General features: G+C 30.6%; 59 protein-coding genes and 2 pseudogenes (2 of these 61 running past the window's edge). 46 read left to right on the forward strand and 15 right to left on the reverse strand.

Going from position 1 to position 57,671, the window contains the following annotated elements:
• From OWM07_RS05140 to OWM07_RS05190, 11 genes are all read left to right on the forward strand, one after another.
• On the forward strand, positions 1 to 892 hold the 3' portion of the coding sequence (locus OWM07_RS05140) for an HD domain-containing phosphohydrolase (RefSeq protein WP_423302602.1). Its footprint begins 533 nt before the window's first position; 892 of the gene's 1,425 nt are visible here — the last part of the coding sequence; its start codon lies beyond the left edge, outside the window; it ends in the stop codon at positions 890 to 892.
• Positions 893 to 923: 31 nt separating this feature from the next.
• Complete coding sequence (locus tag OWM07_RS05145; RefSeq protein ID WP_423302603.1) at positions 924 to 1,277, forward strand: response regulator; 354 nt, start codon at positions 924 to 926, stop codon at positions 1,275 to 1,277.
• Complete coding sequence (locus OWM07_RS05150; RefSeq protein ID WP_423302604.1) at positions 1,270 to 2,037, forward strand: biotin--[acetyl-CoA-carboxylase] ligase; 768 nt, start codon at positions 1,270 to 1,272, stop codon at positions 2,035 to 2,037. Before OWM07_RS05145 ends, OWM07_RS05150 begins: the two co-directional genes overlap by 8 nt.
• Positions 2,021 to 2,794, forward strand: a complete 774-nt coding sequence (locus OWM07_RS05155; protein ID WP_423302605.1) for a type III pantothenate kinase — start codon at positions 2,021 to 2,023, stop codon at positions 2,792 to 2,794. The genes OWM07_RS05150 and OWM07_RS05155 overlap by 17 nt, the downstream gene beginning before the upstream one ends.
• Complete coding sequence (locus OWM07_RS05160; RefSeq protein WP_423302606.1) at positions 2,778 to 3,527, forward strand: tetratricopeptide repeat protein; 750 nt, start codon at positions 2,778 to 2,780, stop codon at positions 3,525 to 3,527. The genes OWM07_RS05155 and OWM07_RS05160 overlap by 17 nt, the downstream gene beginning before the upstream one ends.
• Entirely contained in the window at positions 3,524 to 4,360 is an 837-nt protein-coding gene (locus OWM07_RS05165) for a helix-turn-helix domain-containing protein (protein ID WP_423302607.1), read from the forward strand. Before OWM07_RS05160 ends, OWM07_RS05165 begins: the two co-directional genes overlap by 4 nt.
• Before the next feature lie 113 nt (positions 4,361 to 4,473).
• Positions 4,474 to 5,244 (forward strand): hypothetical protein, encoded by a 771-nt coding sequence (locus OWM07_RS05170; protein WP_423302608.1) that lies wholly within the window; start codon positions 4,474 to 4,476, stop codon positions 5,242 to 5,244.
• Positions 5,245 to 5,258: 14 nt separating this feature from the next.
• The gene (locus tag OWM07_RS05175; RefSeq protein ID WP_423302609.1) at positions 5,259 to 6,443 is read left to right on the forward strand and encodes a cysteine desulfurase family protein; all 1,185 of its coding nucleotides are present in this window, start codon (positions 5,259 to 5,261) and stop codon (positions 6,441 to 6,443) included.
• A 15-nt stretch (positions 6,444 to 6,458) separates the two neighbouring features.
• On the forward strand, positions 6,459 to 6,896 hold the full coding sequence (gene nifU / locus OWM07_RS05180; protein WP_423302610.1) for a Fe-S cluster assembly scaffold protein NifU: 438 nt from the start codon (positions 6,459 to 6,461) through the stop codon (positions 6,894 to 6,896).
• Positions 6,897 to 6,909: 13 nt separating this feature from the next.
• Positions 6,910 to 7,137, forward strand: a complete 228-nt coding sequence (locus OWM07_RS05185) for a NifU family protein (RefSeq protein WP_423302611.1) — start codon at positions 6,910 to 6,912, stop codon at positions 7,135 to 7,137.
• An 18-nt stretch (positions 7,138 to 7,155) separates the two neighbouring features.
• Complete coding sequence (locus tag OWM07_RS05190; RefSeq protein WP_423302612.1) at positions 7,156 to 7,263, forward strand: rubredoxin-like domain-containing protein; 108 nt, start codon at positions 7,156 to 7,158, stop codon at positions 7,261 to 7,263.
• Positions 7,264 to 7,304: 41 nt separating this feature from the next.
• Here the strand turns inward: OWM07_RS05190 and OWM07_RS05195 are convergent, their stop codons facing one another.
• Positions 7,305 to 7,727 carry a PPC domain-containing DNA-binding protein gene (locus OWM07_RS05195; protein ID WP_423302613.1) on the reverse strand — a complete coding sequence of 141 codons (423 nt, stop codon included), beginning with the start codon at positions 7,725 to 7,727 and terminating at the stop codon, positions 7,305 to 7,307.
• A gap of 97 nt (positions 7,728 to 7,824) precedes the next feature.
• On the opposite strand from OWM07_RS05195, the gene hisS reads away from it, so the two are divergent.
• From hisS to priA, 3 genes are all read left to right on the forward strand, one after another.
• Positions 7,825 to 9,072: a histidine--tRNA ligase gene (gene hisS / locus OWM07_RS05200; RefSeq protein WP_423302614.1), complete on the forward strand. Its 1,248-nt coding sequence runs from the start codon at positions 7,825 to 7,827 to the stop codon at positions 9,070 to 9,072.
• A gap of 9 nt (positions 9,073 to 9,081) precedes the next feature.
• Complete coding sequence (gene aspS / locus OWM07_RS05205) at positions 9,082 to 10,881, forward strand: aspartate--tRNA ligase (RefSeq protein ID WP_423302615.1); 1,800 nt, start codon at positions 9,082 to 9,084, stop codon at positions 10,879 to 10,881.
• Between the two features lie 182 nt (positions 10,882 to 11,063).
• Positions 11,064 to 13,013: a replication restart helicase PriA gene (gene priA, locus OWM07_RS05210; protein WP_423302616.1), complete on the forward strand. Its 1,950-nt coding sequence runs from the start codon at positions 11,064 to 11,066 to the stop codon at positions 13,011 to 13,013.
• A gap of 38 nt (positions 13,014 to 13,051) precedes the next feature.
• On the opposite strand, the gene OWM07_RS05215 is transcribed toward priA, so the two are convergent.
• Both OWM07_RS05215 and OWM07_RS05220 read right to left on the reverse strand, forming a co-directional pair.
• A complete protein-coding gene (locus tag OWM07_RS05215) occupies positions 13,052 to 14,713 on the reverse strand; it encodes an acyl CoA:acetate/3-ketoacid CoA transferase (RefSeq protein WP_423302617.1) in 1,662 nt (553 codons plus the stop codon).
• Between the two features lie 16 nt (positions 14,714 to 14,729).
• Complete coding sequence (locus OWM07_RS05220) at positions 14,730 to 15,563, reverse strand: nitrilase-related carbon-nitrogen hydrolase (RefSeq protein ID WP_423302618.1); 834 nt, start codon at positions 15,561 to 15,563, stop codon at positions 14,730 to 14,732.
• Positions 15,564 to 15,723: 160 nt separating this feature from the next.
• Here OWM07_RS05220 and OWM07_RS05225 point away from each other — a divergent pair, with 160 nt between their 5' ends.
• A complete protein-coding gene (locus tag OWM07_RS05225) occupies positions 15,724 to 16,260 on the forward strand; it encodes a macro domain-containing protein (RefSeq protein WP_423302619.1) in 537 nt (178 codons plus the stop codon).
• Between the two features lie 7 nt (positions 16,261 to 16,267).
• Positions 16,268 to 17,539: a sodium:solute symporter family protein gene (locus OWM07_RS05230; RefSeq protein ID WP_423302620.1), complete on the forward strand. Its 1,272-nt coding sequence runs from the start codon at positions 16,268 to 16,270 to the stop codon at positions 17,537 to 17,539.
• Here the strand turns inward: OWM07_RS05230 and OWM07_RS05235 are convergent.
• The gene (locus OWM07_RS05235) at positions 17,534 to 18,184 is read right to left on the reverse strand and encodes a Crp/Fnr family transcriptional regulator (RefSeq protein WP_423302621.1); all 651 of its coding nucleotides are present in this window, start codon (positions 18,182 to 18,184) and stop codon (positions 17,534 to 17,536) included. The two genes, OWM07_RS05230 and OWM07_RS05235, sit on opposite strands and share 6 nt — an antisense overlap.
• 126 nt (positions 18,185 to 18,310) lie before the next feature.
• Between OWM07_RS05235 and OWM07_RS05240 the strand changes: the two genes are divergently transcribed.
• The 4 genes and pseudogenes from OWM07_RS05240 (at position 18,311) to OWM07_RS05255 (ending at position 22,368) form a co-directional block, all read left to right on the forward strand.
• Positions 18,311 to 19,897 (forward strand): bacteriohemerythrin, encoded by a 1,587-nt coding sequence (locus OWM07_RS05240; RefSeq protein ID WP_423302696.1) that lies wholly within the window; start codon positions 18,311 to 18,313, stop codon positions 19,895 to 19,897.
• 110 nt (positions 19,898 to 20,007) lie between these two features.
• Positions 20,008 to 20,727 (forward strand): annotated as a pseudogene (locus tag OWM07_RS05245) (cache domain-containing protein); the annotation flags it as partial.
• A gap of 591 nt (positions 20,728 to 21,318) precedes the next feature.
• Positions 21,319 to 21,855: pseudogene (locus tag OWM07_RS05250) on the forward strand (methyl-accepting chemotaxis protein); the annotation flags it as partial.
• A gap of 114 nt (positions 21,856 to 21,969) precedes the next feature.
• Positions 21,970 to 22,368, forward strand: a complete 399-nt coding sequence (locus OWM07_RS05255; RefSeq protein ID WP_423302697.1) for a CZB domain-containing protein — start codon at positions 21,970 to 21,972, stop codon at positions 22,366 to 22,368.
• A 21-nt stretch (positions 22,369 to 22,389) separates the two neighbouring features.
• On the opposite strand, the gene OWM07_RS05260 is transcribed toward OWM07_RS05255, so the two are convergent.
• The 9 genes from OWM07_RS05260 to hflK all read right to left on the reverse strand — a co-directional run bounded on the left by OWM07_RS05260 (position 22,390) and on the right by hflK (position 33,522).
• A complete protein-coding gene (locus OWM07_RS05260) occupies positions 22,390 to 23,253 on the reverse strand; it encodes a DUF4340 domain-containing protein (protein WP_423302622.1) in 864 nt (287 codons plus the stop codon).
• Positions 23,250 to 24,773 (reverse strand): GldG family protein, encoded by a 1,524-nt coding sequence (locus OWM07_RS05265; RefSeq protein WP_423302623.1) that lies wholly within the window; start codon positions 24,771 to 24,773, stop codon positions 23,250 to 23,252. Before OWM07_RS05265 ends, OWM07_RS05260 begins: the two co-directional genes overlap by 4 nt.
• Positions 24,774 to 24,781: 8 nt before the next feature.
• Positions 24,782 to 25,489 (reverse strand): ABC transporter permease subunit, encoded by a 708-nt coding sequence (locus OWM07_RS05270; RefSeq protein ID WP_423302624.1) that lies wholly within the window; start codon positions 25,487 to 25,489, stop codon positions 24,782 to 24,784.
• A gap of 1 nt (position 25,490) precedes the next feature.
• Positions 25,491 to 26,378, reverse strand: coding sequence for an ABC transporter ATP-binding protein (locus tag OWM07_RS05275; protein WP_423302625.1), 888 nt, complete (start codon positions 26,376 to 26,378; stop codon positions 25,491 to 25,493).
• 209 nt (positions 26,379 to 26,587) lie between these two features.
• Positions 26,588 to 28,861, reverse strand: coding sequence for a carbamoyltransferase HypF (gene hypF, locus OWM07_RS05280; protein ID WP_423302626.1), 2,274 nt, complete (start codon positions 28,859 to 28,861; stop codon positions 26,588 to 26,590).
• Positions 28,858 to 30,309 (reverse strand): TrkH family potassium uptake protein, encoded by a 1,452-nt coding sequence (locus OWM07_RS05285; RefSeq protein WP_423302627.1) that lies wholly within the window; start codon positions 30,307 to 30,309, stop codon positions 28,858 to 28,860. The genes hypF and OWM07_RS05285 overlap by 4 nt, the downstream gene beginning before the upstream one ends.
• Before the next feature lie 2 nt (positions 30,310 to 30,311).
• On the reverse strand, positions 30,312 to 31,655 hold the full coding sequence (trkA, locus tag OWM07_RS05290) for a Trk system potassium transporter TrkA (protein ID WP_423302628.1): 1,344 nt from the start codon (positions 31,653 to 31,655) through the stop codon (positions 30,312 to 30,314).
• Between the two features lie 39 nt (positions 31,656 to 31,694).
• The gene (gene hflC, locus OWM07_RS05295) at positions 31,695 to 32,549 is read right to left on the reverse strand and encodes a protease modulator HflC (RefSeq protein ID WP_423302629.1); all 855 of its coding nucleotides are present in this window, start codon (positions 32,547 to 32,549) and stop codon (positions 31,695 to 31,697) included.
• Entirely contained in the window at positions 32,536 to 33,522 is a 987-nt protein-coding gene (gene hflK, locus OWM07_RS05300) for an FtsH protease activity modulator HflK (protein ID WP_423302630.1), read from the reverse strand. The genes hflC and hflK overlap by 14 nt, the downstream gene beginning before the upstream one ends.
• A gap of 134 nt (positions 33,523 to 33,656) precedes the next feature.
• Between hflK and fusA the strand changes: the two genes are divergently transcribed.
• Positions 33,657 to 35,741, forward strand: a complete 2,085-nt coding sequence (gene fusA, locus OWM07_RS05305; RefSeq protein WP_423302631.1) for an elongation factor G — start codon at positions 33,657 to 33,659, stop codon at positions 35,739 to 35,741.
• A 24-nt stretch (positions 35,742 to 35,765) separates the two neighbouring features.
• Positions 35,766 to 36,545, forward strand: a complete 780-nt coding sequence (locus tag OWM07_RS05310) for an ETC complex I subunit (RefSeq protein ID WP_423302632.1) — start codon at positions 35,766 to 35,768, stop codon at positions 36,543 to 36,545.
• Between the two features lie 42 nt (positions 36,546 to 36,587).
• On the opposite strand, the gene rpsT is transcribed toward OWM07_RS05310, so the two are convergent.
• Together rpsT and OWM07_RS05320 are read right to left on the reverse strand one after the other, a co-directional pair.
• On the reverse strand, positions 36,588 to 36,863 hold the full coding sequence (rpsT, locus tag OWM07_RS05315; RefSeq protein WP_423302633.1) for a 30S ribosomal protein S20: 276 nt from the start codon (positions 36,861 to 36,863) through the stop codon (positions 36,588 to 36,590).
• 91 nt (positions 36,864 to 36,954) lie between these two features.
• Positions 36,955 to 37,491: a helix-turn-helix domain-containing protein gene (locus OWM07_RS05320; protein ID WP_423302634.1), complete on the reverse strand. Its 537-nt coding sequence runs from the start codon at positions 37,489 to 37,491 to the stop codon at positions 36,955 to 36,957.
• An 81-nt stretch (positions 37,492 to 37,572) separates the two neighbouring features.
• On the opposite strand from OWM07_RS05320, the gene OWM07_RS05325 reads away from it, so the two are divergent.
• The 24 genes from OWM07_RS05325 to OWM07_RS05440 all read left to right on the forward strand — a co-directional run.
• Positions 37,573 to 38,517: a sensor histidine kinase gene (locus OWM07_RS05325; protein ID WP_423302635.1), complete on the forward strand. Its 945-nt coding sequence runs from the start codon at positions 37,573 to 37,575 to the stop codon at positions 38,515 to 38,517.
• A gap of 1 nt (position 38,518) precedes the next feature.
• Positions 38,519 to 39,055 (forward strand): gamma carbonic anhydrase family protein, encoded by a 537-nt coding sequence (locus OWM07_RS05330; RefSeq protein WP_423302636.1) that lies wholly within the window; start codon positions 38,519 to 38,521, stop codon positions 39,053 to 39,055.
• Between the two features lie 121 nt (positions 39,056 to 39,176).
• Positions 39,177 to 39,653, forward strand: coding sequence for a ribosome maturation factor RimP (locus OWM07_RS05335; protein ID WP_423302637.1), 477 nt, complete (start codon positions 39,177 to 39,179; stop codon positions 39,651 to 39,653).
• Between the two features lie 8 nt (positions 39,654 to 39,661).
• Positions 39,662 to 40,990 (forward strand): transcription termination factor NusA, encoded by a 1,329-nt coding sequence (gene nusA, locus OWM07_RS05340; RefSeq protein ID WP_423302638.1) that lies wholly within the window; start codon positions 39,662 to 39,664, stop codon positions 40,988 to 40,990.
• A complete protein-coding gene (locus tag OWM07_RS05345) occupies positions 40,990 to 41,574 on the forward strand; it encodes a DUF448 domain-containing protein (protein WP_423302639.1) in 585 nt (194 codons plus the stop codon). The genes nusA and OWM07_RS05345 overlap by 1 nt, the downstream gene beginning before the upstream one ends.
• 15 nt (positions 41,575 to 41,589) lie before the next feature.
• Positions 41,590 to 44,358 carry a translation initiation factor IF-2 gene (infB, locus tag OWM07_RS05350; protein WP_423302640.1) on the forward strand — a complete coding sequence of 923 codons (2,769 nt, stop codon included), beginning with the start codon at positions 41,590 to 41,592 and terminating at the stop codon, positions 44,356 to 44,358.
• Positions 44,351 to 44,647 carry a DUF503 domain-containing protein gene (locus OWM07_RS05355; RefSeq protein WP_423302641.1) on the forward strand — a complete coding sequence of 99 codons (297 nt, stop codon included), beginning with the start codon at positions 44,351 to 44,353 and terminating at the stop codon, positions 44,645 to 44,647. The genes infB and OWM07_RS05355 overlap by 8 nt, the downstream gene beginning before the upstream one ends.
• The gene (rbfA, locus tag OWM07_RS05360) at positions 44,648 to 44,995 is read left to right on the forward strand and encodes a 30S ribosome-binding factor RbfA (protein ID WP_423302642.1); all 348 of its coding nucleotides are present in this window, start codon (positions 44,648 to 44,650) and stop codon (positions 44,993 to 44,995) included.
• A complete protein-coding gene (truB, locus tag OWM07_RS05365) occupies positions 44,985 to 45,881 on the forward strand; it encodes a tRNA pseudouridine(55) synthase TruB (RefSeq protein ID WP_423302643.1) in 897 nt (298 codons plus the stop codon). Before rbfA ends, truB begins: the two co-directional genes overlap by 11 nt.
• A gap of 63 nt (positions 45,882 to 45,944) precedes the next feature.
• On the forward strand, positions 45,945 to 46,214 hold the full coding sequence (rpsO, locus tag OWM07_RS05370) for a 30S ribosomal protein S15 (RefSeq protein ID WP_423302644.1): 270 nt from the start codon (positions 45,945 to 45,947) through the stop codon (positions 46,212 to 46,214).
• 3 nt (positions 46,215 to 46,217) lie between these two features.
• On the forward strand, positions 46,218 to 48,317 hold the full coding sequence (gene pnp, locus OWM07_RS05375) for a polyribonucleotide nucleotidyltransferase (RefSeq protein ID WP_423302645.1): 2,100 nt from the start codon (positions 46,218 to 46,220) through the stop codon (positions 48,315 to 48,317).
• Positions 48,318 to 48,341: 24 nt separating this feature from the next.
• Positions 48,342 to 48,779, forward strand: a complete 438-nt coding sequence (gene dut, locus OWM07_RS05380) for a dUTP diphosphatase (protein WP_423302646.1) — start codon at positions 48,342 to 48,344, stop codon at positions 48,777 to 48,779.
• Between the two features lie 27 nt (positions 48,780 to 48,806).
• The gene (gene tsaB, locus OWM07_RS05385) at positions 48,807 to 49,394 is read left to right on the forward strand and encodes a tRNA (adenosine(37)-N6)-threonylcarbamoyltransferase complex dimerization subunit type 1 TsaB (RefSeq protein ID WP_423302647.1); all 588 of its coding nucleotides are present in this window, start codon (positions 48,807 to 48,809) and stop codon (positions 49,392 to 49,394) included.
• Complete coding sequence (gene rimI, locus OWM07_RS05390; protein WP_423302648.1) at positions 49,372 to 49,803, forward strand: ribosomal protein S18-alanine N-acetyltransferase; 432 nt, start codon at positions 49,372 to 49,374, stop codon at positions 49,801 to 49,803. The genes tsaB and rimI overlap by 23 nt, the downstream gene beginning before the upstream one ends.
• Entirely contained in the window at positions 49,797 to 50,036 is a 240-nt protein-coding gene (locus tag OWM07_RS05395) for an HP1242/YdcH family protein (RefSeq protein WP_423302649.1), read from the forward strand. Before rimI ends, OWM07_RS05395 begins: the two co-directional genes overlap by 7 nt.
• A 1-nt stretch (position 50,037) precedes the next feature.
• Positions 50,038 to 51,192: a methionine adenosyltransferase gene (gene metK / locus OWM07_RS05400; RefSeq protein WP_423302650.1), complete on the forward strand. Its 1,155-nt coding sequence runs from the start codon at positions 50,038 to 50,040 to the stop codon at positions 51,190 to 51,192.
• A 15-nt stretch (positions 51,193 to 51,207) separates the two neighbouring features.
• Complete coding sequence (gene ahcY / locus OWM07_RS05405) at positions 51,208 to 52,467, forward strand: adenosylhomocysteinase (RefSeq protein ID WP_423302651.1); 1,260 nt, start codon at positions 51,208 to 51,210, stop codon at positions 52,465 to 52,467.
• Positions 52,468 to 53,823, forward strand: coding sequence for a dihydrolipoyl dehydrogenase family protein (locus OWM07_RS05410; RefSeq protein WP_423302652.1), 1,356 nt, complete (start codon positions 52,468 to 52,470; stop codon positions 53,821 to 53,823). It abuts the gene before it with no gap.
• On the forward strand, positions 53,823 to 54,527 hold the full coding sequence (locus tag OWM07_RS05415; protein ID WP_423302653.1) for a lysophospholipid acyltransferase family protein: 705 nt from the start codon (positions 53,823 to 53,825) through the stop codon (positions 54,525 to 54,527). Before OWM07_RS05410 ends, OWM07_RS05415 begins: the two co-directional genes overlap by 1 nt.
• Positions 54,520 to 55,017 carry a 2-amino-4-hydroxy-6-hydroxymethyldihydropteridine diphosphokinase gene (folK, locus tag OWM07_RS05420; RefSeq protein ID WP_423302654.1) on the forward strand — a complete coding sequence of 166 codons (498 nt, stop codon included), beginning with the start codon at positions 54,520 to 54,522 and terminating at the stop codon, positions 55,015 to 55,017. Before OWM07_RS05415 ends, folK begins: the two co-directional genes overlap by 8 nt.
• Entirely contained in the window at positions 55,008 to 55,688 is a 681-nt protein-coding gene (locus tag OWM07_RS05425; RefSeq protein WP_423302655.1) for a cytidylate kinase-like family protein, read from the forward strand. Before folK ends, OWM07_RS05425 begins: the two co-directional genes overlap by 10 nt.
• 65 nt (positions 55,689 to 55,753) lie before the next feature.
• Entirely contained in the window at positions 55,754 to 55,924 is a 171-nt protein-coding gene (locus OWM07_RS05430; protein WP_423302656.1) for a hypothetical protein, read from the forward strand.
• A 112-nt stretch (positions 55,925 to 56,036) separates the two neighbouring features.
• Positions 56,037 to 56,996 (forward strand): ABC transporter substrate-binding protein, encoded by a 960-nt coding sequence (locus OWM07_RS05435; protein WP_423302657.1) that lies wholly within the window; start codon positions 56,037 to 56,039, stop codon positions 56,994 to 56,996.
• Positions 56,997 to 56,999: 3 nt separating this feature from the next.
• Positions 57,000 to 57,671, forward strand: partial view of an ABC transporter permease gene (locus OWM07_RS05440; RefSeq protein WP_423302658.1) — the 5' portion only. Its footprint extends 222 nt past the window's final position; only the first 672 of its 894 coding nucleotides appear in the window; its start codon is at positions 57,000 to 57,002; its stop codon lies off the right edge, out of view.

The following is a 57,671-nucleotide window of genomic DNA, read 5'->3' on the forward strand; positions in this document are numbered from 1 at the left end:
GGAAAATAGTATCTTATATGAAAATATTGAAAATATGTTTGAAGGTTTTATAAAGGCTAGTGTTCAGGCGGTTGAATCAAGAGATCCCATCACAAAAGGTCATACAGAAAGAGTTTATAGAATAACCCATAAAATCATTGAAGAGATGGATAAAGATGAGGAATTTTTTCCTGACTTTAAGATGAGGGATATCGATTGGAAAATCTTAAAATATGCTACATTGTTGCACGATTTTGGTAAAATAGGTGTTAGAGAAGCTGTTTTGATGAAACCAAAAAAACTTTATGATGATCAGTTTGAAAAATTGAAAATGAAAGCAAGGTTATACGCATGTGTCAATAATTTGACTAAAGAAGAGTATCAAGACTTATTAAACGATTTGATTAGAGCAAATGAACCTTCTCTTTTAGAAAGTGAGCTTTCTGAGAAAATTGATAAATATTATAAAGTGAAATTTAAGGATTGTTATGGGGAAGAATTAGAGCTTTTAGATGATAATGAATATAAACAGCTATCTGTTAAAAAGGGGACTTTGACTAATGAAGAAAGAAAAGAGATAGAATCTCATGTTTTGCATACCTACGAATATCTAAATAAAATCCCTTGGACAAAAGAGCTAAAAGAGGTTCCTAAGATTGCTTGCCTTCATCATGAAAAGTTAGATGGCTCTGGTTACCCTTTTGGACTAAAATCTGAAGAAATTCATATTTTTGGTAAAGTGATGGCTGTAGCAGATATTTTTGATGCATTAACAGCTAAGGATAGACCTTATAAAAGAGCTGTCCCTATTGACATTGCATTAAAAATAATTAAAGAAGAAGCTGACAAAGAAAAGCTTGATAAAAAGATAGTAGAATTTTTTATAACAAAAAAGATATACAATATGGTATAATAAATATATTTAATATTATTTGAGGGGTTGTATGAAAACTGTGCTTGTTGTTGATGATGATCCATCTATAAGACTTTTATTGCGTGATGAATTATCAGATTTGGGTCTAAATGTTATGACAGCTGTTGATGGCGAAGAGGCACTTATATCATTTGAGGAAAACAATATTGATTTAATAGTTTTAGATTTGAGTATGCCAAAGCTTGAAGGTGATAAAGTGTTAGAAGTTATTGCTAAGAAATCAGAAATACCTGTAATAATATATTCTGCAAATATTGATAATTATAAAGGGATAGAGAATATACATAAAAATTCATATTTAATAGAAAAAACTGCTAATTTGAGTAACTTAATAAATGTAATTAACTCAATAATAAATGATTGATAATTTGAATTTTTATAAAAACGATATTTTAATTATTGAAGATTTGGAATTTAGATTATTTTATTTCAAAGAATTGAAATCTACAAATGAATATGCACTAGATTCTGATTTTAATTCAAATTCTATAATTATAGCTGATAAACAGACAGGGGGGAAAGGTAGGCAAGGGAGGAAGTGGATATCTGATGACGATAAAAATCTATATTATTCAATAATTTTGAGTAATGATTCTGATTTCAAAAAGATTTTTAAATTAAATATAACTTCAGCTTATGCAATTTGTGATACCATAAAAACTTTGTACGGTATAAATGTTAAAGTGAAATGGCCTAATGATGTAATTTATTGTGGTAAAAAGCTTTGTGGAATACTTTTAGAAGCTAAAATGGATGGCAATAAACTTTATAAACTTGTAGTTGGGATAGGGGTTAATTTGAATGGTAATTATTTAGATGAGGAAATTTCGAAAAGAGCGACTACTCTTTTTTTAGAAACTGGGAAGATAATAGATAAGACACTGTTTATTAAAACCTTTTTGAGATTTTTTGTTAAGTACTTGACAAAGGATTGCAATATCTCTGATAAATGGAATAGTTATTCAGCATTCATAAATAAAGAAATTACTTTTCATTATAATAATAATGTTGAAAAGTTTATTGAAAAAGGTATAAATGAAGATGGTGCGTTGATTGTTGAAGATAAATTTGGCAGGGTTAAAACGGTTTATTATGGAGAGATAGGTTATGATTTTGGCCATTGATATTGGTAATACAAATATTGTTTTAGGTGTTTTTAATCAAGATAAATTAATTACAAGTTTTAGACTTGCAACTGACCATCTGAAAACCACTGATGAGTATGCATCGATTATTATGTTATTACTTGAAAGAAATAAAATTGAGCAGTCTGGTATAAAAGGGATTATTATTTCCAGCGTAGTACCTTCTTTAATTTATACATTTAATAAATTATGTAGAAAATATTTTTATCAAGAGCCTATAATTGTGGGACCTGGCATAAAAACTGGTGTTAAGATCCATATTGATAACCCAAGAGAAGTGGGTGCAGATAGGATTGTGAATGCAGCTGCAGCTATAAAGAAATATGGTGCTCCAGTAATAGTAGTAGATTTTGGTACAGCGACAACCTTTGATGTTATTGATAAAAATTCATGTTATATTGGTGGATTGATTTGTCCAGGAATTAAACTATCAATTAAAGCATTACATACAGGGACAGCAAAATTGCCAGAAGTGGAAATTGGCAAACCTAAAAGAGTAGTAGGGACAAATACAATCACTTCAATTCAATCAGGGATTTATTATGGATATTTATCCATGATTGATGGTATTATAGAAAAAATAATTGATGAATTAAGTTGTGATACAAAACTTTTGAAAGTGATTGCAACAGGTGGGTTGGGAAGTATATTTGTTGAAGAATCGAAATATTTAGATATTTATGAACCAAATTTAACTTTAGAAGGGTTGAGGGTAATTTATGAAAAAAATAACTAATTTTATATTAATTTTGTTTATTTTATTTGGTTGTGTTCAAAAAGTCGATAAATTAAAACTAGCTGAATCTCATTATAAGCTTGGATTAGCTTACTTGGGTAGTGAAAATGATTTTAGAGCTTTAGGAGAATTTGAAGAGGCTTTGAAGTATAATCCAAAAGATGATAGGGTTTATTATGCAATTTCTGCGTTTTATCTCAAAAAAAATATGCTTGATAAAGCAGAAAAGTATATTATGAAAGCTTTAACGATTTCACCATCTAATTCAGAGTATCTAAACGCTTATGCGTCTATTCTTGCTGCAAAAGGTGATTTGAGTAATGCAATAGTTAATTGGAAAAAAATATTGAATGATCCTACATACCCTAATATCCCTTTAGTTTATTATAATATTGGGCTTGCATATTTTAATATGAAAGATTATGAGGAGGCAAAGCTTTATTTTGAAAATGCCATAAAAGCTAACAGATTTTTTGCAAATGCGTATTTAATGCTTTATGAAATTTTCATGAAAGAGGATAAAATTAATGAAGCAGAGCAAATCTTAAAACAAGCTGTCGATAATAATCCAGCAAATAGAAGGTTGCTTTTAAAGTTAGGTGAACATTATTATAATGCTAAAAAGTTAAATGAGGCTGCATCTATTTTTGAAGATATTGTTATAAAATTTCCTCAAAGTGAGGAAGCTAAAAAAGCATCAGAGTATTTGAAAACTTTTGGTATTTATAAATGAATGAATTCACAAAGATTTTAAAAGAAAAAAGAGAAGAGTTAAATTTATCACTTTCTGAAGTGTCTAAAGAGATAAAGGTTTCTGTTCATTTTCTTGAGTTGATTGAAAGTGGTGATTTCCATAAGTTGCCTTCTTATGTTCATGCTTATGGGTTTAGTAAAGCTTACGCTGAGTTTTTGGGGTTTTCTTTTGAAGAAATAAAGCCATTATTTGATGAGGTTTGTAAAAAAGAAGATTTTGATAAAAAATATATAAAGATAGAAAGTGACGAAATTATACAAAAAGAGGTAAACCTAAAAAATATTCATAAGTTTTTTATTGTATTTATTATCTTTGTGATAGCTATCATTATTTTAGTTTTTTATTTTTTAAACAAGAATAAGGAAAAAGTATTAAAAGAGATGTCTGTAGATAATACAGCTTCAACAAGTGTAATGAAAATATTGGATAACAGCCAAAGTGATAATGTTTCTAAAATTGTAGAAGAGAAAATTAAATCTGTAAATCCAAAGGAGATTGTTGAAAAGATTTCCGAGAAAAAAGTTGTTGATAATGTCACCTTTCACAAGATTACCTTAGAGTTCGATGATATATGCTGGGTAAATATAAAGATAGATAATGAAACTGTTTTAGATTTTATTGCAAATCCTGGGACTAAAAAAGAGATAAAATTTAAAAAATTCTTTTTAATTGATATTGGTAATGCAGCAGCTTTGAAGATAAAATATGATAATCAGACATTCTCAAGATTTGGTGGTTTTAGGCAACCTGTAAAAAATCTGTATTTTACTATTAATGAAGATAATTATTTAATGTATGAGAAAATTAATTGAGTCTATTTGTAGGTTTAATCAAAAGCAATTCAAAATTTATTTTCAATCTAAATTGTGCTTGCTTTTTTGATAAATCTGTATATCTTTTAAAAAGGACAAAAAAGGTATGATTTATGAGAAGAGTTGGAATATATTCTAATGATAGTTTAATTTTATCAGAACTGGTTGAAAGGGTTAGTAGGGATTACCCTACAATATTTTTAACGATATATACTGATAAGGGATATTTAGATTCAATGGATAATATAGATAATGTTCGAATTACATCAATTGATGATAATATAGAGGATGATAGTTTGGTTGTATTAAACGATGCTACAAAACTTGGAGAAAAAATAAAAGATTTTAATGGGAAAATAATAGATTTTTCTCAAACTGTTCAAGGTAGTAAAAATGTTGTTTATATTGAAGAGCCTATTTTATACTGTTTTGAGAATTTGTTGGATAAGACACCTGATTTTGCGATTATAGGTTTGCCTGCTGCAGTTTTTGGCAAAGCAGCAGTTGATGATTTATTAAATCAAACAAGGGACATTTTTTCCTTTGTAAGGAACGAATATAAAGTTTTTGATAGAATGCTTGCATTTAATATGTTTTTTGTAAAAAGAGGTGACCAACTGTATAAAAATTATTTTGATCTTTTGGAAGAGAATTTAGATTTTTCTTTTGAGCTGCGTCAATTGCCTGTATCTACTGCTTTTGTAATCGATATTTTTGGTGAAATTGACTTTGAGGAAAGTGATGAGTTTGTGGAAAAGGATATAGAGAATTTACATGATGCGGTTGATGAAGAGAAAGTTGTTGTAATGAGAAATAAGAAAAAAACAACTGTTGTTGGAGATTATTTAAAAGTGATAATAAATCAAATAATAAGAGAGTTATAGTAAGGAGCGGATTTATGATTTATATGGACAATGTGGCTGGGACAAAACCTGATAAAAGGGTTGTTGAAAAAATGTTACCTTTTATAGAAGAGAAATACGGCAATCCAAGTGCACATTTTTACCCATTGGGTAGAGAATCTTTTGAAGCAATTGAAGAAGCTAGAGAACATGTAGCTGCGCTAATCAACGCAAAGACTGAGAATATAGTTTTTACTTCATGTGGGACTGAGAGTAATAACCTTGCTATAAAAGGTGTTGCTTTTGATCCTGAATATGATGATAAAAAACATATAATAATCAGTGAAATTGAACATTATTCAGTGCAAAATGTTGCTTTAAAATTAACGAATTTGGGATATGAAGTTACAAAATTAAGGGTTGATGATACAGGACTGGTTTCAGTAGGTGCATTAAAAGAAGCTATTCGTGATGATACTTTGCTTGTTTCAATAATGCATGCAAACCCAGAAATTGGGACAATCCAAGATATTGAAAAACTTGGTGAAGTTTGTAAGGAAAAAGGTGTCATTTTTCATGTAGATGCTGTTGCAAGCTGTGGACATGTTGAAATAGATGTTGAGAAATTTAATTGCGATTTATTGAGTATAGCATCTCAAAACTTTTACGGACCTAAAGGGGCTGCAGCTCTTTATATAAGAGATGGTATAAAAATAACTCCTCTGTTTGATGGTGGTTTTCAAGAGAGGGGGTATAGAAGTGGTAGTGAAAATGTTCCTGCTATTGTTGGCATGGGGGAAGCTGCAAGAATTGCAAAAGAGGAAATGCACATATATGTGCCTAAAATGATCAAATTGAGAGAAAAGCTTTGGAATGGATTGGGTGAAATGTTTGACTTTTTACATTTTACAGGTCATCCAGAACAGAGGTTGCCAGGTCATGTAAGCTTTTGGATTGAGTATATAGAAGGGGAATCTTTGCTTTTATCCTATTCTTTAAAAGGGGTTGCTGCTGCAAGTGGTTCTGCTTGTTCATCAAATATTTTGGCTGAAGATGAAGATGAGCTGGAGGCTTCCCATGTTTTGACAGCAGTTGGAGTGCCAAATGACATTTGTGCTGGTTCTCTAACATTTTCCATGTCCAAATATATAGAGGAGAAGGATGTGGATTATGTGTTAGAGATTACTCCAGCAATAGTAAATAGATTGTGTGAAATGTCACCATATTATAACAAAAAGTAATTTAAGGAGGATATTATGGCAAAAGGACCATATAGTGAAAAAGTAATGGATCATTTTATGAACCCTAGAAATATGGGTGAGATTGAAGATGCCAATGCAGTTGGTGAGGTAGGTAACCCTGCCTGTGGTGATGTTATGAAACTTTATATGAAAATTAATGATGACGGTATTGTAGAAGATGTGAAGTTTAAAACATTTGGTTGTGGAGCTGCCATAGCATCAAGCTCTATGGCTACTGAGCTGATTAAAGGGAAGAAAGTTGAGGATGTTTTAAGGCTTACTAATGAAGCTATAGTGGAAGCTTTAGATGGACTACCACCTGCAAAAATTCATTGTTCTGTAATGGCTGAAGAAGCTATTGAAGCTGCTTTGAAAGATTATTATCAAAGGATTGGTAAAGATCCTAAAATAGTAGATGAAATGAAAGAAAAAATAAAAACTGAAATAGCATAATTAGGAGGTTATGATGACTTTAAAAGAAAGGGTTCAAGAAGTATTAAATCAGGTTAGACCTGGGTTGCAGGCTGATGGCGGTGATGTGGAGCTATTGGATGTGACAGAAGATGGTGTGGTAAAAGTACAGTTAACAGGTGCTTGTGGATCATGCCCTTTTAGCACTATGACATTGAAACATGGGATTGAAATGAGGCTAAAAGAGATGATACCTGAGGTTAAAGAGGTTATTGCACTTTAATATAATGTGAGGTTTATAATGAAAAAGTGGAAATGTAAAGTTTGTGGATATATAGTTGAAGCAGAAGAGCCACCTATGACATGCCCTGTATGTAATGCTCCTGCTTCTGAATTTGTTGAAATTTAAATGTTATAAAAGCGTTAGAGATGTGTCTCTAACGCTTTCTTTTAAAATTTCCATAGATATAATTCAGTGGCTGGGTCAAAATCTCTTATTAGTTTTTTCCCATCTAAAATTAATATATCTAATTCACAGGCGTAAACTATTGTATCAGGTAAAAGATGTCCACCAACAACGGAAAAATCACTTCTACCTAATGAAATATGAAAATGTCCAAACGGTTTGTTATCTTTTATGGAAACATTCCCTTTTAGTGAAAGTATTTCCATAGGCTCGTTGTAGTGAAAGTTTTCATAACTTTTATTTTTTTGATTAAAATAAGCTATGTTTGCTCTTTGAACAGCTCCAATACCCAAAACCAGAGCGGAATCTATATTTAGTTTTTCGATTAAATCCATAATCCCAAAATAGAGGTCATCATCTTTTTTTAATCTGGTTCTACAAATCTCTTTTAAGTTGTACTTAATCATACATACCTCACTACAATATATTGACACCAAAATTAAACTGACTTATAAACCAATAGCTAAATATATTATAGCATATTTTTTAATAATGGGGGTTATTTTGTTTAAAAAAGTTAAAGGTTTTAGGGATATTTTTGGAGATGATATTGCTTATTGGGAGTTGGTTGAAGCGAAATTTAAAGAAATATTCCCAAGATTTTGTTATTCAGAAATTAAAATCCCAGTACTTGAAAAGAGTGAATTGTTTGTAAGGGGGATTGGTGAAACTACGGATATTGTAGAAAAAGAGATGTTCACTTTTCAGGATAGGGATGGTTCTTATCTTTCTTTAAGACCTGAAGGGACTGCATCAGTTGTAAGGGCATATATCGAAAATAAACTTTATGAACCACCAAGTATTAAAAAGTATTATTATTACGGTCCAATGTTTAGGCGAGAAAGACCTCAAAAGGGGAGATTTAGACAATTTTATCAATTAGGTGTTGAAGCATTTGGCTCTGAATCCCCATTGCTTGATGCGGAAATAATATATTTGCTTTATTATTTTTTAAATAGTTTTGATTTAGGTGATTTTTTGAAAATGGAAATAAATTCGATTGGCTGTCCAGACTGTAGACCAAAATATAAAGAGAAGCTTATTGACTATTTTAAAGCAAACATTGATAAGTTGTGTGATGATTGTAAAAGAAGGCTTGATAGAAACCCAATGAGAATACTTGATTGTAAAATAGATAGTTGCAAGGAGGTTGTAAAAGAAGCACCTATTATTTTAGATAATTTGTGTGATGTGTGTAATGAACATTTTGAAAAGCTAAAAGGTTATCTCAGACAGTTTGGTGTAAATTTTGAAGTTAACCCGTATATAGTAAGAGGGCTTGATTATTATGTAAGGACAGCTTTCGAGATGGTTACAGATAAATTAGGAGCTTCTTCAGCAGTAGGTGCAGGCGGTAGATATGATGGCCTGATAAAAGATCTTGGTGGTCCAGATATCCCTGGGATTGGCTTTGCTATCGGTGTAGATAGGTTAGTGGAATTGTTAAAGTTAAAGAAGGAGATTAAAGCTTTTGATGTTGATGTTTATGTAATTACTTTTGAAGATTTTACTGAAATTGCAATTAATGTATGTAGTGATTTAAGAAATCTTGGTATTAAAACAAGTCTTAGTTATGACCTTGGTAGTATTAAGTCAGAGATGAAAAAAGCTAATAGATTAAATGCTAAATATGTGATAATTATTGGTGATGATGAAGTAAAAACTGGTGAGTTTGCTGTTAAAAATATGGAAACTGGTGAACAAATAAAGTTGTCTAAAGAGAAAATTTTAGAGTTTTTTAAGAATAGATAGGAGGACATAATGTTAGAAAATTTAGGTAATTGGAGAAGGACTCATTCTTGCGGTGAGCTAAATGCTGAACATTTAAACAAAGAAGTCATATTGATGGGATGGGTGCAAAAAAGAAGAGATCATGGTGGTGTAATATTTGTTGATTTAAGGGATAGAGAAGGGGTTACACAAGTAGTTTTTAATCCTAAATTTGATGAAGAATCCCATAAGAAAGCCGATAATTTGCGTAATGAGTATGTTATTGCTGTAAAAGGTGTTGTTTATAGAAGACCAGAAGGGACTGAAAACCCAAAACTAAAAACTGGCGAAATAGAGGTTATGGTTAAAGAACTAAAAATATTAAATACCTCAAAGGTATTACCTTTTACTATTGATGAGTTCTCAAATGTTGGTGAGGATATTAGATTAAAATATAGATACCTTGATCTAAGAAGAAGACCTTTACAAAGAAATATTATTTTAAGGCATAACCTTGTAAGAACTATTAGAGAGTTTTTATATAAAAAAGGGTTTTTAGATATTGAGACACCATTTTTAACAAAAAGTACCCCTGAAGGTGCAAGAGATTATTTAGTCCCAAGTAGGGTAAATCCTGGGAAATTTTATGCATTACCTCAATCCCCTCAAATGTTTAAACAGTTATTGATGATATCTGGGTTTGATAAATATTTTCAAATTGTAAAATGTTTTAGAGATGAGGATTTAAGAGCTGACAGACAACCAGAATTTACACAGCTTGATATGGAAATGTCATTTATTGATAGGGAAGATTTGATGGACTTAATTGAAGAGATGTTTGTGGATATATTTGATAAAGTTCTTGGGCTAAAAATTGAAAAACCATTTCCAAGGATGAGTTATGAAGAAGCTATGGAAAAGTATGGTCATGATGCACCTGATACAAGATTTGAGATGTTTTTGAAAACTATAAATAATATTGTAAAAGGTTGTGGTTTTAAGGTTTTTTCTGATGCTATTGAAAATGGTGGTGTGGTAAAAGCTATTAATGCAAAGGGTGGTGCTAAGTTTTCTAGAAAAGAGATTGATGAGCTTACTGAGTTTGTTTGCTCTCTCGGAGCAAAAGGGTTAGCTTATATAAAAATAAATGAAGATGGATTACAATCTCCTATAATAAAGTTTTTAGGTGATGAAGTTACTGATAAAATAATAAAGGAGATGGGTGGCGAAGTAGGCGATATAATCTTTTTTGGTGCAGGTGATAAGAAAACAGTTAATTTATATATGTCCAAGCTGAGATTATTATTAGGTAGAAAACTTGGGTTGATAGATGATAATAAATATAGTTTTACATGGGTGATAGATTTTCCTCTATTAGAATGGGATGAAGAGGAGAAAAGATATGTGGCTATGCATCACCCATTTACTGCGCCAGTAGATGAAGATATTCCACTATTTGATACTGATCCAGGAAAGATTAGAGCTAAAGCCTATGATTTAGTTTTAAACGGTTCTGAAATTGGTGGAGGAAGTATAAGGATCCATAGAAGTGATGTTCAGGAGAAGATGTTTTCTGTATTGGGATTAAGTGAAGAAGAAAGAGAATATAAGTTCGGATTTTTTATTGAGGCATTGAGATATGGTACTCCTCCACATGGTGGAATAGCATTTGGGGTTGATAGAATTGCGTCAATATTTGCCAAAGCTGACTCTATTAGAGATGTTATAGCTTTTCCTAAAACACAAAAGGCAACAGACCTAATGTGTGATGCTCCAAGTTTCGTAGATGAAAAACAACTTAAAGAACTCTTTATAAAAGTTGACTTACCAGAAGATTATTACAAGGAATAAAAAATTTAATATATGGGCGTAGAATATTCAAAAATATTCTACGCTCTTTTCAAAAAATTGTTTCCTAAATGAAATAATTTAAAACTGTCGTTAATGTATTTTTATAATTCAAATTAGAGTAAATAATTTGTTTATTGTTATAGTTTCCTTGATTAAATTAATAAAAATGATAAAATTTTTTTATGGCTGATAGATACTATAAAGTTTTACTACCAGTCCCTAATAATGGTATACTTACGTATAAATTAGATAAAAATCTCAAAAAAGGGCAAAGAGTTATTGTCCCATTGAAAAATCGTATAGAATATGGTGTAGTTATTGCTGAAGATGAAAATATTAACGAAAATATAAATTATAAGGATGTGATAGAATTAGTAGATAGTTATCAAGTTAGTGGGAGATTTATAGATTTCTTATTTTTTATATCAAAATATTACTGTTGTGAGATAGGCATAGTTTTTAAAAATGCTATTTCTAAAAAGGTATTTTTCTCTGTCGAACCAGAATTAAATGAAAACAGTTATGAAATAGATAAACAGGATATTACCCTTTCAAAAGAGCAAAATCATGTCTATAAATCAATAGTTAATCAAATTGATACATTTTCAGTTCATTATATTGATGGTGTCACTGGTAGTGGGAAGACAGAAGTATATTTAAAAGTTGCGAAAGAGGTCATTAAAAGTGGCAAACAGGTACTTTATTTACTTCCTGAAATTGCTCTTACAGCTCAGTTAACTAAAAGGGTTTCTGAGAGGCTGGGGTTTGATGTAGATGTTTATCACAGTAAAATATCCTTTAAGAAAAGGGTAGATAGATTTTGGAGTTTTGTAAAATCAAAATCACCATTCTTAATTGGTACGAAAAGTGCACTTTTTATACCTGCTGAAAATATTGGTTTGATTATCGTAGATGAAGAGCATGAAACAACTTTGAAACAAGAAGAAGCTCCCTATTACAATTTAAGAGATATTGCAATCTATTATGCTAAAGTTTTGAATATTCCGATAATCTTGGGTTCAGCTACACCTTCTATAGAGTCATATTATAATTGTTTAACAAGTAAATACATGTATTATAAGTTAGAAAAGAGATTTAATGAAGCAAAAATGCCTGAAATTAAGATTATAAAAGTAGAGAAAGAGGAGCTAATTGGAAAAATAATATCAGAAAACTTAATTGAAGAAATTGATAATAGAATAAAGAAAGATGAACAGACAATAATTTTATTAAATAAAAAAGGGTATTCACATCATATAGTATGTGATGATTGCGGAGAAAGTGTTATTTGTCCAAACTGTACTGTGGGACTTACATATTATAAAAGAAATAAAAGATTTATGTGTCATTATTGTGGCGAAAGTTTTCGCAAGTATGTATGCCCTGTTTGCAAAAGTGATAAATTATATGAGTACAATTATGGTATTGAGCATCTTTACGGGATACTTGTTGAGATCTTTGGAGATATTATATTAAAACTTGATACAGACGAGATTACATCACATTCAGCTTTGGATGAAAAGCTTAAAAAGTTTTTGAATAAAGATTACAAAATAATTATAGGTACGCAGATTATAGCTAAAGGGTTTAATTTTCCTGATGTAACTTTAGTGGGTATTATAGATATAGATAGATTGCTTGGGATGCCTGATTTTAGAAGTTACGAAAGGTGTTTTCAGCTTATAAATCAGGTTGGTGGTAGAGCTGGTAGGTTTGAAAAAGAAGGTGTAATTTATATTCAAACTTTTAATAAGAAAAATCCATTTTTTGAATTTTTGAATAATAAATATGCTTTTTATGAGTTTGAGTTAGAAAAACGAAAAATTTTTAAATATCCTCCATTTTATAAATTGGCTAGAATTTTAGTAGAGCATACAAATGAAGCAAGATGTGAGTCTATAATCAATGAGATAGGTAGCTCCTTAAAATTGCTAAACAATATCACACTTCTTGGTCCTTCAAGAGCCCCAGTTTATAAAATAAAAAACAAATATCGATACCAATGTTTGATAAAGTCTAAAAGTGTAAAAGATATCCATGAAGCTTGCTCTCTTGCTAAAGAAAAATTCAATCTTTTAAAGAAAGGGAACATTCTATTGAAAATAGATATTGATCCTTTTACTTTTATATAATTTTATATAAAAGAAAAGGGGGCTTAAGCCCCCAGATTTTATAACATTCCAGATTCTTTGAGCATATTGTCGATGTATTCTTTAAGCGGATCCATACTTTGATAGAATAGTACCTCTGGCATAGTTTCAAGTTTGTCAGCAACCTGAGGTTTAAAATCCATTTTAGCAAGAATATCTTTTTCCACATCCACTCCAGGAGCAACTTCTTTAAGTATCAATCCGTTTTCATTTAAGCCAAATACTGCTCTTTCTGTTATATAAAGTATTTCTTTACCAGATTTAACCGCTTGTGGACCACTGAAAACAATTTTAACAAGGTCATTGTTGAATTTAGTTATGTTACCATCACCATTTATTATAAGTTTACCACCATCAGCATCAATATCAATACCTTTACCAGCTGTAAAACCTCCAGCGAAATATGTTCTTGGTGAGCCAGCTGAAATAACAGGGAATCCACCAGGACCAGATACTCTTACTGGGCTGTAAGATGGGTTTACATTACCTTTAGGGTCTATTTGCATAAATCCAAGAGATGCGAAATCTATAATACCACCTTCATAGTTTGTAAACATATCAGGCATGTGTAGAAATGCTGCAGGGCTGATTGCAACACCAAAATCTGGTCCCACAAGTGCAATACCTCCCACAGGCCCTGGCTCAACAGTTAATGTCAAGAGATCGCTAATACCAAACTCCCCTGCCATCCAAGAAACATAAACAGGGATACCAATACCTAAGTTACCGAAAGCAGGTTTTTTCAAGTTAGCAACTAATTTCATTACTTCTATCAATACTCTACCAGCAATAATTCTATCCCTTATTTTATCTGGAGTAGGAAGCAATGCTTCAAGCTCTTTAGTTTTTTGAGCTTTGATATGACCAGCAAGTCTTGGATCATATACATAAGATCCAGCTATTCTGTGCAAATCTGGATCTGGTGTAACAACTACATGGTCAACAAGTGATCTAGGAACTATTACATCTCTTGTAGGGATAGATCCTTTTTGAACTACATATTTAACCTGGCAGATAACTTTACCAGGGTTTGGTTGAGCTTTAGCAGCTTGAGCGATATTTAATACAGTTCCATAGAACCCTTCTTCTTCCATAGAAATATAACCATCAGTGTCAGCAGTAGTACCTCTAATTAGAGCTACATCTGGTAGTGGAGCTTGATACAACAACCACTCTTCACCATCCAATTCTACGACAGATACTTTACATGTTTTCTTCTCTTTAGCGATTTCATTGGATGCACCACCATCCTGTCTTGGATCTAAGAATGTTCCAAGACCAACTTTTGTAATAATACCTGGTCTTCCTGAAGCTGCTTCTCTAAACCAGTAAGAGCAGGTACCAATTGCCCATGAATAAACTTCTATCCTATTTTCAAGAGTCATTTTCATTAAAGCTGGTGACCAACCAATAAATGGCATTAAAACGCCACGAATGAAATCTTGATTTGGCATTTCATAAAGTTCTGAGAATACCTTGTCAAAAGCTCTTCCAGGAACTGCTGGTAAAGTATCAGAAATGATAAAAAGATTTTTTGGATGACCAGTTTCTTTCCACATTTCAAATAATTCTAAAATTAAGTGTTCTGGTGTTGTTGTTAGGTTAAAACCTGATACTGCAACAGTATCCCCATCCTTAATACAGCTTAAAGCTTCTCTTGCTCCACAAATTTTACTACTCATAATAACCTCCAGTGTTTTAATTTATGTTGTTACAAATTAGTTCCTTGTTGATAGATTTTTTGGTAAAACCTATTTGAAAATTAGTTTTAGCAACTTCTAAACATGGGATATTTTTTCTCACCTCCTTCACTTTATTTATATCTAATTCAATAACTTCTAAGTAGTCAGATTTATTTGCTAAAAATAGATTTTCTCCCCATGGGTCAAACACAGCTGAATAGCCACATATCAATTCTTTGTTTTTGGTGATTTGTTTACTGCAGTTACAGCCTATCACAAAGGCTTGATTCTCAATAGCTCTAGATTTTAAGAGAGCTAACCAGTGATCTATTTTTTCTTCTGGCCAAACAGCAGGTACAATAAAAATTTCTGCACCTTCATAAAATGATAATCTAAACAGTTCAGGAAATCTAATCTCATAGCATGTATGGGTGGAAATTTTAATGTTATCATAACAAAATATCGTTATATTGTTAGATGGAGTAAAGTATTTATCCTCGTGAGCAGGGGAAAATAGTAAGTTTTTCCTATATTTAGCCAAAATCCCATTATTATTTATAAAGAAAGTGGTGTTGTATATAGAATTTGCTTCATATTCAGGTAAAGATAAAGCAAGAATTGTATTATCTGGAACTATATTTATAAATTCTATCAAATAGTTATCTATATGATTTTTATAGTTTTGGATATTGTTATAATCGAAACCGGTTAAAAATAATTCGGGGGTAATTATAATATTTGCTTGTCTGTTAATTAAAGACAATATTTGATTATAATAGACATCGAAATTTTCTTTAATTTTGCCAACAAAAGTTTTATTTTGTACCAATCCAATTCTTAGTCTTTTCATAATCTATCACAAAATTAAAACAATATTTTTAAAATGTCAAGGATTAAAATAAATTATAGATGTATAAAATTTGCTATTTATTAAATAAATAGCTTGTTTTTGAAAAACTAATAAGATAAAATTTAATAGTAGTTAATAAGTTTAAAATGGGAGGTGTTATATGGAAAAAATAATAAATAACACTTCAGTAAAAATAAAACAAGGTGATATAACTAAAGAAAAAGTTGATGCTATCGTCAATGCTGCTAACTCCCATCTTAAAATGGGGGGAGGTGTAGCGGGAGCTATTAGAAGGGCAGGTGGTGAGGAAATACAAAAAGAGTGTGATAAAATAGGTTATTGCCCTCTTGGTGATGCTGTTGCTACAAATGCGGGGAAATTGGATGCAAGATATGTGATACATGCAGTGGGTCCAAGGTATGGAATTGATCCAGAGCCAGAAAAAAACCTTTATAATGCTGTGTATAATTCATTAAAAAGAGCTGTTGAAAAAAACTGTAAATCTATAGCATTGCCTGCAATTTCAACAGGTATTTTTGGATATCCTTTGGATGAAGCAAGTGAAATTATATTAAGAGCAATAATCGATTTTTGTGAAAAAGAGACTCAAAACACATTAGAGCAGATAGTTGTTGTCCTATTTGGAGATAAAGATTTTGAGGTATTTAAAGATAAATTTGAAAAGATGACAGAATAGTTAGGCAATGTTGTATAAATTAGAATTTATTGTTGCACTTCTTATATTTTTGATTTTGATAATAAAATTTTCGAAAAATGTTAAAACAAAAGACACTTTTTTATTGGGCAAAAGAGATTTTGATGCCAAAAATGTCTCTTATGTTATTGTGGGCACACTTGTCGGGGGTGCTTCAACTGTAGGCACTGTTCAAATGGCATTTTTATATGGATTACCTGCAATTATTTTTACCTTTGGTAGTGGGGTTGCATGTCTGATTTTAGGATTATTTTTCTCAAGAGCTTTAAGAGAAAGTGAAGTTGTTACTGTTTCAGAGTTTATCGGCAGAAGTTTTGGAGAATCTGTTAGAAAATATTCCAGTTTTTTAAGCTCCTCAGGTATTTTTATCCATATTGTAGCTCAATATTTGGCCTCAGCTGCAATTATATCTTCTGTGCTTAACATAAGTTTTAAAATAAGTATGATAATAACTTTATTCTTATTAGTATGTATGGTTATTTTTGGTGGGATTGTTAGTTCTGCTTTCATTGGAAAGATAAAGTTTTATATACTCTATTTATTAATGATTTGTTCAACATTAATCGTATTGTATAAAAGCAATTTTTTTAAAGATGTTTTAAATAATTTGCCTAAAAACAGAGATTGGTTCGGATTTGCAGATTACGGATATAAAAAGGGGTGGGTCGATTTTTTGTCTATGGTTATCGGAGTAATTTCTACTCAAACATATCTTCAAGCTATATTTTCTGCTAAAAATGTAAAAGAGGCAAGAAAAGGGGCTTTTATAAGTGCAGCGGTTATACCTCCTATTGGGTTTTTGGGAATTATAGTGGGATTGTATTTAAGGGCTTATCATCCAGAAATTGGAAGTTTGAGCGCTAAGGCTTTACCTTTTTTTATATCAACCTATTTTCCTGGCTGGCTTGGTGTTATTTTAAATGCATTTTTGCTTGTAATTGTATTGGGGACAGGTGCAGGGCTTGCTCTTGGTGTAACTACAAACATGTATAACGATATTTTTAGAAAAAAAGAGGGGATTAACTATTTGAGATGTATAACATTTTTATCTATTTTCGGAGCATTTCTAATTGTTTTATCTGGCGGAGCAAGAAAGATACTTGACTGGAGCTTTTTATCTATGGGGCTTAGAGGGTTTACAGTTTTCTTACCTTTATTGTATTTATTATTTTTTAATAAACTTGATAATCTTTTCTTAAAAAAGCTTGTTAAATTAATGATTTTTGTTTTGCCGATTGCCTATATAATTATGAATCTATAATTCTTGTAAAATTGTTATTTCGTTTTTGTTTATAGAGATGATGTTTTCTTCTTGAAGCTTTTTTAAAAGCCTAGAAAATGTTTCCTGTCTAATACCCAACATCATCGCCAAATCCCCTTTTTTCACTGGTAAGGTAATAGTTTTAGAGCGTTTTTGATTACTCAATCTTTTTATATAATTTAAAAATCTCGTCCTGATATCTTCTAATGTCAATGTTTCAATTTTGTTTAATAATTCTTTTATTCTGCCTGAAAGTGCACCGATGATTTTTAGTGAAAATTCAGGTGAATTTTTTATATATTCGAGCATTTTGTTTGCATCTATGCCAAGAAGAGTTGAATCTGAAATTGCCTCAGCGGTTACAGGGTAGATGTTTTGTAAAAAGAAAAGTATTTCTGCAAAGATTTCACCGGGGCGAATAATGTGAATAATCATTGTTTTCCCCTCTTCGTTTGTTTTATAAAGTTTTATGTTGCCGTTTACTAAAAAATAAACTGTAGAGCCAGTTTCACCTTCATGAAACAAAATCTCTTTTTTTGCTAATGATTTAATATGTGTAAATTTAGAAAAATCAGACAAAATTTCTGCAGTAGAAGTTTTAAAAAAGGTGTTTGCAAAAAATTTTAAAGCGTTTTCTTTATTCATAGTTTAGATAATATTTAATATTTTAATGAGTGCAATATTTATTTAAATTTTTTAAATTTTACTATTTAAAAATTACATATTTCCGATATAATAAAAAAAAATAATTAGAGGGGTGTATAAGTGAAGGTGAGTTTGAAATTAAAAATTAGCCTTGGGATTTTATTTGTAGGTGTTTTAGGTGGTGTTATTGGGCTTGTGAATATTTATGGAGAATTAAATAGTCTTAACGCTTCTTTATTATTAAAATTAAATATTTTTTTAATGTTTATAGGCACTGCAGTTGCTATTTCAATTATAATATTTTTGAATAGATATATTTTTAAGAACTTGATGATAATATTAAAAAATGTTCAAAATTTTAGCAATGGTCTATTGATGTTTGAAAAAGCTGATACTAAATCCAAAGATGAATTGGCAGAGGTTGTAAATACAATGTATAATTCCTACAATAAAATAGCTGATGTTTTAAAAGAGTTTTACAAAACTTCTTTAGAGTTAAAATCTGCTTCTGAAGATTTGGCAGATACAAGTGAAAATGCGCATGTAAGACTTGCAGAAATCAATGATGAAATACAATCCATTTCATCGGCAGCAGAAGAGTTAAATTCTACTAGCAAGAATATTTACGATAACAGTATTGAAATTAATAACTGTATAAATGAGGCTGATAATAAATTAGAAAAATCAGTAAACTTAATTTTAGAAAATAAAGAGCAGGTTGAAGCTGTTGCAAATACTTCTGCTCTTGTTGTTGATAAAGTTACAGCGTTTAAAGAGTTATCAGAAGAGATAAGCAAAATTGTTTCAGCCATTAACGAAATAGCAGATCAAACAAATTTACTTGCACTAAATGCAGCGATAGAGGCTGCAAGAGCTGGTGAGCATGGTAGAGGTTTTGCCGTTGTAGCTGATGAGGTAAGAAAGCTTGCAAATAAGACGACAGATTCTACAAAACTGATAGAAGATGCTATTAAATCTATTCAGATTGAAGCTGATGAAATTTCTAAAGTGGTAATAAAAGAACAAGAAGAAGTAGAAAATAGCGTAGCAAAAGTAAATGAAAGTTTAGGTTCTATTGATGAAGTTAAGCAAAGTTTCGATGATGTTAAATTAAGAATTGAGACTATTACCAATGCAATTAATGAAGAATCCATAGCTATTGAAGATATAACTAAAAATATTACTGATGTTGCATTTAAAATGGGTGAGATAAAAGAGCTTGTGGAGAAAACACAAGCATCTGGTAACGAGCTTTTGGAAATATCTGTCCAATTGATGAATGAAATTGGATTTTTTAAGATTGATGTGAGTGGTAAATTTATTGAGTGGTCAGATAAACTCTCAGTAGGGATTAAAAAGTTTGACGAACAGCATAAAAATTTGGTAAGATTAGTAAATGAAATATATGATGCTGTGAATGCTGATAAATCAGCAGCAGTTTTAGAAAAAATTTTAAATGAGCTTGTTGAATACACAGTATATCATTTCGATTCAGAAGAGGAAGCATTCAAACGATTTGGATATCCAGAATATGAGAAACATAAAAGAATACATGAAGACTTAAAAGCGCAGGTGGGTGAATTTTTAGAAAAGTATAAAAAAGGTGATACTGCAATAGGATTTACTCTGCTAAATTTTCTTAAAAAATGGTTGGTTAATCATATTATGGGTGAGGATAAAAAGTATAGCAGTTTTCTAAAAGGGAAAATTTAAAAAAATTTATTTTTGGAGATTTAATTATGAAACTAACAATTAAAAATAAGATTTTGTTATTAATTATTATTAGTAACTTGGTTTTAGTTTTATTAATTGTCTTTATCCATATGAGAACCTTTAACAAAAATATCTTAGCCCAAAAAGAAAAGTATTTTAATGAAGTGAGTACCTTAACCTCAAATAATATAGATTTAAAATTAAAAGATCTTTCATTAGCTGTAGAAACACTTGTTCAAAACAAAATATTAAATGAGTTTTTTGCTAAACAGGATAGGGAATCTATAAAAAATGAATTATCTGACTATTTTAAAAGGCTAAAAGAGGAGTATGGTGTAAATCAATTTCAGTATCATATTCCACCTGCTACAAGTTTTTTGAGACTCCATAAACCAGAAAAATTTGGAGATGATTTATCTTCATTTAGAAAAACCGTTGTTGAATGTAATAAATCTAAAAAGCCTGTTGTTGGAATTGAGGTTGGTAGAGGTGGTCCAGGTTTGAGAGTGGTTTATCCTGTATTTTATGAAGGTGAACATATAGGTAGTGTCGAATTTGGTGGTTCGATATATGCAATAATCAATCAGCTTTCTGATACTTTAGGTTTGGAATATGCAATAGGTATTTTTGATGATGTATTTAAAAATGCAAAAAGATTTGAAAATGCTGAGACCGATATTGTAAAAGATAATATTGTTTTTTATTATTATAAAGGCTCAACAATTAAAAATATATTAAAAGATCACTTTAATGAAGCAAAAGTAAAAATATCAAATAAAACCTTTTTTACATATAAATATCCTCTTAAAGATTTTTCAGGGAAGGAAATAGGGTATATATATTATGTCCATGATTTTACTCCGGCTATTTCAGCATTAAAATCTAATATGTATAGGACAATAACTGCTATCATCATAGTTGCATTACTAGTTAATGTTATAGTTTATCTGTTTTTAAGTTTTGCATTTAAGCCTATCAAGGGGTTTTTGGAGATTGTTAAAGAGCTTGCAAGAGGAAAGGGTGATTTGAGTAAAAGGATCCCTGTTAATGTTGCTTCATGTAGTGATATTGTTGGGTTAAGTGATAATGAGTGTCAAGAGCATAATAATATAAGACCTTGTTGGAGCACAATGGGAGAATTTTCTGATGAAATCAGATGTCAGTTATTAAAGAGTGGGAAGATATCTTCATGTGAAGATTGTAAGGTGTTTAAAAAATCGATAAGTGATGAAATCTCTGAAATGAGTGTGTGGGTAAATGCATATTTAAGCAAAGTTGATGAAGAATTTAAGAAAACACTTTTGAATCTATCGGAACTTAGCGAAAAAATTATACCTATCAACAGTGGCTTGGTAAAAATGGAAAGCGATGCTGAGGAAAATGTACAGATGGCGTCCCAAGTGGCCACAGCGAGTGAGGAGATGAGCTCTACAATAGCTGAAATTGCAAGAAGTGCAAATGATGCATCTATCAAAGCTGATGAAACTGTAAAAATTACTCAGGATGGTGCAAAATTTATTGAAGAAACTGTAAATTATGTGGAGCAGGTAAATAGCGTTTTAGAGAATTTGAAGATAGAAATTAATAGTCTTTCTGAAAACTCTCAAAAAATTGGTGAAATTTTATCTGTGATAAATGATATTGCAGACCAAACTAATTTACTGGCATTAAATGCTGCAATTGAGGCTGCAAGAGCTGGTGAGCATGGTAGAGGATTTGCTGTTGTTGCTGATGAAGTGAGGAAACTGGCTGAAAAGACACAGAAGTCAACAAAAGAGATAGAAGATATGATTAAAGAGATGCAGGCAAATGTTTCTGAAGTAAATGTAAAAGCAGAAGATGTGGGTAATGCTGTTAGTAAGCAAGTGGAAATAGCTGAGCAAACTAAAGATAGTTTTGACAAAATCTATTCTTATATTAATGACTTGGTAAATTTGATTTTAAGTATTACAACTGCTGTAGAAGAACAATCTTCTGCGACTGAGCAAATTGCTAGGAGCATTGAAAATGTTGCTTCGAGAGCTGATGAAACTAAAAATGAAACGTATGGACTGATTAAAGAGATTAATATGATGATTGATGATTTGAAAAAATTGGTTGAGCAGTATTCAAAGTATAGTATTTCAAGTAAAGGTGCAGTTTTTGTAAAAGCCAAGCTGACACATGTGATTTTTGTGAAAAATGTGTTGGATTGTGTGGCAACCAAAAATTGTACTTTTGAAATAAAGGACCATACGATGTGTGATTTTGGCAAGTTTTATTATTCTGTTGGTGAAGAGCTTTTTGGTCATGATAGTGAGTTTAGAGCAATAGAGGAGCCACATAGAAATGTGCATTTTTATGGAAGAGCCACACTGGATAGTACAAAAAATGGCAATATGGATAAGGCTAAAGAAAATTTAAATATGATGCTAAACAATGTGGAACAACTACTTTCATCGCTTGATAGTTTGATAGAAAAATACAAATAATAAAATAAAAACTGGCACCTTTTATTTGGTGCCAGTTTCTTTTGGTATCAACTTCTTAATATTTTCTATCCAGTCTTCTAATTTAAAGCTGTATATTTCAAAAACCTGATTTTTATATGGGATGTAAAAATCACCATCTTTATTCTTATAGAGCTCAAAAGCATACTCTTTTTGAGTATTTTTTACTTTTATAAAGCCGATCTTTTTGGCATCTTTTGGCAATGTGTTGTTATCTGCAAAAGTGTTTGATTCAAATTTAGTAATTAGTTCTATTAGTTTTTTTGTTTTTTCTTTATCAATATTTTTGCCGTTAATTATTGATGTTTCGTTATCAAAAGTTATTTCTATAGTTTCGTTATCTGTTTTTAAGCTAAAATTTTTGGGATTTTGGATGTTATAAACTGTTTTGTCTTTAATCTGATTAATTGTAAGTGGGAGATAATTTGTAAATGATGCATCCACAAGATAAATTTTATCACTCAGTTTAACATATTGAAATCTATAAGATTTATCTTTTTTCCCTAAAAATATTGTATAATCTTCTTTATCTGTTTTTAATTTCAGCACTTTTTTATCATTAAATTCAAAGTTTTTATCATCTTTTGTATCTATTTTTGATATGATTTCTATATTTTTTAATTTTGACATAAGTTTGTTTATCAATTCTTGGTTTGCTGGCCAGTTTTCAGGTTTTGTAATTAACCAATTATCTTTTGATTTTTCAAAAGTTATGTCTAAATCATCATCTATATAGTTTATAGATTTTATTTGAATATTTTGTGGTAATAAATATTCTGTTTTTATTTCTGATTTTTTCCCTGTTGCAAAATATAATATTATCATTGCAATTGCAATAATAGGTAGTAGGATATCTTTCTTTCTCACAGTCTAACCCTCCTTCTGGAAAGTTTGATGATAATAATTCCAATAATTACAACTAAAACAGGTGGGAAAAGTAGAATAAAATATTTCAAATATATAGCTGATTCTGGATTTTTAAGCTTTATTGGGTGGTATTTTACGGTTTTACCTCTTAATTCTAAGAGCTCGTTATCAGCCATTAGATAATCTATAATATTGTTTATGAGTTTTAGATTATCACCTGAGGTTATATAATCGTCTTTAAACATTTCCCCATCAGCAAATAAAATCAGTTTTCCATTACCTTCTTTTTTAAATGTATCTTTATATTCTTCTAACGGTTTAGTAAAATCTGTTTTAAATTTACCTTCAATATAAAATCCGACAGGTAATTTTTGTTTGTTAAAATCGCTTTTATTATACTCTTTATCCAATGCCACATTGTAAGGCTCGGTTTCAATACCAGTAAATTCTGAGGTAAACATGAACGGCTTTATTTTCAAAGCAGACTTATTGTCTATCTCTACTAATGTTGGATAAATCATATTTACGGAAGTGACACCTTTTGTGAAAAGATCTTCTCTATCAAAATTTATAATTTCAGGGAAAAAAGGGTATTTTACCGCTGTAGTTATATAAAAACCACCTACATTACGAGAGATATTTATAAGTGTAGCATTTGCATCATATATTAGTTTATCAGTTAACTTAATTCCGTTTTTTTCTAAAAATTTCTCTATTCCTAAATCTTTTTTAAAGGCGTATCCGCTTTGAATGTCGCCATCAACTTTATCAAGAGCTAAAATAAGATTTTTACCGCTAAATAAAAACTCTTGGATTGCATATTGTTCAAATGGTTTTAGTTTCTCTATTGGAGAAATAAGTAAAGCTGCATCAAATTTCTTATCTATTAATTTCCCCTTTTCAATTTTCACATTTTCGATTTCATAGTTTTTTGATAAACTTTGGGCTATTGTTCTTAAGGTATTGATGTTAGTTGCACTTTTACCAGCATCTATTATTGCAATAGCTTTTTTCTTATCAGTATTCATCTGCTTTATAAGAGATGTTAGCTCATATTCTGGTATATTTACATTGGCTATTACAGGTATAGTTTCTGTTTTGTCACCATAAATTATTACAGCCCCCATGTAGATTTTTTTTATCTGTAAGCTATCACTTTCTATTGCATTAACCTGTACAGGGGGGATTCCATAAAGATTTGCAACTTTTTCTATTTCTATTGGTGCACCTTGAATTATTTCCAGTTTAATCTTATCAGTTTGAAAAGCCTTATATTCTTCTAAAATATCAAGGAAAAATCTCACTTTTGAATTGTATGGTGAGGGGATGTCTTCACTCATAATCACTTTAATATGAAGAGGGTATTTCAATGTTTGTAAGGTTTTCTTTGTTGCATTAGAAATGGAATATATTTTGTTTTCCGTTAAGTCTAATTTGTAATAGTATCTTGCAGCAAAAAGGTTTGCAAAAATAACTATAATCAGTACAGAAATCAAATTTATTAACTGTCTCCTACTCATCATGCACCTCATTTAGTAAGTCTGGATTCTATAATATCGTTTGCAATATGAAGGAAAAGTGCAGTACCAGAAAGATAATAGACTACATCCTGTAATGTAACTAAGCCCATAGTAAATTTTTTAAAATGGGTAGTGGATGATAGATAAAGTAAAATCTCTTGATATGCAGGCGGTACAAATATTGAAACCCTTTGTAATAGATAAAAAAAGAATATGATTGAAAATGAAAGGATAAAGGCAACAATCTGATTGTAAGTTAATGAAGATGCAAAAATCCCAATGGAAATGTAAAATGATGAAAGTAATACTATTCCAATATATGCTGAGATGATTTGCCCCATATCTGGCTCACCAATAAAAGTTAAAACAATCGGATAACATATTGTAAAAAGTATAAAAAATATAATAGTTAGCATAGATGATGTGAATTTTCCAAAAATAAGAGAGCTATCTGTAACAGGGTTCGTTAAAATTAGCTCAATTGTCCCCTGTTTTCTTTCTTCAGAAATAGTGCGCATTGTAATTGCAGGGATAAAAAACATCATTAAAAATGGTACAATCCCCACAAAATCTCTAAGCTCCGCTTGACCAATTAAAAACAGTGTACTCGAAAAAAACCAACCAGTAATTATTAGAAAGAAAAATGCTAATACATAAGCAGTAGGGTGATAGAATGTCTGTTTTAAGTCTTTAATAGCTATTGCTTTAATCCCCATTTTAGACCTCCACAGAAGTGAGTTTTCTAAATGTTGTTTCCAGATCATCAAATTCTATTTTCAGCTCGTAAATAAGAATGCCATTTTCATAGCAAAGCTTAGATATTTCTTTTCTAATATCTTCATTCGATTTAATAATAAATTTTGTTTCACTAAGTTTTTCTACTTCACCAAAATTTTTAAAGAACTCAACTGGTAATTCTTTATCAACCTCTAAAATTATTCTTCCATTTCTTTCTTTTAAATTTTCTAATTTATCATCAGCTACAATTTGACCTTTATTGATTATTAAAACCCTTTCACAGGTTTGTTCCACTTCTTGCATGATGTGGGTTGATAAAATTACAGTTTTTTCTTTACCAAGCTCTTTAATGAGATTCCTAATTTCTATAATTTGGTTTGGATCAAGTCCAGTGGTGGGCTCATCAAGAATTAAAATTTCAGGATTACCAAGAATAGCTTGAGCAAGACCAACTCTTTGCTTATACCCCTTTGAAAGGGTATCAATCTTTTTCTCAATTACATCTTCTATTTTAGTTAGCTCAGCAACTCTTTTGATTTCTCTTTTCTTATTATCTAAACCTTTTAGATCTGCAAAAAAGGATAGATAGTCATAAACTGACAAGTCATTATAAATTGGGTTATTTTCGGGCAAGTACCCTATTTTTTTCTTAAGATCTGTTTTGAAACCATCAACCTTTTCACCATCAATTATAATCTCACCATAACTTGGACTCATAAAACCGGTTATTATTTGCATGGTTGTAGTCTTTCCTGCACCATTTGGCCCTAAAAAACCTACGATTTCCCCTTTTTCTACACTAAAATTTATCCCTTTGAGAGCCTCAAAATTTCCATAAAATTTTTTGAGCTCTTTTACCTCTATCATTGAATCCCTCCAATATAATAGGTTTGCATCACAAAAAGAACTTTATTCAAAATTTCAAAAATTTGAGATTGCTTCGGCAACTATTATTACCCCGCAACGACTAAATATAACTGTCATTGCGAGCGTTAGCGAAGCAATCCGTTACTTGAATAGACTATATTCTTATATCTAATTCACAAATTTAAAGATATAAGATATTAATTAAAAGTTCACCAAAATTTTTCAAATTTATCGTCTAAGTTCTTAATATTTTTAATATAGTAATAATAAACTTGTCCTGCAGAAATCCCCCCATCATTTGGTGGGATCTTTTTGTGTAAAAAAACATTGAACCCATTTTGTTTAAGTAGTTCAGCTGTTTTCTCAGTCAAGATTAAATTTTGAAAGACACCACCACTAAAAACGACATCCTTTAGACTTTTTTCAAGCTTAATTTTTAAACATATATCCAAAATGATTTTGCTTATGCTGTTATGGAATTTTAGTGCAATATCTTCTATTCTTTCATTTTTTGATAAATCTTCTAATAAATATATAATAAGATTTCCGAAATCTATTCTTTTATCTTTGATTTTTAATGGATAATAATCATTTGTTTTAGATTTCTCAGCAAAAGATTCCAAAAGTATCGCTGTATGACCTTCAAATTCATTCTCTTTTACTCTTGATAAAAGTGATCCCACAGCTTCAAATAATCTTCCTATACTAGAAGTTTCGATGCAGTTTAATTTATGATTTAGAATATTTTTAATAAAATTAATTTCTTTTTTATCTATGCCATACTGTTTAATTAATAATTCTATATACCTATCTAATAAATTGTATTTTATTAGATAAGAAATCATCATTAAGTAAGGCTTTTTGGCTGTGGCATCGCCAATTTGTAAACTGTAATCAAGATGAGAATATCTATCTAATCTTCCTTTATTAAAGGTGAAAATTTCTCCACCCCATGCTTTTTTATCACATCCAAGCCCCAATCCATCAAAAATTATCCCAATACAGTTATCTTCTTTACCGTTTTCAGCCATTGCTGAAAAAAAGTGAGCTATATGATGTTGAACTTTTAGTATGGGCTTATTCTGTTCTTTGGCGTATCTTGATGTGTAATAATCAGGGTGTAAATCCGTAATAGCAATATCATATTTTACATCGAAAAGCTTTTGCAACTTATTAACAGTTTCTTCAAAAAATTTTGTGGATTTAGCATTGTCTAAGTCCCCAATATATTGAGAAGGGAATATATAATTTTTTACACCTAAACTTATACTGTTTTTCAAATGAGCACCAAGACCAATAATGACTTTATTAAGATTATTATTTAACATTATTGGATAAGGAGCAAAACCCCGAGCCCTTCGTAAGGTATAGACTTCATTATTTACTATTGTAACCACAGAATCATCCACTCGGTTATGAATTGGTCTGTTATGATGAAGGAAGAGTTCAGAAAATGATAAAGTTTCTTCTGCTTCTTTTTCTGAAATTGCAATAGGTTCATCTTTTAGATTACCACTTGTAGCAATTATAAAATCAGTTTTTGTAAATGAAAGCAATATCTTATGTAAAGGGGTATAAGCTAACATTATCCCGATTTTGTCGTTTAGAGGGTTGACAAGATTTGATAGTGGATAGTTAGGCCATTTGATTATTGTAATGGGAGCTTGAGGGGAAGTAAGAATAAATTTTTCAATTTCTGATAGACTATCTTTATACTTTAAAATTGTTTTTAAATCTTTAACCATTATAGCGAATGGTTTGAAATCCCTTTTTTTAAAATTTCTTAAATTAACTACCGCTTCGTTGTTGGTTGCATCACAGATGAGATGATATCCACCTAACCCTTTTACAGCAATTATTTTTCCATCATCTATCTGTTTTGCCGCTTCAATTATAGCATCTAATCCTTTATTATTTTTTGTAAAAACAGATGGTCCGCATTTATGACAACAGTTTGGTTGAGCATGAAACCTTCTATCTTTCATGTCATTGGATTCATTTTCGCAAGAATTACACATATCAAATATAGACATTGTGGTATTGCATCTGTCATAGGGGATCTGTTTTATAATAGAGTATCTTGGACCACAATTAATACAGTTTATAAAAGGGTAAAGATATCTTCTGTCGTTTTGATCAAAGAGCTCTTTTTCACAATCTAAACAAATAGCTGCATCAGGGGATACAAATGTAATATCATTTTTGCTTTCTGATTTGATTATGATGAAATCACTAAATATTTGATTTTTGATTTCATAATATTTGATATTGACTATATGGGATAAAAGAGGTGCGCTGTTTTTTATTTCGTTTATAAAATTTGTTAACTCATTTTCATCTTTACAATTTAATTTTATTTCTACCCCTGAAGAGGTATTTTTTACTTCTCCATTCAGATTAAACTTTTTTGCTAAATTATAAATAAAAGGTCTAAACCCAACTCCTTGAACAATCCCTTGAATATTTATCTGAAAGGTTTTCATTTTTTCCAAAAATGTGGTGTGAACAATACAAGCACAGTATAAATTTCAAGTCTTCCAATCATCATTGCAAAGCTTAATACCCATTTTGAGAAATCTGAGTAAAAAGCGTAATTTTCAGTGGGGCCAATCTTACCAAATCCAGGACCTATATTTCCCACAGTGGCAAGTGCTGAAGAAATAGAGGTTAAAATATCTACATCTTCAAGAGATACTAGTAAAGCTACAGTTAAAACTATTGCTATATATAAGAAAAAGAAACCTGATATTGCATAGACAATATCTTTTTTTACAACACTTCCACTTAATCTTAATGTGAAAATACCTTTAGGCCTTATTAAATATTTCATTTCAATTAAAGATTGTTTGAACAGTGTAAAAACTCTAATAACCTTTATACCTCCACCGGTTGAACCAGAACATCCACCTATAAACATTAAGAGAAAAAGGATCGTTCTAGACATAGCAGGCCACTTTTCATAATCGTAAGTAGCATATCCTGTGGTAGTTAAAATTGATGCTGCTTGGAAAGAACCGTATCTTAATGCATTCCAAATGTTGTTAAAGTGGTTTTTGGTTAAATCATAAGATAAAAGAAGGGTAGCTACTATAAAAATTGTAAGATAAGCTTTTAGCTCAGAATCAGATATAATCTCTTTAATATTACCAGTTAATAATTTATAATGAAGACTAAAATTAATTCCAGCAAGTATCATAAAAATCGTAATAATATAATCGATATATGCTGAATTGAAATGTGCTACACTAGAATTTTTTGTGGAAAATCCACCAGTTGCCATTGTTCCAAAAGTATGAGTGAGTGCATCATATAAATTCATTCCGCCAAAAAGCAGCAAAATAGTTTCTAATGCTGAAAAGCCTACATAAATAAACCATAAATACTTGGCTGTTTCACCAATCCTGGGGGTAATTTTATCTACAGTTGGTCCAGGCGCTTCAGCCTTAATAAGTTGTAGCCCACCAATACCAAGGAGTGGTAAAATGGCTACAGTTAACACGACAATTCCCATCCCGCCTAACCAGTGTGTAAGTGATCTCCAAAAGAGTATCGACTTGGGTAGTGCTTCTATATTGGTAAGGATTGATGCACCAGTTGTGGTAAAGCCTGACATTGTTTCAAAAAAAGCATCTACAAAGGAAGGTATTGCTCCAGAGAAATAAAAAGGTAAAGCACCTATTATAGAAGCAAGTAACCAGCTCAAAGAAACTAAGAGAAACCCATCTTTTGTGGATAAATTATTCTCTTTTTTATTTTTTGTTATACAGAAAATAACACAACATACTATTAATACTGAAATAATAATTGTTGAAAATGTTAAAAAACAGCTAAATTCTTTAAAATACAATGCCCAAATTGCAGGAAATATCATTGATACAGCAATCAAAATTAATAAAATTGATATAATATTAACAATTGTAATGAGATGCATAGCTATACTAATAACTGTTCAATTTTTTCTACTACATTATGAAGAGCAAAAATTATAATATTATCGTTTATTTTAATTTCAAACTCACCATCAGGAATGTAATTTTCGTTATTTCTATTTACAGCTACAATTAAAGCCCCTTTTGGAAGGTTTATTTCTTTTATTTTTTTATTAACCAAAGGGCTACCTTCATTTACAACTATTTCTAAAGCTTCAGCTTTACCATCAAAGATTGAATAAGCAGATTTAACTTTACCTTTTCGTATAAATTTTAATATAGCACTTACTGAGCTAAGCTTTGTACTAATTGTTGCATCAATCCCTAAACTTGAAGCAAGACTTAGATAATTTGATTTATTTATTATCGATATTGTTCTTTTTACACCTATTTTTTTAGCATAAACTGCTGTTAAAATATTTAATTCTTCATTCCCTGTGGTAGCAATCAGTAAATCATAGTTTTTAATATTTTCTTCCTCAAAAATATTTTTATCTGTAATATCAGAATTAATAATCATAATATTTTCATATTTTTCACTTAACTCTTTGCATTTATCGTAATCTTTCTCTATTAACATTACATTTTTACCAAGTTTTGTAAGTTCATTACCTACTATTTCACCTATTCTACCACCACCTATTATCACTATATCTTTAATCCTTTTGATTTTTAATCCAATCTTTTTGAAAAAGATATCCAGATTTTTTTCATCACCAACAATATAAATGTTATCGCCTTCTAATATTTTTGTATCTCCATGTGGTATAAGTATTTTTTCATCTCTCAGTATTCCAGCAATTATATATGGGAAATTAAATTTCTTCTTCAAATTATGAAGTGTTAATCCAGCTATTTTTGATTCGGGATCGATGTAGATATCACGAAGCTGGATTGTTGTGCCTTCAAATGTAAATACATCACTAACAGCTCCGTGTATGATACTGTTTATAATACTTTTACTTGCCTCAATTTCTGGATTTACCAAAAGATCTATCCCACTGTTATTTTTAATAAAAAAATTTCTTTTTGAGTAATCTAAATTTCTAACTCTAGCGATTTTTATTGGCACATTAAACTCGTTTGCAACAATAAGGCATGATATAATATTTACTTCATCGGAGTCTGTAGCAGAAATAAAAATATCACAATTTTCTATTCCTGCTTTTTCGAGAATTTCTATATTATTCCCTTCCCCTTTAATTGTTATACAATCAAGGTGGGTGGAAGCATATTTAATTTTATCACTATCTTTATCAATCAATACAACATTTTTATTTTCTGTGATTAGATGGGAAGCAAGGTTATAACCTACTTCCCCTGCACCAACTATGATAATATTTTTCATGCTGGCCACTATAATAAATTTTTATTAAAAATCAATTGCTTATTTTAAGCTTTTTAACATCTTATATATTTCACTATTTGTTGATAAAAATAATTTAGTTTTGTTATCAAAGCTGTTTTCATAAACTTCTAATTTTTTAAGGAAATCGTAAAATTCGGGATCTTGGCTAAAGGCATCTGCATAAATTTTAATAACCTTTGCATCAGTCTCCCCTTTAATTTCTTGAACTTTTCGGTATGCTTCAGCAAGTATTATTGTGCGCTCCTTTTCAGTTTTAGCTCTTATCTTTTGGGCTTCTTCATACCCTTCAGATCTATACTGTTTTGCTATCCTTTCCCTTTCTGCTTTCATTCTGGCGTAAACAGCTTTTTCATTTTCTGGAGGTAAATCTGCTCTTTTGATTCTTATATCAACTATTTCTATACCAAAATCTTTGGCCTTGAGTTTTGATGCTATTGTTACATTTTTCATGATTTCATTTCTATTTTTGGAAACTACATCAATAAGATCATGTTTGCCTAATTCTATTCTCATTTCAGAATAGATAATATCATCGATTCTAGCAAGTGCACTTCTGACATCTCTAAATGATAGATAAAATTTTAAAGGTTCTATAATTTTCCATCTGCAATAATTATCCACAACGAGCGCTTTTTTATCTTTTGTTAAAATTTCTGATGGTGGAGCATCATACTCCATCAGTTTTTTACTAAAAAATATTATATTTTGAATAAATGGTAGTCTGAAGTATAAACCTGGCTCTGTAATTGTTTTTTTTGGTTTACCTAATTGGGTTATGATAGCGTATTCAGTGACATCAACAACAAAGAAGAAGCTTTTATATCCAATAATTAGAACAAAAATTATTATAAAAATTATACTACCTTTTTTCATTGTTTTCTCCAGTTTTTAATCTTTCAAGCCCTATCAATGGGGTAAGATTTTTAAAATCAGCATCAAATATATATTTTTCACTTCTTTGCAATATTTTTTCTAATGTGTCAAAATATAGTCTTTTCTTTGTAATTTCAGGTGCAGTTTTATAGCTCTTTAGTGTTTCTAAAAATCTATAGGCATCCCCTTTTGCTTTTTCAATTCTTTCTTTTTGATATGCTTCAGCTTCTAATATCATAGATGCAGCTTTAGCTCTGGCTTTGGGGATAATTTCATTAGCATAAGCTTCAGCTTCATTTATAAATCTGTTTTTATCCTCTCTAGCACTTGCTACATCCTTAAAGTATTTTATGACAGGATCAGGTGGCTCTACATCTTGAAGTTGTACAGCTACAATTTTTACCCCAGTTTGATAATCATCTAATATCCTCTGTAAAATTTTTTGTGTTTCAATTTGGATTCTGTTTTTCCCAGTTGTTAATATTTCGTCTATATTTTCCTTTCCTGCAACTTCCCTTATTGTAGCTTCTGCAGCATCTTTAATAGTCTTAGGTACATCAATTACATTGTATAAGTATTTAGAAATATCATAAATTTTATATTGGACAATAAAATCAATATTTACAATATTTTCATCTCCTGTTAGCATTAAAGATTCTTCTTTAACAGTTTTGTAACCTCCATTTCTTAAATTTCTAAACCCTATTTCTATTCTGTGAACCTTAGTGACTTCAGCTTTATCTACCGTTTCTATGGGGTAAGGAAGATGATAATGTGGCCCAGGACCTACAATTTTTATTATTTTTCCAAACCTTTTTACTACTGCTTGTTCGTTAGGTTTTACTATAAATACACCTGATAAGAACCAGACTACAATTAGAAGCAGACCTATAACAGTTAAAATAGTCCCTTTATACTTGAATTTTGGTAATTTTAGCTCAAATTTTTCATCTCCCCAAGGGTTATTATCCATCGAATTTTCCTCCAAATAGTTTTATGACATTATAACAGTATTTCATTTAATTACAATTGATAATTGAAACTTTTGACTTATTCTGTTAAACTTAAGTAAGTGTTTATATAAAACAAATTTTTCTGGAGGAGCCTATGAATGTTAGTAATCCAGGCAACATAAGAAATGTAGCATTTATTTCGCATGGTGGAGCAGGTAAAACAAGTTTGGTGGAAACTATTTTATTTAATGCTAAAGCTACAAACAGGATTGGTAGTGTTGATAATGGAACAACAGTAATGGATTTTGACCCAGTAGAAATTGAAAGGAAAATTTCTATAAATTCTAAAGTGGCTTCAATTCTTTGGAATAAAAATATGATAAATATTGTTGATACACCAGGATATGCAAATTTCTTGCATGAAACAAAAGTAGCATTATCAGCTGTAGGTGGAGCTGTTGTGATAGCAAGTGCCATTACAGGTGTAAAAGCTGAAACTGAAAGAGTGTGGAGATTTGCCGATGAGTTTGATTTGGCAAAACTAATTTTTGTAAATAAGATGGATAAAGAAAGAGCAGATTTTTTTAGAGCTTTGGGTGATATAGAAAAATCCTTTGGAGTTACACCGTTGCCAATTTTCTTACCTATAGGTAAAGAAGACAATTTTAAAGGGATAGTGGATTTAGTAAGAATGAAAGCATATATCTATCCTGATGAGCCAACAGCAGATTTTAAAGAAGCTGAAATACCTTCAGATATGATGGATGAAGTCGAAAACTATAGGACTAAACTTTTAGAAGCTGTTAGTGAAACCGATGATGAGCTTATTGAAAAATATTTAGAAGGTGAAGAATTAACTGAAGAAGAGATTAAAAATGGTTTGAGAGAAGGGACTATTTCTAAAAGGTTTATTCCTGTGCTTTGTGGTTCTGCTGTAAAAAATATTGGAAGTAAATTTTTACTTGAGGCAATAATAAATTATTTACCTTCACCTTTAGAAAGGGAATATAAAGTTGCAATAGATACAAAAACTGGAGAAGAAGTGCCTGTAAAACCAGATGATTCAGAATTTATGGGCTTTGTATTCAAAACATTTATTGACCCATTTGCTGGTAAATTGACAATTTTTAGAGTGTATTCTGGTGAGTTATCCAATGATACTGAAATCTATAATACTACTAAAGGTGAGTTTGAGAAGGTTAACCAGCTTTATCTCTTGCAAGGTAAAAACTTTATTAAAACAGATAAAGTAATAGCTGGTCAAATTGCTATGATCAATAAATTAAAATATACAACAACTTTTGATACTTTGACCTCCAAAAAGAGTAATTTAGAATTTCCAAAGGTTGAGGTACCTGATCCAGTTATTTCTTTTTCATTGCAACCAAAATCAAAAGATGATGAAGATAAAGTATCCAATGGACTACACAGATTGATGGAAGAGGATGTTGGTATTAGAGTTGAAAGAGATGAGCAGACTAATGAGTTATTGTTAAGCGGTATGGGGCAAATGCATATAGAAGTTGTTGTGGAAAAGCTTAAAGAAAAATTTAAAGTAGAAGTAGAATTGAAAACACCAAAAGTTCCTTACAAAGAAACAATAAAAATTTCAGCAAAAGGTCAGGGTAAATATAAAAAACAAACTGGTGGCCGCGGACAATACGGTGATGTGTGGATAGAATTACAGCCACTTGAAAGAGGTGCTGGAATTCAGTTTGAAGATAGAATAGTCGGTGGTGTTGTACCAAAACAGTATATACCAGCTGTAGAAAAAGGGATAAGAGAAGCTGCACAAGAGGGGATCTTGGCAGGATTCCCAATGGTAGATTTTAAGGCTATCCTTTACGATGGTTCTTATCATTCTGTGGATTCTTCTGAGCTTGCATTTAAGATAGCAGCATCGATGGCGTTTAAAAAGGTTGCTATGGAAGCAAAACCAGTTCTTTTGGAACCTATTATGAACATTGATGTTTTTGTGCCTGAAGAGACTGTTGGTACAGTTTTGGGAGATTTAAATGCAAGAAGGGGTAGAATTATAAATGTTGAACCACAAATAAATGGTCAGCATATTAGAGCTCAGGTTCCAATGGCAGAAATTTTAAAATATGCACCTGATTTAAGAAGTATGACTGGGGGTAGGGGTATGTTTACTATGGAGTTTAGCCATTATGAGGAGGTACCTACCCATATAGCAGAAAAGATTATAGCTCAAGCTAAAGCAGAAAAAGAGAAAGAATAGCTTTAGAGTATGATTGAGCTGAATTTGCTCAAGTACTTTGATAAATCTTTTTCAGAGATTTATCAAATTGAGCATGGTGAGCTAAAAGAGGATAAATCTTCAAGGAGCAGGCCAAATTTCCTGCTCCTTTTTTATGGTCTGATTACGCTATTGTTGCTATTAGCAATTATTTTAACAGCTTCATATTACTTGGATAAGAAAAAAGAGAAAGAAGTCAGTAAAATTAATAATAAAGTTAAAAAAGAAGAAAACAAATTACCTGAGGATAAAAAATCTAATATTAAATATGTAAAAATAGGTGAAATTGAAATTATTGGTAATAATGATTTAAATAAATTTAATGAAAAAAAAGGGATTGCTAAGAAAGAGATTGCTAAAGCTAATGTTAAACCTGTTGTTAATACTAAAAAAGTTAGTGTCAAAACTAATAATAACAATACCTCTAATAAAAAGTTATCAATAATGGTTAAAAGAATAGACGAAGATAAGTTACAAAATATTAAATCAATATTAAAAGGAACGGATAAAGAAATAAAAATAATTAAATCATATTATATACAGAATACAGTATGGGAGCTTTACCGAATTAACCCTTATTCAAAAAAGTATATTGCAGGAAGGCCTGTGACTTTTGTGAAAAAATTCAAATCTAAAGAAGAAGCAGTTCAATATGCAAAGGCTAAAAAAATAAATGCTCTGATAAAAAAGAGAAATATAAAAAATAAAGTTTATGATGTTAAAATATTAAATTTCAATGATAGAAAAGATATTCACGAATTTAAAAAACGTTTAGGTATAAAATAATAGATTATTTAGTAAAATAAGGGGGAAACCCCTTATCTAATGTTATGCAGCGCTATTTTTTAGTGCCTGAAGTTTTTTAGCAAGTCTAGAAACTCTTCTGGCAGCTTGATTCTTATGGATTACACCTTTTGAATGAACTTTATAAATTATTTTTACAGCTTCGTTAAATTTTTTTTCGGCTTCTTCTATATTACCAGATTCTAAAGCCATTAAAAACTTTTTTGTATAAGTTTTCATCATTGATTTGTAAGATTTGTTTCTAAGTCTTCTCTTTTCATTTTGTCTAATTCTCTTTTTCGCAGATAAACTGTTTGCCATTCTTCACCTCTTATTTTTTTACAAATACAGCAGTGCGCTTAATAACAAAAATATTTCTTCAAGTCAAGTAAATTGTGTCTTTATTTGTAATTTAAAAACTAGGTGGTGTTCCTACCCAAAATGCTTTTGCAAATTTATTTGTTTTATTTTTTATTTTGTGCGGCAAATTAGAACTAAAGTAAATCGATTCCCCTTCTTTTAAAACATATTCTTCATTACCTATAACGACAGTAATTTCACCCTCTAAAACATATCCAAACTCTTCTCCTGTGTGATTATAAAAATTAGACCCTGTTTCAGAATTTGGGTGCATTTCTAAGAGTAAAGGTTCTAATTTTCTGTTAACAAGTTTGCTTGCAAGAAAGTATATATCAAGGTTTTTGTTTTTTAATACTTTATAATCATCAAAACTGAATTTAGACACGACATTTCTTTCATCTTCAAATAACTCACTTATAGTTATACCTAAAGCATAGCAGATTTTTTTTAGTGAAGCTATTGACGGTGAGTTTTTCCCGTTTTCTATTTGGCTTATAAAACTCTTGGTAAACCCTGTTTTTTGTGATACATCTTCTAATGTCATTCCCAATCTTTTTCTTATTTCTCTTAATTTTGCACCGTAGCCCATCTTATCTCCTTGATTTTAATTTATTTTTCAATTATATATTAAATTAATTATAAAATGTCAAGGGGGTAGTTAAAAATTAAAATGCATAAGCAAGCTTTAATTACAACTATTTTGGTGATTTTTGGTTATATAATATTAAGTTTTAGTAAATTTCATTTGGTGGCTGATTTTTTTATTGTATTATATCTATTGTTTTTAACCTTTTTTATTGTCAAAAAATTAACTGATAAAGAAGAAGCTTTACAAGAAAAGATTGAAAATTTAAATCAAGCAACATCTGAATTAAAGGCTGCTAATGAAGAGTTACATGCTCTTAACCAGCAGTTGTTAAAATCTAAAAAGGAGTTGGAAACATATAAAAGTTATAGTGAAAATTTAATTTTAAATATGAATCACGAGATAAGAACTCCATTGAATTCTATTATTGGTTTTACAAAGCTTATGGTAGAAGATTTTGAAAGTTTAACCAGAGATGATATTAAATCTTCGATAGAGATGATTGATGAGTCAGCAAAAAGATTGAAATCTATTATTGATAATTTAATTCAACTATCAAAAAAGCCAGTATTTGAAATAGTTGATAAGGATATATGTGATAAGCCTAAATATTTGTTTGAGTCAATAGTTTCGACGATTAAAGGGTTGATTAAGAATAATGACAAGATTATCTTTGATTACAACATTCCTGAAAATATTCCTAATGTTAGTTTTAAAGAGTCAGTATTAAATAGTATACTTTTAAATATTGCCCTTGCTTCAGTAGTAAATACAGAGAAAGGTAGTATAGAGTTGAATATGTATGAAAGTGAGGAATATTTTATTGTAGAGTTTAAAGATACTGGAAAGCAAATTGATATTGAAAAAGTTAAAAACTATTTTGTAAAAACTGATGTTGAATTAAATACTAATGAGCCTGAATACAGGTTATTTGTTGCTAAACAACTTGCAGTTAAAAATGATGTAGATTTTCAAATAGAAAGCAATGAATATAGCAATAAATACATAATTAAGTTGAAGAAGTGTTAAAATGAGAGAGGTTAAAGAAAGATTATTAAAAAGATTGCAAATAGGGGATAATGTTTTCTTAGCTAAGAGTTCAGTATTAGTAGGTGATGTTTCAATTGGGGATGATTCGAGTGTATGGTTTAATGTAACGATTAGAGGGGATGTGGATTTTGTAGAAATTGGCTGTTGCTCAAATATTCAAGATAACTCAGTTATTCACTGTACTTTAAATAAATATCCAACAATAATAGGTGATTATGTTACGGTAGGTCATAGTGCTGTCTTGCACGGTTGCAAAATATCTAATAACTGTTTGATTGGTATTGGGTCTATTATAATGGATGACTGTGAAATATTAGAAAATAGCTTGGTGGCAGCTGGTTCATTAATTCCGCCTGGTAAGAAATTTCCTCCTAATGTTTTGATTAAGGGTAGCCCTGCAAAGGTTGTAAGAGAATTAACCGAAGATGAGATTAGATCGATAAAAAATTATGCCTTGCGATATATTGAATATAAAAATGTTTATTTAAATTTGGGAAAATATAATAACTGTCTATAAACTAACCATTTATTCAAATGTAGATCTTATTATATAAATTTAGTATTGAAAAAACAAAACTTATATGTTATATATCAAATCAAGTGGGCTTTGCCCACTTATTTTTTTGTAAAGGTAAGTTATGGATGCTTTAGTTACTGGTATCATAGAAAAAGTTAAGAATTATCTTAATGAAAATATAAAAAATGCAGAGTTAGATATTTATGATGTCCAATTTCGAAGGGAAAGAACAGGTTGGGTTCTTCGTATATTCATAGATGGTGCAAATGTTGGCTTAAATGAGTGTGTAGCTGTTAGTAAAAAAGTATCTAAATGGTTAGATGAAGTTGATATCATCCCTTATGAAAAATACAATTTAGAAGTATCTACTCCTGGAGCAAATCGAGAAATAAGGAGCTTGGAAGAATTTAAAAAATATATTGGGAGATATTGCAAGGTGAGGCTTAAAGAAGGTGATGAGTCTGGTCGTAAAAATTATAAAGGTATAATAAAGGATGTAATAGAAAGTAAGATTAGGATATTCGTTGAAGAAGAAAATAAAGAATTTGAAATAGAGTATTCTCATATAAAAAAAGCAAATTTAGATATAAAGTTTTAGGAGGAAAGATGAAAGAGCTTGTAAAGGTAGCTGATGAAATTGGTAAAGAGAAAGGTATAACTAAAGATTTATTAAAAGATGCTTTAGAAGAATCTATAAAAGCTGCTGTAATTAGAAAATATGGTAAATTTACAGAGCCTGAAGTAGAAGTTGATTTAGAAAAAGGGAAGATAGATATTAAGGTTCCAAAAGAAGTGGTGGAGTCGGTAGAAAATAAGAAATATGAAATTTTGCTTGATGAGGCTAAAAAAATTAAACCCGATGCTCAATTAGGTGATGTTATAATGGTCCCTGTTTCATTCACTGAGCTTGGAAGACAAGCTGCAACTGTAGCAAAACAACGCATGGTAGAAAAAATCAGGGAAGCTGAAAAACAGGTAATTTATGATGAGTTTCAGAATAAGGTTGGTCAAATAGTTACAGGGGTGGTGCTCAAATCTGACAAAGATAGTATGATAGTTAGTATTGGTAAAACTGAAGCTTTCATGCCAAAGAGAGAAATAATCCCTGGTGATTACTATGATAGAGGTGATTATGTTCGTGCCCTTTTATTAGAAATAAAGGTTGTTAAAGGGTGGCCTCAATTAATTTTATCAAGAACCCATCCAGATTTTTTAAAGAAATTATTTGAAGTTGAAATCCCTGAGGTTTTTGAAGGGATTATAGAGGTAAAAGCAGTAGCAAGAGAACCTGGAGATCGTGCTAAAGTAGCTGTTTACTCAAAAAATAGTAATATTGACCCAGTTGGTGCATGTATTGGTTTAAAAGGAACAAGGATTAATGCGATTAGTAATGAACTAAGGGGTGAAAAAATTGATGTTATTGAGTGGTCTCCAGACCCAGTAAAGTTTGTTTGTAATGCTCTGTCACCTGCTGAAGTGATTTTAACAAATATTTTTGAAGACGAAAAGACAATTGAAGTGGTTGTCCCAGATGATCAGCTTTCTCTTGCTATAGGTAAGAAGGGGCAAAATGTTCGATTAGCTGCTATACTTACTGGATGGAGATTGGATGTGCTTAAAGAGAGCGAATACAATATTATAAGGAAAGAAAGGTTGCAAGAGCAAGAAGAAGAACTTAAAGAATTTTATGAAATTTATAATTTAGAAAATTTAGAAATTTTAGATGAAAATATGATTTCAAAGCTTTTGGAGTCAGGGATAGATGATGTTGAAAAACTTTCTACTGCAACTGTAGATGAAGTTGTTATGGCATTAGGTGTAAATGAAGATCAGGCAGTTCTAATCATTAATTCTGCAATAGATTATTTAACTTCAAAACTTGAAGAATTAGGTTATGATGAGGAAGATATCGAAGATGATAATGAAGAGGAATAATGGGAAGTAAAGCTATTAGAACCTGTATTTCATGTAGTGAAGAAAAGTATAAGCCAGAACTTTTAAGGTTTGTTAATGTTGATGGTGAAGTTGTGTTTGATTTAAAGCAAAAGCTTGAGGGAAGAGGTGCTTATCTTTGTTTTGATAAAGGGTGTTTTAAAAAAGCAACTAAAAAGAACTTATTTGCTAAAAATTTCAAATGTGAGCTAAGAGAAAATATATCTTTTATAAAATTGGTAAAGCATGTAAGAGAGACATATAAAAGGTACCTTTACACCCTTATGAGGGTAAATATAACATCTAAAAATATTATAGAAGGGATATTTAATGTAAAGAATAGTTTGATGAACGATAAAGCTTTTTTATGTTTATTCCCCTCTGATGTAAGTAATAATAGTAAAGCCAAACTAACAAATTTGATAATTAGAAAGAAGGTGCCCTTTTATTATGTTGAAGATAAAAAGAGTGTTGCAATGAATATTCATAGACCGATAAGAGGAGCTTATGCAGTTGTTAATAAACAACTGGCTTCAGTTATGATAGATGTTCTAGAGAAAATTAAAGAATTAAAAAATTGGATTTAGTAAGGGGTGTTTTATATGGCAAAGTTTAAAATAGCAGAGATTGCAGAAAAACTTGGGGTTTCCACTGAAGAGGTAATTCATAGACTAAAAGATAGTGGTGAAGATATCCCTGAAGACTTAAGTGTTCTTGATGATAAACTGGTTTCTAAACTGGGGTTAGATCCAAAAAAGTTGCAGATAGAAAAAAGGCAGGAGTTTTTAAAAAAAGCGATTGAAAGAAGGAAAAGACACCCCAAACCAAAAGAAGTTGTTTTAAAAGAGGAAAAGGCTGCTGAGAAGAAAAGATTATCAAAAGAGGAATTACTCAAAAAGAAGTTAGAATTAGAGAAAAGCTTAAAGAAAGTAGATGAATTAAGAAAGAAAAAAGAGGAAGAAAAAGAGAAAGTAAAGGAAACAATCCAGCAAACAGGCAAGGAAGAAATTGAACTTACAAAGTCTGAACAAGAAAAACAACCTTTAATAGCAGCTAAAATTGAGACAGCAGATAAAAATTTAGTCAAAAAAACTGAAAGTGAGCAATCAGAAAAAGAAGAAAAAACAGGTGAAAAAAGAGATGAAAGAAAAGGTAGAAGATTTGCTAGAAAGGATGATAAAAAGGTAGAAAAACAAAAAACTGCAAAAAAAGATCAGCAAAAGCGTTTTGAAGGTAAAAAAACTGAAGAAAGAGAAGAAAAGAAATATGTTTCTAAGGATATAAAAGTTGAAGAAACTAAACAAGAAGTTACAAAAGAATTAAGAATAGATAAGGAATCTAAAAGGAAAAAGAAAGATAAAGATGAGTTGATTGAAGTAAAAGAGGCAAAAAAACCTAAAGCTAAAAAAGGCGCTAAAACTAAAAATATTAAAAAAGATATTTTAGAAGGTTTTGATGAATTAGAGCTTGAAGAGGAGATTATAAAGTCAGATTCTTCAATAGAAGAAGCTATTGATTTAGAAAGTGATGAGAAAAAAGATGAAGTAAAAAAAGAAGTTAAACAGGAAGAAAAACAAACTGTAAAACAGCCTGTTAGACCATCTAAAATTGAAATTGCTGAAAATGTTGCAATAACTGAGTTAGCAAGACTGATGGGTATAAAAGCAAATGAGATAGTTAAAAAATTGTTTGAAATGGGTGTGATGGCAAATATAAACCAATCAATAGATGCAGAGACTGCTCAATTACTGGGAGCAGAATATGATATTGAGGTCGAAGTAAAAGTTATAACTGAAGATGACTTAATTCCAAAGTATGAGGATAAACCAGAGGAATTAAAACCAAGACCTCCTATAGTAACAGTTATGGGGCATGTTGACCATGGAAAAACATCCTTGCTTGATAGGATTAGAAGGACAAAAGTTGCTGAGAAAGAGGCTGGTGGGATCACTCAGCATATAGGTGCATACGAAGTTGATTTAGATCAAGGTAAGATAGTTTTCCTAGATACCCCTGGTCATGAGGCTTTTACAACTTTAAGAGCAAGGGGAGCTAAGGTTACTGATATTGTAATTTTAGTTGTTGCTGCAGATGATGGGGTTATGCCTCAAACAAAAGAAGCTATAGATCACTCTAAAGCAGCAGGTGTTCCTATAGTTGTTGCTATAAATAAAATTGATAAACCAAATGCAAATCCAGATCATGTAAAATCACAATTAGCTGAGCTGGGTATAATCCCTGAAGAGTGGGGAGGAAGTTACCAGTTCCAAGAGGTTTCAGCTAAAACGGGTCAGGGAATAGATGAGCTATTAGAAAGGGTTTTACTTGAAGCAGAAATGTTAGAGTTGAAGGCAAACCCTAAGAGACCTGCAGAATGTGTAGTGATAGAGTCAAAACTTGATAAACACAGAGGTGCTGTAGCAACAGTTATAGTCCAGAATGGAACTCTTAAAAAGGGTGATGTTTTTGTAGTTGGTGCGCAATATGGCAAGGTAAGATCTATGTTTAACTTTATGGGAAGAACTGTTAAAGAAGCTGGACCTTCTATACCTGTGGAAATTATGGGTTTTTCTGAAGTGCCTGAAGCTGGTGAAAAACTTATTGTGTTGCCAAATGAAAAGCTAGCAAAACAGATTGCAGATATGCGCAGAGAGAAAAAGAAAGAACAAGAGTTGCTTGAAAAAAGTAAAGTTAGTTTAAACGATATATTCACTAAAATTCAAGAAGGGGAATTACAGGAACTAAATATTATAATAAAAGCTGATGTCCAAGGTTCGGTAGAAGCATTAAAAACTTCTTTACAAAAACTATCAAATCCTGAAGTTAAAGTTCAAGTTATACATGATGGTGTTGGTGCTATTAGTGAATCTGATGTTTTATTGGCAGCTGCTTCAAATGCGATAATTATAGGCTTTAATGTGCGACCTGATAATAAAGCAAAGGCTGCTGCTGAAAGGGAGAAAATTGATATTAGACTTTATTCTGTAATTTATGATGCTATTGAAGATGTTAAAAAGGCTATTGAAGGTATGCTTACCCCTGAGACAAAAGAGAATGTTATTGGTAAGGTAGAAATCAGGAAAGTATTTAATATCTCTAAAGTTGGTCGTGTTGCTGGTTGTTATGTCTTAGAAGGTAAAGTTATGCGTAATTCAAATGTTAGAGTTTTAAGGGATAATGTTGTTGTTTATGATGGCAAAATCGGTACTTTAAAACGATTTCAAGATGATGTGAAAGAAGTAGTTGCTGGTTATGAATGTGGACTTACTATTGATAGATATAATGATATTAAAGAGGGTGATATTTTAGAGGTTTATGAGTTAGTTGAAGAAAAAAGAACACTTGATGATGTGAATAATCCAAATGAGTAAAAACAGCTGTATAATAGGTTCATTAATTTTTGAGATAGAGATACCTGACGCATTCTCTTTGAAAGAAAAAAGGAGAGTGTTAAACAGTTTAAAAACTAAAATTAAAAATAAATTTAATGTTTCAATCTCTGAAATTGGAGAGAAAGATATTTGGAATAGGAGTGTGTTAGCTGTAGTTACTGTTTCGGATAGTAGAATTTTTGTAGATGAAATTCTTCAAAAAGTTATAAACTTCTTTGAAAACTTTACTACAATAAACATATTAAGTATAAGTGAGGAAATTTTATAAATGGAAAAAGGGCAAAGAGCAAAAAGGGTTTCTGAATTATTAAGAGAAGAGTTATCAAAACTTATTATCTATGAAGCTAAAGATCCATTGGTAAAAACTGTTATTATTACTGCGGTTAGGGTTACTAATGATTTAAGTCTGGCAAAAATTTATTTCAGATCTTATGATTTAGATATGGATTTACAGGAAATTTTAAAGGGACTAAATAGAAGTAAAGGTTTTTTAAGGGAAAATATAAAAAGAAATTTAAGATTAAAAAAGATCCCTTCTTTTGAGTTTTATATTGATGATACAATCGATGAAGCATTAAAAATAGAAGGTATCATTAAAAAGCTTCATGAATTTTAATGGTTTTGTTGTTTTACATAAAGAAATAGGGGTTTCTTCATTTAACGCCGTTGATAGACTGCGTAAGATTTTAAAAGTTAAAAAGTGTGGGCATACAGGTACTTTGGATCCTTTAGCTGAAGGTGTCTTACCAGTTTGTTTAAATAAAGCTACAAAATTTATAAAATATTTAGATGAAAATGAAAAGGAATATATTGCTGAATTAAAATTTGGGATTCAAACAGATACTTTTGATATCACTGGCACAATAATAAATAAAAATATAGAACAAGTAGTAGATCTGGCAATGGTACAAAAGGTTTTAGATGAGATGACAGGAGATATTGAGTTACCTATACCTAAATATTCTGCTGTTAAAATTAATGGTGAAAGAGCATATAAACTTGCAAGAAGTGATAAAGATTTTGATGCTGGGAAAAGGGTTTCAACTATTTATAAAGTGGAGATTTTGGATCTTAACTATCCAATGTGTATAATTAAAATACTTTGTTCAAAAGGGACTTATGTTAGAAGCTTCATAAATGAACTTGGCATAAAACTTGGTTGCTATGCAACTATGACAAATTTACTTAGAACTAAAAGTGGAATTTTTAATATAAAAAATGCTTATAAATTGGATGAAATTGAAAAAATGTTTAAAAGTAAAGATTATTCTTTTTTGTTAAAAATTGAAGATGTGCTAAAGTTCCCAGTTGCAGTTGTTAAAGATGAGTTTTTAAAGTTGGCAAAAAATGGAGGTAAATTAAAAAGAGGTATGTATTTAAAGTTTCCTCTGTCATCTGAATACAATTATTACTTTTTAAGTGATGTTAAAGGTAATATTTTTGCCATTGCTAAAAAATTAGAAGGCTCTATTTATCCACTAAAGGTTGAACATGTTTTGTAAATATTAGTTGAGTTTTTTTAAAATATTTATATAATTACAAGGTTTGAATAATGGAGGTGTGTAATGGCTTTAGATGCAGTAAAAAAGAAAGAAATCATTGAGAAGTTTAAAAGGCATGAAGGTGATACTGGTTCACCAGAGGTGCAGGTTGCATTATTAACAGAAAGAATCAATAATTTGACAGAACATTTTAAACAACATCCAAAGGATCATCATTCAAGAAGAGGATTGTTGATGCTTGTTGGTCAAAGAAGGAAGCTTCTTGACTATTTAAGAAAGAAAGACTTTAATAGATATAAAAATCTGATTGAGGCTCTTGGATTGAGGAAGTAATCTATGGAAAAAAACATCTATACTTATGAAGTAAAACTTACCGAAAATAGTGAACCTATTATTTTTGAAACAGGATGGAAAGCAAAACAAGCAAACGGTAGTATTTGGATAAAGCAAGGTGGTTCGGTTGTTTTAGTGACTGCTGTTGCTGATAAGGAAGCTTCAGATAATACAGATTTTTTTCCATTAACTGTTAATTATATTGAAAAATTTTATGCAGTTGGGAAAATACCTGGTGGCTTTATTAAAAGGGAAGGGAAACCAAGCGATAGAGAAACTCTTATTTCAAGGCTTATTGACAGACCTATAAGACCTCTATTCCCTGATGGTTTTAGAAACGAGACACAAATAATTGCTACTGTTGTTTCCAGTGATCAAGTGAATGCTACTGATATATTAGCATTAAATGCAGCTAGTGCTGCTTTGATGATTTCTGATATCCCTTTTGATGGGCCTGTTGGTGCTGTTAGAGTTGGGAAATTAAATGGGGAGTTTGTAATTAACCCACCAGCTTCAGAAATTGAAGAATTAGAAATGAATATAGTAGTTGCTGGTACTGAAGATTCAATTGTAATGGTTGAAGCAGGGATGAAAAATTGCAGTGAAGAAGATGTCGTTAATGCGTTAGAGTTTGGACATGAGGCTATAAAAAAGCTTGTTGAAATTCAAAAGAGAATGAGAGATGAAATTGGTAAGGAAAAATTTGAATATAAAGATTTCTCTGTGACTAAAGAAGATCTTGAAAGTGCGTATAATAAATTAAGTGAAAAGTTAAAAGAAGCTGTTCTAATCCCTGGAAAATTGGAAAAATATACTGCAATTGATAAGGTAAAAGAGGATTTTTTTGAAGAGCTCAAAAATGAGTTAGGCGATAGTTTTGAAGAGAATAAAACATATTATGAAGAACTTTACCAAGAAGTTGAAAAGAAAGTTTTTAGAGAAATAACTTTAAATTCAGGTAAAAGAGTTGATGGTAGAGGCTATACAGAAATTAGACCTATTGATATAGAAGTTGATCTATTACCTTGTGCTCATGGATCAGCTTTATTTACAAGAGGTGAAACACAAGCTTTAGTTACAGTTACTTTAGGTACTAAGTTTGATAGTCAGCTTCTTGATGATTTAGAAGGTGAGACTTATAAGAGGTTTATGTTACATTATAATTTTCCACCTTTTTCTGTTGGAGAGGTTGGTTTTTTAAGAGCTCCTGGAAGAAGAGAAATTGGGCATGGTTTTTTAGCTGAAAGGGCGTTAGCTTCCATGTTACCTGATGAGGACGAATTTCCATATACTATTAGAATTGTTTCTGAAATTTTAGAATCTAATGGTTCATCTTCTATGGCAACTGTTTGTGGTGGTTCACTTGCTTTGATGGATGCTGGGGTTCCTATTAAGGATGTTGTAGCTGGTATTGCAATGGGTTTAATATATGAAGAAGATAACTATGTGATTTTAAGTGATATTATGGGTATTGAAGATCACCTTGGTGATATGGATTTTAAAGTCGCTGGAACGGAAACAGGAATTACAGCCTTACAGATGGATATAAAGATAAAAGGGCTTAAGAGAGAAATTTTAGAAAAAGCTCTAGCTCAAGCAAAAGAAGGGAGACTTTATATCCTTGAAAAAATGAAATCTGTTTTAGCTGCACCTAGGGAAGAGATTTCTCCAAGAGCACCTAGATTTGAGAAATTTTTTATAAATCCTGAAAAAGTAGGGTTACTGATTGGACCTGCAGGAAAAACTATTAAATCAATTATTGATAAAGCTGAAGTTAAGATAGATATTTTAGAAAATGGTGAATTGCATATATTTGGAAATAACAAAGATTCAATAGAAAAAGCAAAAGAGATGATTGAGGCTGTTACTCAAGAATTAACAGTTGGGAAAATTTATAATGCAAAAGTAAAAAGGGTCGCTGATTATGGTGCATTTGTAGAGCTATTTCCTGGAGTTGAAGGTTTGTTACATATTTCTCAGTTTAGCAATAAAAGAATAGAAAATATAAGGGAACATGTAAAAGTAGGGGATATGTTAGAGGTCGAATATTTGGGTAAAGACGAGCAGGGAAGAATAAAGCTGAGTAGGAAAAATTTACTGTAGGGGTATCCCCCCTTTTTATTGATTATGAAGAAAATAAATCTAAAAATCAAATGTGAACATTCAGACTTAGTCCCCACTTATCAATCTATCGGCTCAAGTGGGATGGATTTGCGATCAAAAATAGATACGGTCATTAAGCCTGGATGCATTGAGCTTGTGCCAACAGGAGTTTATATCGAATTACCAGATGGTTATGAGGCTCAAATAAGACCAAGAAGTGGTTTAGCTTTAAAACATAAAATAACAGTCTTAAATACACCTGGTACAATCGATTCTGATTACCGAGGGGAAATAAAGGTTATTTTGATCAATTTTGGTGATGAAGATTTTATGATAAAGCGTGGTGATAGAATAGCTCAAATGGTAATTGCAGAATATATAAAGGCGAATGTTGATATTGTGGATAATATTTCTCAGTCGGAAAGAGGTGATGGTGGTTTTGGTTCAACTGGTGTTGACTAAAATTTTTCCTGTTGTAGAATATATATAATGAGAGTGTTATTTTTAGATTCCTCATCAAATAAAATGTCTTTGGCTATATACGAAAATGAATATTTATTACATCTTTCATTAACTGAGTTAAGTAATAAATTTAATGAAGAATTGTTGGATTTTGTTGATATTATTTTGAAAAAATTATCTTTAACAATTTCAGATATTGATAATTTTTTTGTAATAACTGGACCTGGTTCATTTACAGGGATTAGAATAGGTGTTTCTACTTTATTAGGTTTAGCATTAGGGAATAAAAAGAAGGTTTTTGGTATATCAACACTTGATGCAGCTGCATTAGTTATAAATAAATTTTATAATAGAGATAGTTTTAGAGTTGGTATAAAATTAAGACTAAAAGAATACGCTGTTAGAGAATATAATTTTGGGCTAAATAATTTTAGTGACTATAGAGTTGAAAATTTGAATAGCACGCAAGATTTGATGTTTGTTGATAAATTGGAAATCCCTTTGACTTATGCATATCTTCATAAAAAATTTGAACATTTTGTAACAGATTATAATCCATTTTATATGAGAAAATCTCAGGCTGAGATTAACTTTGATAAGAAAAGCTGTACATAAAGATTTGGAATCAGTAGTTAAAATTGAAGAAGAAGTATTTGAAAGACCTTGGAGTATTGATAGTTTTCGAAATGAGTTAAATAATAAATTTTCTAATTTTTATGTGTATGAGGTTAATAAAGAAGTTGTTGGGTATATAATTTACTGGGATTTTAAAGAGGAGGTTGAAATAGCTAATATAGCAGTGAAAAAAGATTACCAAGGTATGGGGATTGGTAAAAATTTATTAAATTTTGTCTTGAATAATACCAACGCTATGTATTATTATCTTGAAGTGGAATCAAATAATGAAAAGGCAATAAGATTATACACAAGTTTTGGTTTTGTTGAGTATGATTTTCGTAAAAATTATTATGGCATTAACAAGCATGCTAAGTTAATGAAATTAATAAGGGGTGAAGTATGTTAACTAATAACAATGATGATATTATTAAAGAATTGCTGGAAACAAACGAAGAATTTAAAAAGTTATTTGAGGAGCATATAAGATTAGAGCAGGATTTAGAAGCTCTTTATAGTTTGAAATACTTTCCTCCCGAAGTTGAGATAAAGATTAAAGAAATTAAATTAACGAAATTAAGAGGCAAAGATAGAATGAATCAAATTATTAATGAGTATAAAAAATCTAAAGGGGTTAGTTGATATGGAAAGAAAAAAATATGTATTTACTTCTGAATCTGTTACAGAAGGACATCCAGATAAGGTTGCCGATCAAATATCTGATGCAATTTTAGATGCAATGCTTAAAGATGACCCATATAGCAGGGTTGCTTGCGAAACACTTGTAACAACTGGACTTGCAGTTGTAGCAGGTGAAATAACAACAAGAACTTATGTAGATATCCCAGGTATTGTTAGAGAAACAATAAAAGAGATAGGTTACACTAGAGCTAAATATGGGTTTGATTATGAAACTTGTGCAGTAATAACAACTATAGATAAGCAATCTCCAGATATTGCTATGGGTGTAGATACTGGTGGTGCTGGAGATCAGGGGCTAATGTTTGGTTTTGCATGTGACGAAACAGAGGAGCTTATGCCTCTACCCATTATGCTTGCTCACAAGATTTGTAAACAGCTTAGTGAAGTTAGGAAGAAAGGGATACTTGATTATTTAAGACCTGATGGTAAGTCACAAGTAACAGTTCAATATGAAGGTTATAAACCTGTAAAAATAGATACAATTGTTGTTTCTGCTCAGCATTCTCCTGAAATCAAGTTAAAAGATTTAAAAGAGGATATAATAGAAAAAGTTATAAAACCTGTTGTTCCTAAAGAATTACTCGATGAAGAAAGTGTGACATATCATATAAATCCTACAGGTAGATTTGTCATTGGTGGTCCGATGGGTGATTGTGGATTGACCGGTAGGAAAATTATTGTTGATACTTATGGCGGTGTAGGTAGACATGGTGGTGGTTGTTTCAGTGGAAAAGACCCATCAAAAGTGGATAGAAGTGCAGCTTATGCGGCTAGATGGGTTGCTAAAAATATTGTAGCAGCAGGTTTAGCTAAAAGATGTGAAATCCAATTAGCTTATGCAATCGGTGTTGCTTATCCTGTGTCAATTATGGTTAATACATTTGGCACTGGTATAATCCCTGATGAAGAGATAGAAAAAATTGTCAAACAGGTATTTGATTTAACACCTAAGGGGATAATTGAAGCTCTTGATTTGAGAAGGCCAATTTACAAACAAACTGCAGCATATGGTCATTTTGGTAGAAAAGAGTTTAGCTGGGAGCAGACTAATAAGGTTGATGAAATAAAAGATTTAGCTGGGAAACTTGGAGCTTAAATAAGGGGTAGGATAATGAATTATGATATAAAGGATATTAATCTTGCAGATATAGGGAAAAAAAGGATTTTATGGGCTGATAAAGATATGCCTGTTTTGAGAAAAATCAGAGAGAGATTTGAAAAGGAAAAACCTTTAGATGGCATTAAAATGTCCTGCTGTTTACATGTAACTGCAGAAACAGCAAATTTAGTAAGAACTTTAAAAGCAGGTGGCGCTGATGTGGTATTATGTGCATCAAACCCTTTATCTACTCAGGATGATGTAGCTGCCTCTTTAGTTAGAGACTTTCAAATTCCTGTTTTTGCTATAAAAGGGGAAGATAATGCAACTTATTATAAGCATATAAAAAGTGCAATTGAGCATTCGCCAAATATAACTATGGACGATGGTGCTGATTTAGTAAGCGAGATATTGAAAAATTATCCAGAACTGCATAATCAAATACTGGGTAGTATGGAAGAGACTACAACTGGAGTTATAAGACTTAAAGCTATGGAAAAAGATGGGGTTTTAAAGTTTCCTGTGATCGCTGTAAATGATGTTCAGACAAAATTTATGTTTGATAATAGATATGGCACAGGACAGTCAACATTAGATGGTATTATTAGGGCTACTGATGTCTTATTGGCAGGGAAAGTTTTTGTCGTTGCTGGTTATGGCTGGTGTGGTAGAGGGTTAGCTGAAAGAGCAAGAGGTATGGGTGCAAATGTTATTGTAACAGAGGTAAATCCAATTAGAGCTTTAGAAGCTGCAATGGATGGTTTTCGGGTAATGCCTATGATTGAAGCAGTTAAGCAAGCAGATATCGTATGTACTGTAACAGGAAACATTCATGTATTAAGAAAAGAACATTTTGAAGTAATGAAAAATGGGTGTTATATATGTAATTCAGGTCATTTTGATGTAGAGATTGATATCCCAGCATTAGAAGGTTTAGCCACAGAAATAAACAAAAATGTCAGAAATTTTGTTGATGAATATGTATTAAAAGATGGTAGAAAATTATATTTATTAGCTGAAGGAAGATTAGTTAATTTGGGTGCTGCAGAGGGGCATCCTGCAAATGTGATGGATATGAGTTTTGCAACTCAAGCTCTTGCTTCAGAATATGTTTTGAAAAATAAAGGTGAACTTGAAAATAAGGTTTATGTGTTACCAAAAGAAGTTGAGGATGAAATAGCTTATACAAAGTTAGATACAATGGGGATATCAATAGATAAATTGACTGATGAGCAGATAGAATACCTTTCTTCTTGGGAAACTGGCACATAAATGAATAAATACGATATAATAGTTCTTGGTGCAGGCCCTGCAGGCATAGCATCTGCAAAAAGATTAGCTGAAGCTGGAAAGAAAGTACTAGTTGTTGATACGAATATAGGTGCAAATTATTTGATGAAGGGGAGTGTCCTTTCAAATTCTGCTTTATATTACAGTTATTTATATGATATTTTTAAAAATAAAACTAAACAGTTTCTAAAAATTGATACTAAAGATATAGAAATTGATTTTAAGTCGTTAAAGAAGCAAATTGATAGTATAAGAAATAAACTTTCTAAGTTGTTTATTAATGAAATTTCTCAAAATCCAAATATTGAGATATGTCACTCAGAAGCAGTTTTTACAAGTGAAAGTTCAATTTTAGCTGATGATAAAGAATATTTTTTTGATAACTTAATAATTGCTACTGGTTCACTACCTCTTAAGTTAAGCCCAGTAAATAATATTAATTTTCTTACTTTAGAAAATTTTTTAAATATGAAGGAAATTCCTGAAAAGATAGCGATTATAGGTGGCGGATATATTGGAATTGAAATAGCTACAATATTTAAAAGGTTTGGTTCTCAGGTAATAATTATTGAAAAAGATGATAGAATTTTGAAAGACTTTGATGAATACATTGCAAAAAAATTTGAAGAGAGATTAAAAAAAGGTGGAATAGCTGTATTAAAAAATTGCTATCCTGAAAAAATTGAAAAAATAGGGAATAAAACAATTATTTTCCTTTGTAATGGTGATCAGATTGAAACGAATGAAATATTTGTATCAATCGGGCGTAAACCAAATATAGAGAAACTTAATGTAGATAAAGCCAAAATAAAACTTGATAAAAATGGAAAGATTAAACTTAATAACTACTTACAAACTTCAAATAAAAAAATATATGTTGTTGGAGATGCAACAGGTTTTAACATGTTTGTTAACTGGTCTTATAAGTCTTCAGAGATAGTATGTGATAATATACTTGGCTTTAAGAAAAGTTATAAAAATGTAATTATTCCAAAATTAATTTTTTCTGATCCAGAGATTGCGTGTATTGGGCTTACGGAAAAAGAAGCTGTTGAAAAAAATATTGATTATGAAGTTGTTAAATACAGTTATGCTGATATGGAAAAATCAGCTATACTTGGTTATTCGAAAGGGTTGATTAAAGTAATTTTTAATAATAAATCAAAGAAGATACTTGGAGCTCATATTTTAGGAAAGGGTGCTTCAGAATTAGTAAATGTGTTTGGATTGATGATTCAGTTAAAAATGGATGTCAATAAAATGAAAGAGTGTATTTTTGATAATCCATTGTTTGCTACAATTTTAACTGACTTAAGTGAAGCAATAATGGAGAAGTGATGATCTGGAGTATTTACTGCTGGGTTGTGTTATTTTTATCTACTGCAATTATAATTATAATTGGTGCACCTTTCGAAATTTTGAGAATTAAGGTAAATAATAGAAGTTTTTATAGAAAACTGGGATACTACTGGAGTGTAATGTGTTTAAAAGGAACTTTTACAAAATATGAAGTTACTGGTTTAGAAAATGTTGATTTTACAAAAAATTATATTTTTATGGGTAACCATTTAAGTTATTTTGATATTTTTTTAGTTTTCATAGCATTAAAAGACAAAGTTGTTTTTATGGCTAAAAAGGAGTTATTTAAAATCCCCTTTTTTGGATGGGTTTTAAAAAGAATGGATTTTATCCCTGTGGATAGGGAAAACCCTTCAGCAGCTTTAAAAAGTCTAATTGCAGCATCTAAAGCTTTAAAAGAAGGGGATTCTATTTTAATGTTTCCTGAAGGGACAAGGTCTACTAATGGTAAATTGCAAGAATTTAAGCATGGAGGATTTATTTTAGCAAAAAGGGCAGGTCTTGACATATTACCTTTTGCAATAATTGGAACTTATGATGTATTAAAAAAAGGGAGCAGTAGAATAACCCCTTTTAAAAGTATAAAGATAAAGATTTTGCAACCTATCTCATCTAAAGGTAAAAAAGTAGATATTTTACTGAAAGAAGTAAGAGAAAATATTGAAAACGCTCTAAATGAATAAGGTTATTTTATCTTTAGGTAGCAATGTTGGTGACAGGGTCAAAAACCTATATTTTGCACTCAGTTTGTTAGAAAAAAAACAAGTTTTAATTCAAAACATTTCTTCTATTTATAAAAGTGAGTCTTTGTTAAAAGATGGACAGCGTGAATATTTTAATATGATTGTTATTGCATTTACAAATTATGAACCTTTACTATTATTACACACTTGTAAAGATATTGAGGAGAAAATGGGGCGTAAAAAGGTAAAAAGATGGGGAGAAAGGGTTATTGATATAGATATTATTGATTTTAATAGTTTAGTTATCAAGACAAAAGATTTATGTGTGCCTCACATTGAGATGGTTAATAGAAGTTTTGTTCTCTATCCTTTGTACCAAGTTTTTAAGGATTATAGACATCCAATATTTAAAAAAAATGTAAAATATTTTATAGATGAATTAACTGACGATTTAAATATTAAAAGAGTGGGGGATTTAAGGTGGCCGTAATAACAATTTCAAGAGAGTATGGATGTGCAGGGGAATATGTTGCAGAAAGGATTAGTAAAAAATTAGGTTATAGATATGTTAATAAAGAAATTATTGAATATATTGCTATACTTACAGGGGTTCCAAAAGAGGTTGTAGAGAAATATGATGAGGAGATGCATTCGAATTTTAAGGCTTTTATATCGAAGTATCTGGATTTGGATATTTTCAGTGATCTTTTTGCAAAAGTAGAAGAGGCTGAACACGAATCTTGGGAAAATAGTGAAAGTAATCTTTTTGAGGAGAAGTTCACTGTGGATCATGTAATGGATAGTGAAATTTTTCAAAATATGGTGGAAAGAGTTATAAAAAAGCTAGCAGATGAGGATAATGTAATAATTCTTGGCAGAGGTTCACAATGTATATTGAGAAATTATAAAAACGCTTATCATTTTAGGCTTTATGCAGATTTTGAAGATAGGGCAAAATGGGTAGCTAATAGAGAGCAGATATCGATTATGGATGCTAAGGAAAAGATAAAAGAAATTGATAAAAGAAAAAAGAATTTTATTAGTCATTATTATGATGAAGATATTGATAATAGAATGCTTTATCACTTATTAATAAACATGTCTAAAAATTCAATTGATAAAGTCGTTTCTTTAATTATTAATTACATCAAAGATGAATAATCAATCGTATTTTTATCTTCCATTTTTTATTGATTAAAGTAAAAATTTTATTTTGGAGGTGTGAAATGCAAAATTATAGCGAAAAAATTATAAACAAGTCTTATCATGAGTATCATAAAAAGTATTCTTTGGAAGTAATAGAGAAGATTGATTTTTTTTGTGGATTAAATAAGGATTTAGAAGAGCATTTAGAGAAACATAAAGAGGATATTAAAAAACTTATTAAAGATAATTAATTAATAAATTTTAAAAACAATTCATTGGTTTAATTTTATTTAACCTTTTACTTGAAATTTTTTAAATTATCACTTATTGTTAAATGCTGAAAATATAATAGTGGGGGTTTGTATGAAAAGATTGTTGTTTATCATAGTATTAGCAATGTTGTTTGTTTTGCCAGGGTTTGTTAATGCAAAAGTTATTAAGGTTGGTATAACACAAATTGTAGAGCATCCAGCTTTAGATGCATGTAGAAAAGGGATTATTGATAAGTTAGCCGAATTGGGTTACAAAGAAGGTGTTAATATCGAATATGATATACAAATAGCACAAGGGAATATAGCCACAGCCAATCAGATAGCTAAGAAATTTGTGGGAGATAAAAAAGATATTATAATAGCAATTGCAACACCAACTGCTTTAGCTGTGGCAAATGCTACAAAAAAGATTCCTATAGTTATTTCTGCTATCACTGACCCTGTTGGAGCTAAGCTTGTTAAATCACTTGAAAGACCAGGGACAAATGTGACTGGTACAACTGATATGAGCCCAGTAAAAGAACAATTAAATCTTTTTAATGAATTAGGTATAAAAATAAAAAATTTAGGTGTGATTTACAATGCTGGAGAGGCAAATAGTAGAACTTTGGTAAAATTTACTAAAAAATATGCAAAAGGATTTGGCTGGAAAGTTGTTGAAGCTACCGTCACAAATAGTAGTGGTGTTCTTATGGCAGCTAAATCTTTGGTTGGAAGAGTAGATGGTATCTATATACCAACTGATAATACTGTTGTTTCAGCTTTAGAATCTGTTTTACAGGTTGCCTATGACAATAAAATCCCTGTTATAACAGGTGATACTGATTCAGTGGTTAGAGGTGCTCTTGCATCATTAGGAATAAACTATTATAAATTAGGCCTTCAAACTGGTGAGATTGTATATAAAATTATTCATGGTGCTAATCCAGCAACAACCCCTGTAGAAACATTAAAAGATTTAGAACTATTTATAAATTTAAAGGCAGCTGATAAAATGGGGGTAAAAGTACCCGAGGCTATGATAAAAAAAGCAACGAAGGTGATTAAATAAGTTATGAGTTTTTATGCTTTTTTAGGCGCTTTGGAACAAGGGGTTGTTTTTGCAATAATGGCTTTAGGGGTTTATATTACATTTCGTGTTTTAGATTTTCCAGATTTGTCTGTTGATGGGACATTCCCTTTAGGAGCTGCTGTTTCAGCAGCTCTTATTGTTAAAGGGGTTAACCCTTTTATATCAGTTATTATAGCAATGTTGGCTGGTGCAATTGCTGGCTCAGTAACTGCATTATTGAATACAAGGTTAAAAATACTTCATCTTTTAGCTGGTATTTTAACGATGATTGCACTTTATTCGATAAATTTGCGTGTAATGGGGCAACCAACAATTGCTTTGTTAGGTTATGATACTATTTTTACCCCTTTTGAAAATATATTAGGTATAGAAAAATATATTATTACTCCGATAATTTTTACGATAATTTTAGTGATTATTACAGTTATTTTGATTTGGTTTTTGCATACTGATTTAGGACTTGCGATGAGAGCAACAGGGGATAATCCAAAAATGGTAAAAGCACAAGGTGTTAATACAAATCGTATGATTTTATTTGGTGTTGCTACCTCAAATGCATTGGTTGCTTTATCTGGAGCACTTGTTGCACAATCTCAAGGTTCTGCTGATGTGAACATGGGTATAGGAACAATAGTTGCTGGTTTAGCCTCTGTA

The organism is Deferribacter thermophilus, assembly GCF_049472675.1.
Taxonomy (GTDB): Bacteria; Chrysiogenota; Deferribacteres; order Deferribacterales; family Deferribacteraceae; genus Deferribacter; species Deferribacter thermophilus.

Bases quoted from the DNA above. Each gene is read 5' to 3' on its own strand.
- OWM07_RS05145 (WP_423302603.1), top strand. From the start codon at position 924: ATGAAAACTGTGCTTGTTGTTGATGATGATCCATCTATAAGACTTTTA.
- OWM07_RS05150 (WP_423302604.1), top strand. From the start codon at position 1,270: ATGATTGATAATTTGAATTTTTATAAAAACGATATTTTAATTATTGAA.
- OWM07_RS05155 (WP_423302605.1), top strand. From the start codon at position 2,021: ATGATTTTGGCCATTGATATTGGTAATACAAATATTGTTTTAGGTGTT.
- OWM07_RS05160 (WP_423302606.1), top strand. From the start codon at position 2,778: ATGAAAAAAATAACTAATTTTATATTAATTTTGTTTATTTTATTTGGT.
- OWM07_RS05165 (WP_423302607.1), top strand. From the start codon at position 3,524: ATGAATGAATTCACAAAGATTTTAAAAGAAAAAAGAGAAGAGTTAAAT.
- OWM07_RS05170 (WP_423302608.1), top strand. From the start codon at position 4,474: ATGAGAAGAGTTGGAATATATTCTAATGATAGTTTAATTTTATCAGAA.
- OWM07_RS05175 (WP_423302609.1), top strand. From the start codon at position 5,259: ATGATTTATATGGACAATGTGGCTGGGACAAAACCTGATAAAAGGGTT.
- nifU (WP_423302610.1), top strand. From the start codon at position 6,459: ATGGCAAAAGGACCATATAGTGAAAAAGTAATGGATCATTTTATGAAC.
- OWM07_RS05185 (WP_423302611.1), top strand. From the start codon at position 6,910: ATGACTTTAAAAGAAAGGGTTCAAGAAGTATTAAATCAGGTTAGACCT.
- OWM07_RS05190 (WP_423302612.1), top strand. From the start codon at position 7,156: ATGAAAAAGTGGAAATGTAAAGTTTGTGGATATATAGTTGAAGCAGAA.
- OWM07_RS05195 (WP_423302613.1), bottom strand. From the start codon at position 7,727: ATGATTAAGTACAACTTAAAAGAGATTTGTAGAACCAGATTAAAAAAA.
- aspS (WP_423302615.1), top strand. From the start codon at position 9,082: ATGTTAGAAAATTTAGGTAATTGGAGAAGGACTCATTCTTGCGGTGAG.
- priA (WP_423302616.1), top strand. From the start codon at position 11,064: ATGGCTGATAGATACTATAAAGTTTTACTACCAGTCCCTAATAATGGT.
- OWM07_RS05215 (WP_423302617.1), bottom strand. From the start codon at position 14,713: ATGAGTAGTAAAATTTGTGGAGCAAGAGAAGCTTTAAGCTGTATTAAG.
- OWM07_RS05220 (WP_423302618.1), bottom strand. From the start codon at position 15,563: ATGAAAAGACTAAGAATTGGATTGGTACAAAATAAAACTTTTGTTGGC.
- OWM07_RS05225 (WP_423302619.1), top strand. From the start codon at position 15,724: ATGGAAAAAATAATAAATAACACTTCAGTAAAAATAAAACAAGGTGAT.
- OWM07_RS05230 (WP_423302620.1), top strand. From the start codon at position 16,268: ATGTTGTATAAATTAGAATTTATTGTTGCACTTCTTATATTTTTGATT.
- OWM07_RS05235 (WP_423302621.1), bottom strand. From the start codon at position 18,184: ATGAATAAAGAAAACGCTTTAAAATTTTTTGCAAACACCTTTTTTAAA.
- OWM07_RS05255 (WP_423302697.1), top strand. From the start codon at position 21,970: ATGATTGATGATTTGAAAAAATTGGTTGAGCAGTATTCAAAGTATAGT.
- OWM07_RS05265 (WP_423302623.1), bottom strand. From the start codon at position 24,773: ATGAGTAGGAGACAGTTAATAAATTTGATTTCTGTACTGATTATAGTT.
- OWM07_RS05270 (WP_423302624.1), bottom strand. From the start codon at position 25,489: ATGGGGATTAAAGCAATAGCTATTAAAGACTTAAAACAGACATTCTAT.
- OWM07_RS05275 (WP_423302625.1), bottom strand. From the start codon at position 26,378: ATGATAGAGGTAAAAGAGCTCAAAAAATTTTATGGAAATTTTGAGGCT.
- hypF (WP_423302626.1), bottom strand. From the start codon at position 28,861: ATGAAAACCTTTCAGATAAATATTCAAGGGATTGTTCAAGGAGTTGGG.
- OWM07_RS05285 (WP_423302627.1), bottom strand. From the start codon at position 30,309: ATGCATCTCATTACAATTGTTAATATTATATCAATTTTATTAATTTTG.
- trkA (WP_423302628.1), bottom strand. From the start codon at position 31,655: ATGAAAAATATTATCATAGTTGGTGCAGGGGAAGTAGGTTATAACCTT.
- hflC (WP_423302629.1), bottom strand. From the start codon at position 32,549: ATGAAAAAAGGTAGTATAATTTTTATAATAATTTTTGTTCTAATTATT.
- hflK (WP_423302630.1), bottom strand. From the start codon at position 33,522: ATGGATAATAACCCTTGGGGAGATGAAAAATTTGAGCTAAAATTACCA.
- fusA (WP_423302631.1), top strand. From the start codon at position 33,657: ATGAATGTTAGTAATCCAGGCAACATAAGAAATGTAGCATTTATTTCG.
- rpsT (WP_423302633.1), bottom strand. From the start codon at position 36,863: ATGGCAAACAGTTTATCTGCGAAAAAGAGAATTAGACAAAATGAAAAG.
- OWM07_RS05320 (WP_423302634.1), bottom strand. From the start codon at position 37,491: ATGGGCTACGGTGCAAAATTAAGAGAAATAAGAAAAAGATTGGGAATG.
- OWM07_RS05325 (WP_423302635.1), top strand. From the start codon at position 37,573: ATGCATAAGCAAGCTTTAATTACAACTATTTTGGTGATTTTTGGTTAT.
- OWM07_RS05330 (WP_423302636.1), top strand. From the start codon at position 38,519: ATGAGAGAGGTTAAAGAAAGATTATTAAAAAGATTGCAAATAGGGGAT.
- OWM07_RS05335 (WP_423302637.1), top strand. From the start codon at position 39,177: ATGGATGCTTTAGTTACTGGTATCATAGAAAAAGTTAAGAATTATCTT.
- nusA (WP_423302638.1), top strand. From the start codon at position 39,662: ATGAAAGAGCTTGTAAAGGTAGCTGATGAAATTGGTAAAGAGAAAGGT.
- OWM07_RS05345 (WP_423302639.1), top strand. From the start codon at position 40,990: ATGGGAAGTAAAGCTATTAGAACCTGTATTTCATGTAGTGAAGAAAAG.
- infB (WP_423302640.1), top strand. From the start codon at position 41,590: ATGGCAAAGTTTAAAATAGCAGAGATTGCAGAAAAACTTGGGGTTTCC.
- OWM07_RS05355 (WP_423302641.1), top strand. From the start codon at position 44,351: ATGAGTAAAAACAGCTGTATAATAGGTTCATTAATTTTTGAGATAGAG.
- rbfA (WP_423302642.1), top strand. From the start codon at position 44,648: ATGGAAAAAGGGCAAAGAGCAAAAAGGGTTTCTGAATTATTAAGAGAA.
- truB (WP_423302643.1), top strand. From the start codon at position 44,985: ATGAATTTTAATGGTTTTGTTGTTTTACATAAAGAAATAGGGGTTTCT.
- rpsO (WP_423302644.1), top strand. From the start codon at position 45,945: ATGGCTTTAGATGCAGTAAAAAAGAAAGAAATCATTGAGAAGTTTAAA.
- pnp (WP_423302645.1), top strand. From the start codon at position 46,218: ATGGAAAAAAACATCTATACTTATGAAGTAAAACTTACCGAAAATAGT.
- dut (WP_423302646.1), top strand. From the start codon at position 48,342: ATGAAGAAAATAAATCTAAAAATCAAATGTGAACATTCAGACTTAGTC.
- tsaB (WP_423302647.1), top strand. From the start codon at position 48,807: ATGAGAGTGTTATTTTTAGATTCCTCATCAAATAAAATGTCTTTGGCT.
- OWM07_RS05395 (WP_423302649.1), top strand. From the start codon at position 49,797: ATGTTAACTAATAACAATGATGATATTATTAAAGAATTGCTGGAAACA.
- metK (WP_423302650.1), top strand. From the start codon at position 50,038: ATGGAAAGAAAAAAATATGTATTTACTTCTGAATCTGTTACAGAAGGA.
- ahcY (WP_423302651.1), top strand. From the start codon at position 51,208: ATGAATTATGATATAAAGGATATTAATCTTGCAGATATAGGGAAAAAA.
- OWM07_RS05410 (WP_423302652.1), top strand. From the start codon at position 52,468: ATGAATAAATACGATATAATAGTTCTTGGTGCAGGCCCTGCAGGCATA.
- OWM07_RS05415 (WP_423302653.1), top strand. From the start codon at position 53,823: ATGATCTGGAGTATTTACTGCTGGGTTGTGTTATTTTTATCTACTGCA.
- folK (WP_423302654.1), top strand. From the start codon at position 54,520: ATGAATAAGGTTATTTTATCTTTAGGTAGCAATGTTGGTGACAGGGTC.
- OWM07_RS05430 (WP_423302656.1), top strand. From the start codon at position 55,754: ATGCAAAATTATAGCGAAAAAATTATAAACAAGTCTTATCATGAGTAT.
- OWM07_RS05435 (WP_423302657.1), top strand. From the start codon at position 56,037: ATGAAAAGATTGTTGTTTATCATAGTATTAGCAATGTTGTTTGTTTTG.